At 58.8% G+C, this 57671-nt stretch carries 49 protein-coding genes (1 of these 49 running past the window's edge); 31 read left to right on the forward strand and 18 right to left on the reverse strand.

What is annotated here, in order from left to right; translation table 11 throughout:
- From F451_RS0120555 to xylB, 6 genes are all read left to right on the forward strand, one after another.
- A partial coding sequence (locus tag F451_RS0120555) for an ABC transporter ATP-binding protein (RefSeq protein ID WP_020683300.1) occupies positions 1-1002 on the forward strand: 1002 nt, incomplete at its 5' end.
- A gap of 103 nt (positions 1003-1105) precedes the next feature.
- Positions 1106-2581: a mannitol dehydrogenase family protein gene (locus F451_RS0120560; protein ID WP_020683301.1), complete on the forward strand. Its 1476-nt coding sequence runs from the start codon at positions 1106-1108 to the stop codon at positions 2579-2581.
- 2 nt (positions 2582-2583) lie between these two features.
- Positions 2584-3267: an HAD family hydrolase gene (locus F451_RS0120565; protein WP_020683302.1), complete on the forward strand. Its 684-nt coding sequence runs from the start codon at positions 2584-2586 to the stop codon at positions 3265-3267.
- 43 nt (positions 3268-3310) lie between these two features.
- Entirely contained in the window at positions 3311-4294 is a 984-nt protein-coding gene (gene tal, locus F451_RS0120570; RefSeq protein WP_020683303.1) for a transaldolase, read from the forward strand.
- Positions 4291-6330 (forward strand): transketolase, encoded by a 2040-nt coding sequence (gene tkt, locus F451_RS0120575; RefSeq protein ID WP_020683304.1) that lies wholly within the window; start codon positions 4291-4293, stop codon positions 6328-6330. The genes tal and tkt overlap by 4 nt, the downstream gene beginning before the upstream one ends.
- 26 nt (positions 6331-6356) lie before the next feature.
- On the forward strand, positions 6357-7850 hold the full coding sequence (gene xylB / locus F451_RS0120580) for a xylulokinase (RefSeq protein WP_026291937.1): 1494 nt from the start codon (positions 6357-6359) through the stop codon (positions 7848-7850).
- A gap of 43 nt (positions 7851-7893) precedes the next feature.
- Here xylB and F451_RS26175 read toward each other — a convergent pair whose 3' ends face one another.
- Both F451_RS26175 and F451_RS0120590 read right to left on the reverse strand, forming a co-directional pair.
- The gene (locus F451_RS26175) at positions 7894-8544 is read right to left on the reverse strand and encodes a DsbA family protein (protein WP_020683306.1); all 651 of its coding nucleotides are present in this window, start codon (positions 8542-8544) and stop codon (positions 7894-7896) included.
- A 10-nt stretch (positions 8545-8554) separates the two neighbouring features.
- Positions 8555-9193 (reverse strand): NAD(P)-dependent oxidoreductase, encoded by a 639-nt coding sequence (locus F451_RS0120590; RefSeq protein WP_020683307.1) that lies wholly within the window; start codon positions 9191-9193, stop codon positions 8555-8557.
- Positions 9194-9310: 117 nt separating this feature from the next.
- Between F451_RS0120590 and F451_RS26180 the strand changes: the two genes are divergently transcribed.
- Positions 9311-10240 (forward strand): LysR family transcriptional regulator, encoded by a 930-nt coding sequence (locus tag F451_RS26180; protein WP_020683308.1) that lies wholly within the window; start codon positions 9311-9313, stop codon positions 10238-10240.
- On the opposite strand, the gene F451_RS0120600 is transcribed toward F451_RS26180, so the two are convergent.
- The 3 genes from F451_RS0120600 to F451_RS0120610 form a co-directional block, all read right to left on the reverse strand.
- Positions 10217-10699 carry a Crp/Fnr family transcriptional regulator gene (locus tag F451_RS0120600; protein ID WP_020683309.1) on the reverse strand — a complete coding sequence of 161 codons (483 nt, stop codon included), beginning with the start codon at positions 10697-10699 and terminating at the stop codon, positions 10217-10219. The two genes, F451_RS26180 and F451_RS0120600, sit on opposite strands and share 24 nt — an antisense overlap.
- Before the next feature lie 73 nt (positions 10700-10772).
- Entirely contained in the window at positions 10773-11594 is an 822-nt protein-coding gene (locus F451_RS0120605; protein WP_020683310.1) for an MBL fold metallo-hydrolase, read from the reverse strand.
- Positions 11595-11937: 343 nt separating this feature from the next.
- The gene (locus F451_RS0120610; RefSeq protein WP_020683311.1) at positions 11938-12546 is read right to left on the reverse strand and encodes a TetR/AcrR family transcriptional regulator; all 609 of its coding nucleotides are present in this window, start codon (positions 12544-12546) and stop codon (positions 11938-11940) included.
- 109 nt (positions 12547-12655) lie between these two features.
- Between F451_RS0120610 and F451_RS0120615 the strand changes: the two genes are divergently transcribed.
- Both F451_RS0120615 and F451_RS0120620 read left to right on the forward strand, forming a co-directional pair.
- Complete coding sequence (locus F451_RS0120615) at positions 12656-13822, forward strand: efflux RND transporter periplasmic adaptor subunit (protein WP_040880238.1); 1167 nt, start codon at positions 12656-12658, stop codon at positions 13820-13822.
- Positions 13819-16938: an efflux RND transporter permease subunit gene (locus tag F451_RS0120620; RefSeq protein WP_020683313.1), complete on the forward strand. Its 3120-nt coding sequence runs from the start codon at positions 13819-13821 to the stop codon at positions 16936-16938. The genes F451_RS0120615 and F451_RS0120620 overlap by 4 nt, the downstream gene beginning before the upstream one ends.
- Before the next feature lie 110 nt (positions 16939-17048).
- Here F451_RS0120620 and F451_RS0120625 read toward each other — a convergent pair whose 3' ends face one another.
- Positions 17049-17345 (reverse strand): antibiotic biosynthesis monooxygenase, encoded by a 297-nt coding sequence (locus tag F451_RS0120625; protein WP_020683314.1) that lies wholly within the window; start codon positions 17343-17345, stop codon positions 17049-17051.
- A 970-nt stretch (positions 17346-18315) separates the two neighbouring features.
- Here F451_RS0120625 and hypF point away from each other — a divergent pair.
- The 5 genes from hypF to hypE are packed head-to-tail and all read left to right on the forward strand — an operon-like array spanning position 18316 to position 23969.
- Positions 18316-20718 (forward strand): carbamoyltransferase HypF, encoded by a 2403-nt coding sequence (gene hypF / locus F451_RS0120630; RefSeq protein ID WP_040880244.1) that lies wholly within the window; start codon positions 18316-18318, stop codon positions 20716-20718.
- Positions 20719-20749: 31 nt separating this feature from the next.
- Complete coding sequence (locus tag F451_RS0120635) at positions 20750-21028, forward strand: HypC/HybG/HupF family hydrogenase formation chaperone (protein WP_020683316.1); 279 nt, start codon at positions 20750-20752, stop codon at positions 21026-21028.
- An 11-nt stretch (positions 21029-21039) separates the two neighbouring features.
- Positions 21040-21741, forward strand: coding sequence for a D-sedoheptulose-7-phosphate isomerase (locus F451_RS0120640; protein WP_020683317.1), 702 nt, complete (start codon positions 21040-21042; stop codon positions 21739-21741).
- Positions 21742-21747: 6 nt separating this feature from the next.
- Positions 21748-22902, forward strand: a complete 1155-nt coding sequence (gene hypD / locus F451_RS0120645; RefSeq protein ID WP_020683318.1) for a hydrogenase formation protein HypD — start codon at positions 21748-21750, stop codon at positions 22900-22902.
- Entirely contained in the window at positions 22902-23969 is a 1068-nt protein-coding gene (gene hypE, locus F451_RS0120650; protein WP_020683319.1) for a hydrogenase expression/formation protein HypE, read from the forward strand. The genes hypD and hypE overlap by 1 nt, the downstream gene beginning before the upstream one ends.
- A gap of 81 nt (positions 23970-24050) precedes the next feature.
- Here hypE and F451_RS0120655 read toward each other — a convergent pair whose 3' ends face one another.
- The gene (locus F451_RS0120655; RefSeq protein ID WP_020683320.1) at positions 24051-24329 is read right to left on the reverse strand and encodes a hypothetical protein; all 279 of its coding nucleotides are present in this window, start codon (positions 24327-24329) and stop codon (positions 24051-24053) included.
- Positions 24330-25504: 1175 nt separating this feature from the next.
- Here F451_RS0120655 and F451_RS28520 point away from each other — a divergent pair.
- From F451_RS28520 to F451_RS0120710, 7 genes are all read left to right on the forward strand, one after another.
- Entirely contained in the window at positions 25505-26113 is a 609-nt protein-coding gene (locus F451_RS28520; protein ID WP_240476526.1) for a hypothetical protein, read from the forward strand.
- 2395 nt (positions 26114-28508) lie between these two features.
- Positions 28509-29009, forward strand: coding sequence for a hypothetical protein (locus F451_RS0120685; RefSeq protein ID WP_020683325.1), 501 nt, complete (start codon positions 28509-28511; stop codon positions 29007-29009).
- 84 nt (positions 29010-29093) lie between these two features.
- Entirely contained in the window at positions 29094-29636 is a 543-nt protein-coding gene (locus tag F451_RS0120690) for a hypothetical protein (protein ID WP_020683326.1), read from the forward strand.
- Between the two features lie 481 nt (positions 29637-30117).
- Positions 30118-30831 (forward strand): TOPRIM nucleotidyl transferase/hydrolase domain-containing protein, encoded by a 714-nt coding sequence (locus F451_RS0120700; RefSeq protein ID WP_020683328.1) that lies wholly within the window; start codon positions 30118-30120, stop codon positions 30829-30831.
- Between the two features lie 184 nt (positions 30832-31015).
- The gene (locus F451_RS27370; RefSeq protein ID WP_083928505.1) at positions 31016-31951 is read left to right on the forward strand and encodes a DUF2971 domain-containing protein; all 936 of its coding nucleotides are present in this window, start codon (positions 31016-31018) and stop codon (positions 31949-31951) included.
- A 721-nt stretch (positions 31952-32672) separates the two neighbouring features.
- The gene (locus F451_RS28230) at positions 32673-33500 is read left to right on the forward strand and encodes an HNH endonuclease (protein ID WP_020683329.1); all 828 of its coding nucleotides are present in this window, start codon (positions 32673-32675) and stop codon (positions 33498-33500) included.
- 108 nt (positions 33501-33608) lie between these two features.
- The gene (locus F451_RS0120710) at positions 33609-33845 is read left to right on the forward strand and encodes a DUF6429 family protein (protein WP_020683330.1); all 237 of its coding nucleotides are present in this window, start codon (positions 33609-33611) and stop codon (positions 33843-33845) included.
- A 370-nt stretch (positions 33846-34215) separates the two neighbouring features.
- On the opposite strand, the gene F451_RS0120715 is transcribed toward F451_RS0120710, so the two are convergent.
- Positions 34216-35112, reverse strand: coding sequence for a LysR family transcriptional regulator (locus F451_RS0120715; protein WP_020683331.1), 897 nt, complete (start codon positions 35110-35112; stop codon positions 34216-34218).
- A gap of 94 nt (positions 35113-35206) precedes the next feature.
- Here F451_RS0120715 and F451_RS0120720 point away from each other — a divergent pair, with 94 nt between their 5' ends.
- Complete coding sequence (locus F451_RS0120720) at positions 35207-36184, forward strand: YeiH family protein (RefSeq protein ID WP_020683332.1); 978 nt, start codon at positions 35207-35209, stop codon at positions 36182-36184.
- A gap of 90 nt (positions 36185-36274) precedes the next feature.
- Here the strand turns inward: F451_RS0120720 and F451_RS27885 are convergent, their stop codons facing one another.
- Complete coding sequence (locus tag F451_RS27885; protein ID WP_156826574.1) at positions 36275-36415, reverse strand: hypothetical protein; 141 nt, start codon at positions 36413-36415, stop codon at positions 36275-36277.
- Positions 36416-36743: 328 nt separating this feature from the next.
- Between F451_RS27885 and F451_RS0120730 the strand changes: the two genes are divergently transcribed.
- On the forward strand, positions 36744-37484 hold the full coding sequence (locus F451_RS0120730) for a hypothetical protein (RefSeq protein WP_020683334.1): 741 nt from the start codon (positions 36744-36746) through the stop codon (positions 37482-37484).
- Between the two features lie 168 nt (positions 37485-37652).
- On the opposite strand, the gene F451_RS0120735 is transcribed toward F451_RS0120730, so the two are convergent.
- The 8 genes from F451_RS0120735 to F451_RS0120775 form a co-directional block, all read right to left on the reverse strand.
- Positions 37653-39071 (reverse strand): uracil-xanthine permease family protein, encoded by a 1419-nt coding sequence (locus tag F451_RS0120735; RefSeq protein ID WP_020683335.1) that lies wholly within the window; start codon positions 39069-39071, stop codon positions 37653-37655.
- A 571-nt stretch (positions 39072-39642) separates the two neighbouring features.
- A complete protein-coding gene (gene tpiA / locus F451_RS0120745; RefSeq protein WP_020683337.1) occupies positions 39643-40398 on the reverse strand; it encodes a triose-phosphate isomerase in 756 nt (251 codons plus the stop codon).
- 41 nt (positions 40399-40439) lie between these two features.
- Complete coding sequence (gene eno, locus F451_RS0120750; RefSeq protein WP_026291940.1) at positions 40440-41735, reverse strand: phosphopyruvate hydratase; 1296 nt, start codon at positions 41733-41735, stop codon at positions 40440-40442.
- A gap of 264 nt (positions 41736-41999) precedes the next feature.
- Complete coding sequence (locus F451_RS27890; protein WP_020683339.1) at positions 42000-42170, reverse strand: hypothetical protein; 171 nt, start codon at positions 42168-42170, stop codon at positions 42000-42002.
- A 14-nt stretch (positions 42171-42184) separates the two neighbouring features.
- Positions 42185-43633: a pyruvate kinase gene (gene pyk, locus F451_RS0120760; protein WP_020683340.1), complete on the reverse strand. Its 1449-nt coding sequence runs from the start codon at positions 43631-43633 to the stop codon at positions 42185-42187.
- Positions 43634-43666: 33 nt separating this feature from the next.
- Positions 43667-44674 (reverse strand): type I glyceraldehyde-3-phosphate dehydrogenase, encoded by a 1008-nt coding sequence (gene gap, locus F451_RS0120765; RefSeq protein WP_020683341.1) that lies wholly within the window; start codon positions 44672-44674, stop codon positions 43667-43669.
- A 266-nt stretch (positions 44675-44940) separates the two neighbouring features.
- Complete coding sequence (gene rhaI, locus F451_RS0120770) at positions 44941-46239, reverse strand: L-rhamnose catabolism isomerase (RefSeq protein ID WP_040880239.1); 1299 nt, start codon at positions 46237-46239, stop codon at positions 44941-44943.
- A 43-nt stretch (positions 46240-46282) separates the two neighbouring features.
- On the reverse strand, positions 46283-48388 hold the full coding sequence (locus F451_RS0120775) for a bifunctional rhamnulose-1-phosphate aldolase/short-chain dehydrogenase (protein ID WP_020683343.1): 2106 nt from the start codon (positions 48386-48388) through the stop codon (positions 46283-46285).
- Positions 48389-48608: 220 nt separating this feature from the next.
- Here F451_RS0120775 and F451_RS0120780 point away from each other — a divergent pair, with 220 nt between their 5' ends.
- From F451_RS0120780 to F451_RS0120815, 8 genes are all read left to right on the forward strand, one after another.
- Positions 48609-49397, forward strand: coding sequence for a DeoR/GlpR family DNA-binding transcription regulator (locus F451_RS0120780; RefSeq protein ID WP_020683344.1), 789 nt, complete (start codon positions 48609-48611; stop codon positions 49395-49397).
- Between the two features lie 106 nt (positions 49398-49503).
- On the forward strand, positions 49504-50454 hold the full coding sequence (rhaS, locus tag F451_RS0120785; RefSeq protein ID WP_020683345.1) for a rhamnose ABC transporter substrate-binding protein: 951 nt from the start codon (positions 49504-49506) through the stop codon (positions 50452-50454).
- A gap of 72 nt (positions 50455-50526) precedes the next feature.
- Positions 50527-52023: a sugar ABC transporter ATP-binding protein gene (locus F451_RS0120790; protein WP_026291942.1), complete on the forward strand. Its 1497-nt coding sequence runs from the start codon at positions 50527-50529 to the stop codon at positions 52021-52023.
- A gap of 10 nt (positions 52024-52033) precedes the next feature.
- Positions 52034-53017, forward strand: a complete 984-nt coding sequence (locus F451_RS0120795; protein ID WP_020683347.1) for an ABC transporter permease — start codon at positions 52034-52036, stop codon at positions 53015-53017.
- Positions 53018-53039: 22 nt separating this feature from the next.
- Positions 53040-54035: an ABC transporter permease gene (locus tag F451_RS0120800; protein ID WP_020683348.1), complete on the forward strand. Its 996-nt coding sequence runs from the start codon at positions 53040-53042 to the stop codon at positions 54033-54035.
- Entirely contained in the window at positions 54032-54346 is a 315-nt protein-coding gene (locus F451_RS0120805; protein WP_020683349.1) for an L-rhamnose mutarotase, read from the forward strand. Before F451_RS0120800 ends, F451_RS0120805 begins: the two co-directional genes overlap by 4 nt.
- 2 nt (positions 54347-54348) lie before the next feature.
- Positions 54349-55722, forward strand: a complete 1374-nt coding sequence (locus F451_RS0120810) for an FGGY-family carbohydrate kinase (RefSeq protein WP_020683350.1) — start codon at positions 54349-54351, stop codon at positions 55720-55722.
- A 502-nt stretch (positions 55723-56224) separates the two neighbouring features.
- Positions 56225-57175, forward strand: coding sequence for a sugar kinase (locus F451_RS0120815; protein WP_020683351.1), 951 nt, complete (start codon positions 56225-56227; stop codon positions 57173-57175).
- 136 nt (positions 57176-57311) lie between these two features.
- Here F451_RS0120815 and bglB read toward each other — a convergent pair whose 3' ends face one another.
- Positions 57312-57671, reverse strand: partial view of a beta-galactosidase BglB gene (bglB, locus tag F451_RS0120820; RefSeq protein WP_020683352.1) — the 3' end only. It continues 786 nt past the right edge of the window; the window shows 360 of its 1146 coding nt (coding positions 787-1146); its start codon lies beyond the right edge, outside the window; the stop codon is at positions 57312-57314.

Here is a 57671-nt window from a genome sequence, read left to right on the forward strand (position 1 = left end):
CCCTCGGGCTGCGGCAAATCGACCCTGCTGCGCCTGATCGCCGGACTCGAGGAAGTCACCAGCGGTCATATCTTTCTGGATGACCGTGACATCACCGACGTGGCACCGGCCAAGCGCGACCTGGCCATGGTGTTCCAGTCCTATGCCCTCTATCCGCACATGAGCGTGCGCAAGAACATGTCCTTCGCCCTCGATCTGGCCGGCATCGACAAGGCCGAAGTCCAGCGCAAGGTCGAGGACGCCGCCAAGGTACTGGAACTTGGCCCCTTGCTGGAGCGCAAGCCCAAGGCCCTGTCTGGCGGCCAGCGCCAGCGCGTGGCCATCGGCCGTGCCATCGTGCGCAACCCCAAGGTGTTCCTGTTCGACGAGCCTCTGTCCAACCTCGATGCCGCGCTGCGCGTGCTGATGCGCCTGGAACTGGCGCGCCTGCACAAGGAGCTCAACGCCACCATGATCTACGTGACCCACGACCAGGTCGAGGCCATGACCCTGGCCGACAAGGTGGTGGTGCTCAACGCCGGCCGTGTCGAACAGGTGGGCTCACCGCTGGAGCTGTATCACCACCCGGTGAACCAGTTCGTGGCGGGCTTTATCGGTACGCCGAAAATGGCCTTCCTCAAGGGCCGCGTCAAGGCAGTGGACAGCAACGGTGTCAGCATCGTGCTGGACTGCGGCCCGGAATATCAGCTGCCCCACCAGGCCACCGGCCTCAAGGCGGGTGACGACATCACCTTCGGCATTCGGCCGGAAAACATCGACGTGGTCGGCAGCGATGCCAGTCCGTTCAAGGTTACGCTGGATGTCACCGAGCACCTGGGCGCCGACACTTACTGCTATATCACCCTGCGCAACGGTGAAACCCTGACTGTACGGGCACCGGGTGACTTTGCTGGCGACTACGGCCAGGAGGCGGGACTGATTCCGGACCTGTCCCAGGCGCACCTGTTCGATGCCAACGGCAAGACCATTCCGCGCCCGCGCACGCCGGCCCAGGCGGCCTGATTGTTATGGCAACTGTGCGGGCGATCGGCTGGCGCCAAGCGTATGCGTCCGCGCAGCACACTTGCACCTCGCAATGGCTTTAATTCCGGCCAAGGTAAAAAAGATGAAACTGAATACTGAAAATTTGCCGTTGCTGCCCGCGCAGGTAAAGCGCCCAGCGTATGACCGCAGTCAGGTCCGTCAGGGCATCGTACATATCGGTGTCGGCGGCTTTCACCGCGCCCACGAGGCGGTGTACACCGACATGCTGCTGAACCAGGGTCATGCGGCTGACTGGGGTATCTGTGGCGCGGGGTTGCGGGCTGAAGACCGCGCCATGCAAAGCGCACTCGCCGGGCAGGACTACCTCTATACTCTGGTTGAGTTGGGCGACGGCGCCGATACAGCCGTCCAGGTGATCGGTGCCATTGTTGATTTTGTGCTCGCTGAAGATGGCAGCGAGGCGCTGATTGAGCGGCTCGCGTCCCCCCAAACCCGCATTGTCTCTCTGACCGTAACCGAAGGCGGTTACTGCACCGATGACAGTACGGGCAAGTTCAATGCCGGTCTGCCGCAGATTCAGCACGACCTGGCGCACCCGCACAGTCCTAAAACGCTGTTCGGCTTTTTGGCCGAGGCGCTCATGCGGCGTCGTGATGCCGGCATTGCCCCCTTTACCCTGATGTCCTGTGACAACCTGCCACACAATGGTGATGTTGCCCGCAACGCGCTGCTTGGATTCTGTGCCCTGCGCGACAAGGCGCTGCACGACTGGGTTGCAGCCAATGTCAGCTTCCCCAATGCGATGGTGGATCGCATCACCCCCATGACCAGCGACGGCCATCGCGCCAAGCTGCAGGCGGACACCGGTATCGAAGACCGCTGGCCGGTGGTGGCCGAGCCATTTCTGCAATGGGTACTGGAAGACAAATTCTGCAATGGCCGTCCAGAGTGGGAGCGCGTCGGGGTACAGTTCACCGATGATGTGACACCCTATGAGGAAATGAAAATCGGCCTGCTCAACGGCGCCCATCTGGCCATGGCGTATCTGGGGGCGCTGCTGGGCCATCAGTATGCCCACGAAACCATGCAGGATACCCAGCTGCGACATTACGTGCGCCGTTACATGGACCAGGACGTGACGCCGCTGCTGGCGGATGTGCCGGGCATCGATCTGACCGAGTACAAGGACACCCTGATCGAGCGCTTTTCCAATACCGCGATCTGCGATCAGGTCAGCCGGCTCTGTTCCGACGGCTCGTCCAAGTTCCCCAAGTTTGTCCTGCCGACCCTGCTGGGTCAGATCGAGCAGGGCAGGGCACTGGATCGCACCGCCCTGATTATTGCCGCCTGGTGCCATTACCTGCGTGGCGTGGATGAGCAGGGCAACCCCTACGGGATTCCCGATCCGCGTGCCGCCTGGCTGCAGAAGGCGATCAGCGATACGGATAATCTGGTGCAGAATTTCCTCGCCCTGGAAGACGTGTTTGGCCGAGTCATCCCGCAGTCCGAGGCCTTTGTGCAGGCGTTTGCATGCCAGCTTGAGCGCCTGCAGACCCTGGGAGTTCGCGCCACCCTTGATCTGGTTATGGCGGACTGAACATGCACAGCGGGTCACAGGCATTTGCGATCTTTGACATGGACGGGTTGCTGATCGATTCCGAACCGCTCTGGCTGGCGACGCAAAAATCGCAACTGCTGGCACTCTACGATCTGGTGGTGCCAGAGGCTGAACTGCTGGCGTTTCAGGGCACCAGTACGGTGCAGTTCTGCCGCACCATGGCACAGCGCCATCACGAGCACGGCGTAGATGCCGACGTGCTGCTGGCCGCGATGCTCGAGCGCATGGCCGGGCTTATTGCACACGCAACGCTGATGCCGGGCGCGCAGGCGCTGCTGCAGCGCCTGGCCGAGGCGCAGGTACCGATGGCCATCGCATCGTCATCGCCGCTGCATTTTATCGAGGCCGTGGTGCATGCCCATGCGCTGCCGGTGTCGGTGTTTGCCTCCGGCCTTGAGGTGGTGCGCTCCAAGCCCCACCCCGCGGTGTTCGAGTTGGCGGCCGAGCGGCTCGGCAGCGAAGTGCCTGCCCAGTGTTGCGTATGGGAGGATTCGGTCAATGGCGTTATCGCCGCCCGGGCCGCCGGCATGCGGGTGATTGCCGTGCCAGACCCTGCGCACTCGAATCCTGCCCAGTTTGCCATTGCGCACCATATACATTCATCGCTGCACGACAGCCTGGGTGCGGATGGCCACGTGGCTGTGCTGCATGACGCTATTATTTAATCTGCCGGATTTATAACGCGCTAATACCTTAACGAGGCCTCCGATGTCCAATTTGCTGCAACAACTCAAACAACAGAGCACCGTGGTCGCCGATACCGGTGATTTGGATTCCATTCGCCGCTTTTCGCCGCAGGATGCCACCACGAACCCGTCGCTGATTCTTCAGGCCGTGCAGTCGGGCAAGTACAATCAACAGGTGCAGGCGATTCTGCACGACGTGCGTGATCACGCCGGTACGCTGGACGAAGCGGTGGATGAGGCCTGCGACCGTCTGGTGGTGGCCATGGGCGCCATGATCCTGCAACAGGTGCCGGGTCGAGTGTCCACCGAGGTCAATGCGCGCCTGTCGTTCGATACCCTGGCGAGCCTTGCGAAGGCCCGTCGGCTGATTGAGCTTTATGCCCAGGCGGGTATTCCCCGCGAGCGAATCCTGATCAAGCTGGCCGCCACCTGGGAAGGTATTCGCGCCGCCGAGGTGCTGGAGAAAGAGGGCATTCAGTGCAACCTGACACTGATCTTCAGTTTTGCCCAGGCCCGCGCCTGCGCCGAAGCCGGTGCTTATCTGATTTCACCCTTTGTCGGCCGCATACTCGACTGGTACCGCAAGGCTGACCCGACGCGTAGCTATGCTCCGGCGGATGAACCCGGTGTGCATTCTGTGCAACGCATTTACCGCTATTTCCGCAGGCTCGAGTACCCCACGGTGGTGATGGGGGCGAGCTTTCGCAACAGCGGCGAGATTCTGGCGCTGGCCGGATGTGACCGCCTGACCATCAGTCCCAAACTGCTGGACGAGCTGGCCAGTACAGAGGGTGATCTGCAGCCGGTACTGGCCGACAGCGGTGAGCGCGAAGCACGTCCGGCACCGATCTCGCAGGCACAGTTCCGCTGGGAGATGAACGAAGATGCCATGGCCACCGAAAAGCTGGCCGAAGGCATTCGCGGGTTTGAGGCCGATCAGCTGAAACTTGAAGCCCTGCTGCGCGAACAGCTGGCCGCAATACAGGCAGCGGGGGGCACGGCATGACTGCGCCCCAGTCGACGTCGGAACTGAGCCGGCGCACCCTGGCCAATGCCTTGCGGGCGCTGAGCATGGATGCGGTGCAGCAGGCGGGTTCCGGTCACCCCGGCGCGCCCATGGGCATGGCGGATATTGCCGAAGTGCTGTGGCGTAACCACCTCAGGCACAATCCCTCCAATCCCGCCTGGCCTAACCGGGACCGCTTTGTTCTGTCCAACGGCCATGGCTCCATGCTGCTGTACAGCCTGCTCCATCTGAGCGGCTATGACCTGCCGGTCGAGGAGCTGAAAAACTTCCGCCAGCTGCACTCGCGCACTCCCGGCCACCCCGAATACGGCTATACGCCGGGGGTCGAGACCACCACCGGTCCGCTCGGGCAGGGGCTGGCCAATGCGGTGGGCATGGCGCTGGCCGAGCAGACCCTGGCGGCGCAGTTCAACCGCCCCGGCCACGATCTTATCGATCACCACACCTATGCCTTTGTCGGCGATGGCTGCCTGATGGAGGGCATCTCCCACGAAGTCTGCTCGCTGGCCGGCACCCTGGGCCTGGGCAAGCTGGTTGTGATCTATGACGACAACGGCATCTCCATCGATGGCGAGGTGGACGGCTGGTTCACCGACGATACGCCGGCCCGTTTTCGCGCCTACGGCTGGCAGGTGATCGAGGCCGTGGACGGTCACGATGCCGCGGCCATAGAGCGTGCCCTGGCCGAGGCCAAAGGGGATGCCAGCGCACCGACCCTGATCTGCTGCAAGACGACCATCGGTTTCGGCGCGCCCAGCAAGGCCGGCAGCCACGAATGTCACGGTTCCCCGCTGGGCGCCGCCGAGGTCGCGGCCACCCGCGCGGCACTGGACTGGCCTTACGGGCCCTTCGATGTGCCGCACGCGGTGTATGCCGACTGGAATGCCCGCGAACGCGGTGCGGCGCTGGAGCTCGACTGGCAGCAGCGCCTTGAGGCGTATCGGGCGCAGCATCCGGTGCTGGCTGCCGAGCTGGAACGCCGTCTGGCCGGCGAGCTGCCGGCGGACTGGGATCGACTGCGTAACGATTTGATCGAGCACACCCAGCAGGCTGCCCGCACCCAGGCGAGTCGCAAGAGCTCGCAGCAGGTGCTCGAAGCCCTGGGGCCGGTGCTGCCGGAACTGCTGGGCGGCTCGGCGGATCTGGCACCGTCCAACCTGACCCAGTGGTCGGGCTCGCGATCTCTCTCGCCGAAGGAGCGAGGCGGCAACTATATCCACTATGGCGTGCGCGAGTTTGGCATGAGCGCCATCATGAACGGTCTGGCGCTGCACGGCGGCTTTATTCCCTACGGCGGCACCTTCCTGATGTTTACCGAATATGCCCGCAATGCCGTGCGCATGGCGGCGCTGATGAGGATACGCAACATCTTTGTCTACACCCATGACTCCATTGGACTGGGTGAAGACGGTCCGACCCATCAGCCGATCGAGCAGCTGCCAAGCCTGCGCCAGACGCCCAACCTGGATACCTGGCGCCCGTGCGACGACACCGAAACCGCGGTGGCCTGGTGCAGCGCCCTGGAACGTACCGAGGGACCAAGCGTCCTGGTGCTGTCGCGCCAGAACCTGCCGGCCGAGGCGCGCACCCCGGCGCAGCTGCAGGCGATCCGCCGCGGCGGCTATGTACTGCGCGACTGTGACGGGCTGCCTGCGCTGATTCTGCTGGCCACCGGTTCCGAGGTGGCGCTGGCGCTGGCCGGCGCCGAGGAGCTGACGGCCGCGGGTGTGGCGGTCAGGGTGGTATCACTGCCCTGTATCGAGCGCTTTGATCGTGAGGACCAGGCTTATCGGGATGCGGTGTTGCCGCCGCGCGTGCGGGCGAGGCTGGCGATCGAACTGGCACAGCCGGATGGCTGGTATCGTTATGTTGGTCTGGATGGCGCCGTCATGGGCATGCGCACCTTCGGCGAATCGGCCCCGGCCGAGGATCTGATGCGGCATTTCGGCTTTACCGTGCAACGGCTGGTTGAAACGGCGCAAGCCGTGCTGGCGAAGCAGACGACGGGGCTGTAGCTATGAGTCACGGCATAAATCAGGGCATGTATCTGGGGATTGATTGCGGCACCCAGGGGACCAAAGTGGTGATTCTGGACGCCGAGCAGGGCCATATTCGGGGCGAAGGCTATGCACCGCATGCGCTGATCAGCGAGGCGAACGGGCGGCGCGAGCAGGATCCCCAGTGGTGGATCGACGCCTTTGAGCAGGCGTACCGCCAGGCACTGGCGCAATCTTGTATCGACAGCCAGGCCATTCGTGGCATCGGTGTATCCGGACAGCAGCATGGCCTGGTGGTACTGGATGCCAGCGGGGCGGTGATCCGCCCGGCCAAGCTGTGGTGCGATACGGAGACGGCACCGCAAAATGCGCAGCTGTTGGCCCAGCTTGGCGGCGCTGATGGCTGCAGGGCGAAGCTTGGGCTGGAGCTGGCCACCGGTTATACGCTGTCCAAGCTGCTCTGGCTCAAACAGCATGAGCCTGAAGCCTTTGAGCGTATCGCGCATATCCTTTTGCCCCACGACTACCTCAACTACTGGCTGACCGGCGCGATCGCTGCCGAGTACGGTGATGCCTCGGGCACGGGCTATTTCGATGTACGCACCAGGCGCTGGGCACCTGACGTGCTGGCGCTGATTGCACCGGATGGCCGACTGGAGCGGGCCCTGCCGCCGTTACGTGAAGCGCATGAGGCGGTGGGTCTGGTGAGACCCGAGGTCGCCGCGCGGCTCGGACTGGGGCAGCAGGTGCGGGTGTCCAGTGGGGGTGGAGACAATATGATGGGGGCTATCGGTACCGGTAATATTACGGACGGCATAGTCACCCTGAGTCTGGGTACCTCCGGCACTGTGTATGCCTGTACCCATCAGGCCCCGGCAGAGACGGCCGGGGGGCTGGCAGCCTTTTGTTCGTCCAGTAACGCCTGGCTGCCGCTTATCTGCACCATGAACCTGACCTCTGCAGCCAACGCGGTACGACAGCTGTTTGGTTTTGACCTTGACCAGTTCAATATCCAGGCGGCACAAGCGCCTATCGGTTGTGATGGCATTACGTTGCTGCCGTTTCTGAATGGCGAGCGGGTGCCGGCCCTGCCGGATGCCAGTGGCAGCATGCTGGGGCTCAACATGCAGAACCTGACGCCGGCCAACCTGTGCCGTGCGGTGCTTGAAGGCACCAGCTTTGGCCTGCGCTACGGGTTGGAGCTGATGCGCGCGGCGGGTATCGAGGTACGGCAGGTACGCCTGATCGGCGGCGGGGCTAAAAGCGCCCTCTGGCGCCAGATGGTGGCGGACATCATGAATGCGCCGGTGATCTGTCCGCGTATCGGTGAGGCCGCGGCACTGGGGGGAGCTATCCAGGCGCTCTGGTGTGACAGTCTGGCGCGCGGGCAGGATGTCTCGCTGCAAGCGTTGTGCGAGCGCTACGTGGAGCTGGATGAAACCAGTGCGCTGAACCCGTCGCCGGCGGCGGTCAAGGCATACCAAACGGCCTACGACCTGTACCGCCGCCGACTGGATAGTCTGCACCCCGGCGCCTGACCGGGGTGGCGAAACGGTCCCTTCCTCAAGCCGTTCGAGCTGCTCAGCGGATCGCTTCGACCTGTAGCTGCGCGTGCAGCAGGGCTGCAAAATCCTCGGGCCGGCCGTAAAAATGACTGTGATCCAGCCGGGACAGCTGGTGACCCCGTTGCAGCACGAAGGTCGGGTAGCCCCCGGCACCGGTACGGGTCATCAGGTCGCGCGTCTGCGCCAGGTGATCGTCGACACCGGTATCGAGCCAGGCGGTGAGGGCGCGCTCGAATGCCGGCGCCGACAACCCGAGGGACTGCGCCAGCTGTTGCAGGCAGCTCGGCTCGCTCACCCGCAGTCCGTGCCGATAGTGTGCCTGCTGTATCGCAGCAAGCATCGCCACGGCGCGATCCGGTTCGAGCTGTGCCACGGCCAGGATGGCCGCGATCAGCGGGGGCGAGTGTAACCGCGTGGCAGGGTCGTTCAGCAGGCCCTGCAGGTAGGGATCCCCAAAGGTCTGGCCGCTGAGGCGGGCAATGCGGGCATCGTGCTCGCGGATATGCGTGGCAAGCCCGGGTGTTATCTGCTGGTTCATAAAAAGCCCGCCGCCGTGCAAGATGACCGGTAGCTTCGGCAGGCGCCTTGTTACTGCCTCGAGCAGCGGGGCGGCGGCGTAGCACCAGCCGCACATGGGGTCATAGAGATAATGCAGCTGTGTATTCATGCGTGATGGCTCAGTAAGCGACGCTAAAGCGTCGACGGTGGTGGACCGGGCTTTCCAGCTCGTCGAGCATCGCCACCGCATAGTCCTCGACCGATATTCGGCTCTGGCCCTGGTCATCGATCAGCAACTGATCGCCGCCGAGCCGGAACCGCCCGGTGCGCTCGCCCGGCGCGATCACGGCGGCCGGTGACAGCATGCTCCAGTCCAGCTCCGCTTCATCACGCAGCAGCGCAAGCGCGGTGCGTGCACCCTCGGCCGTTGCCCGGTACTCGGGTGGGAACTCCGGCGTATCGAGCAGCTGCACGCCGGTGGCGACCTCCAGACTGCCGGCACCTCCCACTACCAGCAGCCGGGGCACGCCGGCCGCCTTGGTGGCCGCGATGATCGAGCGGATGCCACGCTCGTAGTAGGCCTGCACAGCGTCCTGAGCGTGGCCGCTGAACGCACTGATCACGATGTCCTGGCCGCTGAGCTGGCGGGTCAGGGTGCCGGTATCCATCACGTCGGTTTTCACGCCGTTCAAGCCACGCGCTGTGGCCAGCTTTTCTGGCCGGCCGACCAGGGCCTTGACCTGGTGTCCGCGTTGCAGGGCTTCGTACAGCAGCGCCGAACCAATAAATCCGCTGGCGCCGATCAGGGCAATATTCATCTGGTAAATCTCCACAATCAGTAAGACAGGAATCGAATTGTAGAGACTATGATTGATTTGATAATCACCACTAAATATAAATGACTGTTATCGAATCATTAACAATAGGGGCTTCAGGTGACGATCGTTAAAACTCCGGATCTCAACAGTCTGACGGTCTTCGTCACCGTGGCTGAAGCGGGTGGCTTTACGGCCGCCGCGCAGCGCCTGGGTGTCGCCAAGGGCAGGGTCAGCCTGCAGATCAGCCGGCTCGAAAAGGCCCTTGGCGTACAACTGTTCCATCGCACCACCCGTCAGGTGTCGCTGACCCGGGCCGGGGAAAGCTTGCTGGCGGAATCAGGTCCCTTGCTGAACGGCCTTCAGAACGTACTGGAGGAGGCCGGACGCAAGAGTGCAGAGCTTCGCGGGGTGCTCAGAATAAGCGCTCCGGTCGATTTCGCCGTACAAACCCTGGCACCGCTGGTGAGCGCGTTTGCCCGGTTGCATCCCGGGCTGCAGCTCGAGCTCTGCTCGAGCGACCGTATACTCGACCCGGTGCGTGAAGGCATCGATGTCTCTTTCCGTGTGGGCTGGTTGCAGGACTCGACGCAACGGGCGGTCAAGCTGGGGGACTTCGATCAGTACCTGGTGGCGGCGCCATCCTATCTGGCGCGCGCCGGCAAGCCGGTAACCCCGGGGCAGATCGCTGGCCACGCCTGGCTGGCCCTGACCCTGCTGCGCTCGCCGTTGACCTGGACATTCGAGGCCGCCGATGGGACATCGGAGCGGGTTCAGCTGCAGTCGGCGCTGAGAGTGGATTCGGCGACCGTGCTGCGTGCGCTGTTGCAGGAGGGGGCGGGTCTCTCGGTAATGGATCAGCCCAGTGCTCAGCAGGCACTTGACGCTGGCCGGCTGGTGCGGCTGCTGAAGGACTGGTCGCTGCCAAGGGGGGGGATCTATGCGGTCTACCCGCCGGGTCGATACGCGTCGGTGAAATCGCATGCCTTTGTGGACTTTTGCCGCCGGTCCCTGGCACCCGCCCCCTCAGGTGGGGTGGAAGCCGTCTGATTCGTGCAGGACACTGGCGCGGAACAGCAGGTCGTTGACATCCCGCAGGCGGCGGCTCAGTTCGCGGCCCAGGTTCATGTAAATCATCGTGAACTGGGCCGGGTCCTTGCTGTAGAGCTCCTGCAGGTCGGAGGCGGAGAGCTCGATCGCCGTGCAGGCTTCCAGCGCCCTTACGCTGGCGCTGCGTGGGCAAAAGTCGATCAAGGCCATTTCGCCGAAGCAGTCGCCCTGGCCCATGGTACTGATGCAGTAATCCTGACCTTTCCAGTGGCGCAGAATTTCCACCTTGCCGCGCTCCAGCACGTAAAGTTCTTCGGCCTTGTCGCCTTCACGGAAAAAATATTCTCCGGCCTCGCGGGTCTGGATGCGGGTGCGTTGCAGCAGGAATTCCAGTACCTCGTCGGTAATGCCGCCGAAGATCGGCATCTGCTGTAACAGGGCGAGTCGAGTGTCGTTCATGGCGTTGTTCCCATGCATGCATCTGGGATGCTTGCTGCGTTGGTTACACACAGGGTGCGGCGGGTCTCAAGGGTCACAACTGCAGTACCAGACCCTCGCGGGCCACGACCGAGCCCGGTTTGAGTCGTTGCAGTTCGGAGTCCAGCCATTGAAGCTCGGCATCAGTACGCTCGGGCGCGTGGTGAAACACGACCAGGCGGCGGGCACCCGCGGATTCGCACAGCGCAAGGCCCGCTTCCCAGGTCGAATGCCCCCAGCCGCGGTGGGCGGGGTAGTCGCTGTTGTTGTAGGTGGCGTCGTAGATCACGATATCGGCGTCACGGATGAGGTCCACAATTGCCGCATCCAGCCCCTGCGTTGGGTGTTCGGTATCGGTGACATAGCAGATCGCGCGGCCGTCGAATTCGATGCGGTAGGCGGTGGCGCCGTCCGGATGGTTAAGTGCGCAGGTGAGTACGCGGACCGATGATGACAGGTTCAGGGTATCGCCGCTGGTGAAATCCCGAAAGCTGAAGCGAGCCTTCAGGTGCTGCAGCGGTACCGGGAAGAAGGGCGGCTGCAAAAACTGCCGCAGGGCTGTTTCAACGCCGCTATTGCAGTTGCCGGCCCAGACGCGCAACTGGCTGCCGGGATCGTACGCCGGCGCAAAGAAGGGCAACCCCAGAATATGGTCGTAGTGCAGATGACTCAACAGCAGGTCGGCATCAATGCTGCCCTTTGCCTGCAAGTGCTGCCCGAAGTACTGCAGTCCGCTGCCGGCATCCAGAATCAGCAGCCGGTCACCTGCGCGTACCTCCACGCAGGAGGTATTGCCACCATAGTGCAGGGTGTCGTGCCCGGGGCAGGGAATGGAGCCGCGTACGCCCCAGAATCGAACATGGAAATTCCCTGCCATCGTTGTCTCCCGTTAACTCCCCTGTGCCATTGATCGGGCAATCTAACAGGTTTCACTGCCTGTTAGGTGTCAGCTACCGGACCTGCGCTGCACGCACTTGAATGCGGATTCGCGGTCGCCGATCAATGTGGCGCACAACTGTGTGAAATCCCCTGGTTTTCAAAGCCCCGCCTGTCGCCGGGTTCAGAATGATGCGTTCTTGCAACCGGGGTAACTGGTCGGCATTTGCATACCGTTTCAGTATGCAGTGTAGGACTTGCTGCGCCAAAGGGTGAGGTGACGGGCGCGGGTGGGATCATGAACACCGGGCCCGGGTGTGCGCATCATAAGCCTGCTGGGTATTTCAGGCGGCGTAGGCCCGCAGGAACATCTGCACGCAGTTTTCCAAATAACGCTGGTGTTCGCCGTCCGTGATCGGGTGGCCGGTATTGAGCTCCAGTCGCATCTGCAGCTCGCCCTGCACCATTTTGAGGAATTGCACGGCGGCGAAGCGGGCTTCGGGAATTCGCAACCGGCCCTGTTTGTCGAGCTTGCTCATCAGCTCGCTCAGCATGTCGGTCAGGTGCTTGGGACCGGCATCATAAAACAGCCGTGACAGCTCGGGGTAGGTTTCAGCCTCGGCCATGCAGGTGCGCAGCACCCGAACGGCCTCCCGGGACTGGATCATCGAGGTAAACTGGCTGGCGATCTCGAGCAGCTGCAGGTGCAGATCCTGCTGTGGTTCAAACAGCTCACCGGTCATGGCATGGGCAACGCACTTGCACCCCACGGCACCCACAAAGAGATCTTCCTTGTTGCCGAAGTGGCTGTAGACCGTCTGCTTCGAAACGCCGGCCTGGCGAGCGATCTGATCCATGCTGGTATTGGAAAACCCCTGCTCGGTAAACAGCGCTATTGCCGCATTGAGGATCTGTATGCGCTTCTCTTCACTTTTGGTTCTTGGTTTGATCATTGGGCACCACAAATCATACTGGACAGTCTAGTTTAGTAAGCCTAGACTTTCCGCAGTAAACTGGACTGGACAGTCCAGTATTGTAAATTGGCTTGTGGGCGAATGTTACATGAAAACCCGGTGGTTTGTTTTTTTTGCGGCGCCGCGGCGCCCGCAGCAAGGTGGCATGGTGCTGTGCCTGATATTGCTGGCCGCGGTGCTGGCGGGTTGCGGCGATTCTGACGCCAGGGTGGCGGAGCCTGCGTATTATCACGTTGCCCAGGGGCTGGTGTTGCAGCAGCAACCAGGGTACGAGGTGACGCGCAGCTTCATCGGCAGGGTCGAGGCGCGGCAGAGCGCCAGCATCGGCTTTGAACAGAGTGGCAAAGTCGCCCGGCTGTTCGCCGATGAAGGCGAAACCGTGGCACAGGGAGCCGTGCTGGCACAGCAGGACACCGAACTGCTGCAGGTCGAGCGGCGGGAACTGCAGGCCCAGTTACAGCAGGCCCAGGCGGATCTCGCGCTGGTGCAGGCCAATCTCAAGCGACTGAATTCGCTCAATAAGCGCGGATTCACCTCGGCGCAGAGCCTGGATGAACTGCAGGCACGGCAAAAAGGGCTGCAGGCCACCCGGGCGCGGGTGCAGGCATCGCTGGCCGCCAACCAGCTGCGTATCGACAAGTCGACGCTGCTGGCGCCATACAGTGCCCAGATCAGCCACCGGCTGATTGACCAGGGTGAGGTGGTGGGTGCGGGTACGCCGGCCTTTACGCTGTTGCAAAGTGGCCCGGCCGAAGTGCGGGTCGGCGTGCCGGTGGACATGCTGGAACAGCTGAGCGCACAGCAGCACTTGAGTGTACGGGTGGACAGGCGGCAAATCGACGTACGTCTGCTGACCAAGGGCTTTAGTGTCGATGCAGTCACGCGCACGGTGCCGCTGCGGCTCGAACTGCCGGATGACGTTGCGCTGGTAAACGGCCAGCTGGCCTACCTGTCGCTGCCGCAGACCTTTACGCAGCCAGGTTACTGGCTGCCCCTTAGCGCACTGACCGATGGTGTGCGCGGGCTCTGGAATATCTACAGTCTGCAGCCGCAGGACGATGCCGGACTCTACGAACTGCAAAGCCGGGATGTGCAGGTATTGCATGCCACCGCGACCCATGCCTTCGTGACGGGGGCCCTGAGTGACGGCGAGCAGGTACTGAGCACCGGCCTGCAGCGGCTTGTGCCCGGGCAGGTGGTCCGGCTGGCGACGGTCGGTGTTCCGTCTACCGCGCAAGTGGAACTTGAACCATGAGGCGCCTGCTGCAGAACGGACGTCTGCTGACGCTGCTGGTCGCGGTGCTGATCGTGGCGGGCATCGGCGCACTGGCTACGCTGCCCCGCACCGAAGACCCGCGCATCCTGAATCGCCAGGCGATCGTCATTACGCATTTGCCCGGTGCCAGTGCCGAGCGCGTCGAGGCCCTGGTGAGTGAAAAAATCGAAAGCGAACTGCGCACCCTGGCAGAGGTCAAGCACCTGACCTCAACCTCCAGACCCGGGATTTCGATGGTCAGGATCGAACTCAAGGACAGCGTTACCGCCACGGCGCCGATCTGGTCACGTACGCGGGATCTGCTGGGTGATGTGTCATCCCGGTTACCCCCAGGTGCCAGCCAGCCCGAACTGGATGATGATCACGGCTATGCCTTCACCGGCCTGATTGCGCTGAAGTGGCATGCCCGGACGACACCGGACCTGGCCATTCTGGGCCGTTATGGCAAGTCGTTGCGTGATCGCATGCGCGCCTTGCCGGGTACCGATTTTGTCGAGCTGTTCGGCGCACAGGAGGAAGAGATCCTGGTGCAGATCGACCCGCACCTGGCCAGCAGCCTGCACCTTACGCCCAGCCAGATTGCCCAGCGCATCGAGGGGGCCGATGCCAAGGTGTCGGCCGGGCAGCTCAACAACGCGCGCAACCAGATGCAGGTGGAGCTCGGCGGCGCGCTCGATTCCCTGGACCGTATTCGCCAGATCCCGCTGGCCAGTGATGACAATGGTTACCTGCTGCGCCTGGGCGATCTGGCCGAGGTGAGTCGCAGTCTGCAATGGCCGGAACAGGAGCTGGCGATCATCGACGGTGACGCTGCCATCGTGGTGGCGGTGCGCATGTTGCCGGATCTGCGTATCGACCGCTGGAGCGCGGCCATGCAGGCAGAGCTGGCCCGGTTTGAACAGCTGCTGCCGGGCAACATTGAGGCCGACATCCTGTTCGATCAGAACCACTATACCGAGCATCGCCTGGGCGAGCTGGTGAACAACATCCTGCTGGGTTTCAGCCTCATCGCGCTGGTGCTGCTGGTGACGCTGGGCTGGCGGTCGGCGCTGATCGTGACGCTCTCGCTGCCGCTCACCGTGCTCTTCACTCTCACGGTGATGAAATACTATGGCCTGCCGATTCACCAGATGTCTGTCACCGGCCTGGTGGTGGCACTGGGTATCATGGTGGACAACGCCATCGTGATGGCCGATACCATCGCCAAGCGCCGCCGCCAGGGCTTGAAGGCCGTCGATGCGGTCGTCCGTTCGCTACGCCACCTCTGGCTGCCTCTGCTCGGGTCGACCCTGACCACCATTCTGGCGTTCATGCCCATCGTGCTGATGCCGGGGCCGGCGGGGGAGTTTGTCGGCGGCATCGCCCTGAGCGTGATCTTTGCGCTTATGGGCTCCTATCTGATTTCCCACAGCGTGGTGGCAGTTCTGGCCGGGCGTTTTCTGCGTAGCGATGAGGCGGGGCAGTCGCGCTGGTATCAGCAGGGCGTGCAGCTCAAGCGGCCGGCGCAGCTGTTCCGGCGCTCGCTTGAAACCGTGCTGCGTTACCCAAGGCGTGCTATCGCGCTGCTGTTTCTGATTCCGCTCACCGGTTTTATCAGCGCGGGCCAGTTGAAGGAGCAGTTCTTTCCGCCATCCGACCGCAACATGTTCCAGATCGAGATGTACCTGCCGGCCCAGACCAGCCTCGTCGAAACGCGCCGCGTCAGTGCCCGGGTAACCGCGCTGCTGCAGGATACGCCGGGCATTGATTCGGTGCAGTGGTTTCTGGGCAAGAGTGCGCCGGCCTTCTACTACAACATGCTCGCCGGCCAGCAGGGGTGGCCGAACTTCGGCCAGGCCATGGTCAGAACCCGGGACTTTCGTCTCGCCAACCGGCTGATTCCACAGCTGCAGCGCCAGCTCGATGATTTGCTGCCCCAGGCGCAGATCCTGGTGCGTACGCTGGAGCAGGGGCCACCGTTCAATGCACCCATCGAGCTGCGCCTGTACGGGCCGAACCTGGATACATTGCAGACCCTCGGGCAGCAGGCGCGCCAGGTGCTGTCCCGCACCCATGATGTGATACATAGTCGCGCGACCCTGCAGCCGGGCGCGCCCAAGGTGCAGGTGCGGGTCGATGAGGAGGCGGGCCAGATCAGTGGATTCACGCTGCAGGGCCTGGCAGGAGAACTGCAAAGTACCCTCAGCGGTGTGACCGGCGGTAGCATTCTGGAAAGTACCGAGTCGGTGCCGGTGCGGGTGCGGGTGGGTAATGAAGAGCGCCGTGAGCTGCGGGACCTGGCCAACCTGAGCCTGACATCACCCCGGGCCGGCGACAATATACCGTTATCTGCGTTGGCGACGCTGGAGCTGCAGCCCAGCCGCGGCGCCATTCCTCGCCGCGATGGTCAGCGCGTCAACGTGGTGGAAGGTTACCTGCGTGCCGGCGTGCTGGCATCGGTGGCGCTGACGGAGTTTCGCCAGAATCTGGCCGCGGCGGGGTTCCACCTGCCGGCGGGCTATCGCATGGAATTTGGCGGTGAATCGGCCGGGCGCAACGATGCGGTAGGCAACCTGATGGCCAGTCTCGGCGTGATCGTTACCCTGCTGATCACCGTGGTGGTGCTGTCGTTCAATTCCTTTCGTATCAGCACGCTGATCTTCCTGTCGGCGCTGCAGTCGGCGGGCCTGGGATTGCTCAGTGTCTATCTGTTTGCCTATCCGTTTGGCTTCACCGTGATTATCGGCCTGTTGGGCCTGATGGGGCTGGCCATCAACGCCGCCATTGTGATACTGGCCGAGCTCAAGGCCGATCCACGGGCGGTGCGGGGCGATGCAGCGGCCATCGTGCAGGCGGTGCAAAGTTGCAGTCGCCATATTGGCTCCACCACCATTACCACCGTGGGGGGCTTTTTACCCCTGATCCTGGCGGGTGGCGGATTCTGGCCGCCGTTTGCCGTGGCCATCGCGGGCGGCACGGTGCTGACCACGCTGCTGTCGTTTTATTTCGTGCCCGCGGCATTCATGTTGATGGGACGGCGCAAGGCATTTGACGTTGCCGGTGGCGAGCCACAGCAGGGCCCGGTTGACGGGCGCACACTGCATTCGCCGGCGTAGACGGGGCCGTGACAGGCAGGTCGGCGGGGCGTTTGCTCAGCCGGCCGTGATGCCATATAACAGGCGCCGTGTGTGATTGATCCAATGCCATGGGTGTCGAATGGGATTCGTTATTTCAGCTCGACAACAACCTCGCCTGAAACCGGGTCGGTTACGCCCAGGTCGCCACCCAAGTCTTCCAGTGTGTCCCGCAATCGGTCCAGGATTTTGACCATGTCGTCGCGTGCTGCGGCGATCGTGTCCATGCTGTCCCACTCGCCCACAAAACAAAAACTGAGTTCACCCGTTTTCACCAGTGCTGCGCGGCGCAAGCCCGGGAAATCAGCCTTTGCCTTGCGGTGCTCCTCGATAAATTTTTCTTCGCAACCTGGTTTCACCCGGAGTCGAACAACATTGAAAGCAGTCATAATAGGTCCTGTTCGCAAGTTTTAAGTATGTAATGAACGTTGCTTACCTCAGGCCCGCGCGGGGATAAGGGTTTCATGACCGTCAATCACTGACGTGCCAGCATCTGCTGCTGTGCGTCGTGTCCACTCCTTGGCGTTTCAAGCGTGGACCCGTTTGAAGGGATTCGCCAGTGCAAGACGATGGCTGCCAGGGAAAGCTTCACGCCGTGAGCCCTGATGTTGCTTCCCGTTCGCGGACAGGGCCTGCCTCTCTGTGCCCGGTGGCGCTTGGCTTCATGCCTTTGCGGGAGTGGTTGCGCCCGTGAGCGCATTGGGCCGGCTGTTTGCGTCCGCTTTGACACTGGGTTTTGACACGGGGTGTGGTGCCGGTACTCTATGCGTGACTTGAGCGGGTAGACGTTAGATCCTTAGACATAATGAACTGACCTGACCGAAAAATGGCAAGGGACCTATTACTAACCTGGCGGACAAACAGGTTCCCTGCCTATTTGTCCGTCACCCCACATGCGCTTTAGCCCAAAAGAGTGTGTATTGGTCAGCAAATACCGGGACAAGACTGCTCACCCAGGGTGACCTGCTACCTGAAACCTGTCTGCACAACGGCCATTGCGGGCTGGTTCATGCCAGTACCGCTGCCGGAGTGGCCCACGTCCCGAGTGCTTGAAAGGCGGATCAGAAATGATGCTCGCCAGGCCCCGGCCGATAATGTGACTAAACTACTGCTGCACCGGGGTTATATTGCCGGGGGTGGCCAGATTGTTGCGGCTCCCCCGGTACCCGATCCCACGCGGCATATTCGCCACCTTGAGAAGAACCGCATCGCGCCGCAGGCCGCGCGCGGCGATTCTTATCTTGCAGGAGCACTATGGGTGACCATACTGCCTGTACGTAACGGGAAAACGGGAAAATCCTCTTTGTCAGCCACAGGTGAATAGCCAAAAGAAGAGAGTACTGAATGGAACAGGTCGGGATGTCAAAAGGGCTGCTGGTGCGTGTCCGCGGCACGGTACAGGGGGTGGGGTTTCGTCCCGCTGTCTGGAAACTGGCACATGATTGCGATCTGGTCGGGGATGTTTGCAACGACGCCGAAGGCGTATTGATCCGCATTCAGGGGACATTCGGTGCTGTGCAGCACTTTATCCATCGGTTGCAATCGGAAGCGCCTCCGCTTGCCAGCATAGAATCCGTTGAAACAACGGACCTGGCAGTACCCCTGGCCAGCAGCGACTTTTCCATTGTGGCATCCCGGCACGGGCGTAACGATATTCGTATATCGGCTGATGCAGCCACCTGTTCCGACTGCCGGGCGGAAATCAGTGATCCTCGGCAGCGGCGCTATCTCTACCCCTTCACCAATTGCACCCATTGTGGCCCAAGGCTCTCTATTGTGACCGGGGTGCCCTATGACCGCTCGGCAACCACGATGCAGCATTTCCCGATGTGCGATACCTGTCGGGAGGAATATCAGAACCCGGCGGACCGTCGCTTTCATGCCCAGCCGATCGCCTGTCATCAATGTGGCCCCCAGATCTGGCTGGAAGACAACGTGGGTGAAAACCTGCAGGCAGGGGATAGCGCCGAGACCCTGCAGCTGGCGGCTTCTCTTTTAAAGATGGGCAAGATCCTGGCAGTACGCGGTTTGGGCGGCTTTCACCTGGCGGTGGATGCGAATAACGAGCAGGCTGTGCGTCGTCTGCGCAATCGCAAGCATCGCTACTCCAAACCCCTGGCCCTGATGACAGACAAAATAGAGAAGATCGAACGCTACTGCCGTCTGCACGCTTTGGAAAAGGCACAGTTGCTCAGCCCGCAAGCCCCCATCGTACTGCTGGAAACACGGCTGGATGCAGATGCACTGCGTGTTTCGCCGTCTGTCGCGCCTGGCTCCCCGGTGCTGGGATTCATGCTTGCCTATAGCCCGTTGCATATTTTGCTCTGCCAGCACTTTAGCGGTCCTCTGGTCATGACCAGTGGGAACTTCTCGGAACAACCCCAGGTGGTGGGGTTGGAGACTGCGCGCTCGGGGTTGAGCCAGATTGCCGATGTCTTGCTGATGCATGATCGTGATATTGCCAATCGGGTAGACGATTCGGTGGTGCGGTTGATTGGCGGGCAAATACGCCTGTTGCGCCGTGCCCGGGGGTACGCGCCCCAAGCGATCGCCTTGCCCAGGGGATTTGAAAGTGCCAGCGACATCTTGGCCTATGGCGGTGAGCTGAAATCCACTTTTTGCCTGGTAAAAGAGGGCGCTGCGATTCTTTCCCAGCACCAGGGCGACCTGGAGGATCCGGCCACCTTTGATGATTTTGAACATAACCTGGCGCTCTATCTTTCTCAGTACGAACAGCATCCTGAACAGCTGGCGTGTGACCTGCACCCGGAATACCTGTCCGCCAAGCTGGCGGCGGAAACCGCGGCGCGGCACCGGTTGTCGCTGACAAGAATCCAGCACCATCACGCGCACGTGGCCAGTTGCCTGGCGGACAATCAGTGGCCCCTGCAGCCTGCTGACAGTAGCGAAAAAGTGCTGGGGATTGCCCTCGACGGGCTGGGTTACGGGGCGGACGATACGCTGTGGGGCGCAGAATTCCTGCTGGCCGACTACCGTTCCAGTCAGCGACTGGCCAGCTTTGACGCCATCGCCATGCCCGGTGGTGCCATGGCCATCAAGGAGCCCTGGCGCAACACTTTCGCCAGCATTGTGGAGTACCTCGGCTGGGAACATTTCTGCCAGCGGTATTCCGGATTGGAGCTATGCCGTTATCTGCGGGCGAAACCGGTTGAGTTGCTGCAAAAAATGCTTGGCAGCGGCATCGGCGCACCCAGGGCAAGTTCCTGTGGAAGACTGTTTGACGCCGTTGCGGCGGCACTCGGGCTGGCGAGAGAGCGGGCGTACTACGAAGGCGAAGGCGCAATCGCGCTGGAGATGCTGGTGGATCGACAGGCGTTTGAGCAGAGGCTGCAGCAGCACCGCCCTGACGCACAGCCAGCCTATGCGTTCGCCCTGACGCAGGAGGGCGCACTGCGGCGGATTTCGGCCGGCCCCATGTGGCTGGCATTGCTGGAGGATTTGCACCAGCAGATAGCGTTGCCAGAGATCGCGTTACGTTTCCATTTGGGTCTGGCACGCGCAATCGCCGATATGGTGGAACAGCTGTCCCTAAATTATTCGTTTCGTCAGGTTGTTCTTTGCGGTGGCTGCGCGCAAAACCGCCTGTTGGCGCAAGCCGTGCAATACCTGCTGCAGGCGGCTGGCTTTCCTCTGTTGATGCAGAGCCGCGTGCCCGCCAATGACGGCGGTTTATCGCTCGGACAGGCCGCGATTACGGCTGCCAGGCAAATAGATTCAAGGCAGAATTCTGCGGTTGGATGACCCGGTGTCTTACACAAAAAAGGAGTCACCTATGTGTTTAGGTATCCCTGGAAAAATTGTCAGTATTGAAGACGCGGACAACCTGGTGGGTATTGTCGATGTGGGAGGCGTCAAGCGGGCGGTGAACCTGAGCTGCATTGCACAGGAGCAGACACCGCTGGACAGCTACATCGGAGGCTGGGTGCTGGTGCATGTCGGCTTCGCCATGAGCCTGATTGACGAAAATGAAGCACAAGCCACCCTGGCTGTACTGAAAGAGCTGGGTGAGATGCAGGAAGAGCTGCAGGCTATGCAAACCGGCGCGCAATAGGAGTCATCCGCATGGATTCCAGCAATGATCAGATTCTTGCCAGCATGTACCCTTTCTTGACCGCCAAAAAGCAGGATCCGGCGTCGATGAATCGCGCATTGGCGGAGTCGATTCGACAGAAAGCGGCAGAACACCAAAGTGTGATTGAGCAGTTTTTTTCCCTGCAGGGGCAGGCGCTGATTGATTTGGCCCAGGACCTGGCCAAGGTGTATCGCAGCAATGGGCGCCTCTACAGTATGGGCAATGGTGGCTCGAGCAGCGATGCGGCCCATATTTCGGTGGAATTCCAGCACCCGGTCACCACCGGGCGTCCTGCCTTGCCAGCCTTTGATTTAAGCAGTGACAAAACGATGCTGACTGCCGTGGCCAATGACGTGGGTTTTGCGCAGGTGTTCAGCCGGCAGGTGATCGCGCTGGTGAACCCGCAAGACGCCCTGATAGGTGTCTCCACCAGTGGCAACTCCGCCAACCTGGTCAATGCCTTTCAACAGGCGAAGAAAAAGGGCGCCCTCACGATTGGTCTGGCGGGAGGGGATGGCGGTGAAATGGCCAGCATGGGACTGGATCATTGCCTGGTTGTTCCCAGCGACAGTATTCACCGCGTGCAGGAATGTCATGTTGCCATCTACCACATGCTGTGGGACCTGGTGCATACCCTGCTGGCAGACGACCGAGGACAGCTGGTTCCGGCAGACTTTACGACAGAAGGGTAAGCGGCAATGAAATATGTTGACGAGTTTCGCGACCCCGAAAAGGCCCGTGTGCTGTTAAAGGAAATAGAACAGCTGGCGGAGCAGATTCACCAGAGGATTCAGCGCCCTGTTTACTTGATGGAAGTCTGTGGGGGTCATACGCATTCAATCTTTCGATACGGCATCGAGACTATGCTGCCCGCGTGCATTGAATTGATTCATGGCCCCGGATGCCCTGTCTGCGTGTTGCCGATGGGGCGGGTTGATGACTGCGTGGCCCTGGCGCAAGACTCAAAAGTCATTTTGACCACCTTCGGCGACGCCATGCGGGTGCCCGGTTCCAAAAAAAGCCTGCTGGCGGCCAAAGCGGAAGGTTGTGATGTGCGGATGGTTTATTCACCGATGGATGCCTTGGGTCTGGCGCGGAAAAACCCGGATAGAGAGGTCATCTTCTTTGGTCTGGGTTTTGAAACCACGATGCCCAGTACCGCACTGACGCTATTGCAGGCGAGGCGGGAGGGGATCACTAATTTCTCGCTGTTCTGCAATCACATTACCATCATCCCCACCATCAAGGCGGTGCTGGACTCTCCCGATTTGAAGCTGGACGGCTTCCTGGGCCCGGGTCATGTCAGCATGGTGATCGGAAATGCCCCGTACCAGTTCATTGCCGAGCACTATAAAAAGCCTGTGGTCATTGCCGGGTTTGAGCCGTTGGATATTCTGCAGTCTATCTGGATGCTGCTGAAGCAACTGGCGGCCAAAGAATCAAAGGTGGAAAACCAGTACAGCCGTGTTGTGCCTGACAAGGGCAACCGGGTCGCACTGGACGCGATCAGTGAAGTTTTTGAGCTGCGAGAGTTTTTTGAATGGCGGGGGCTGGGCTCCATCGACCACTCGGGCGTCAAGATGAAACAGAGCTGGGCGGATTACGATGCCGAGGCAAAATTCGTTGTGCCGGCGATCAAGATTGCCGATCCCAAGTCGTGTCAATGTGGCGAGGTACTCAAAGGGGCGATTAAGCCCTGGGACTGCAAAGTATTCGGCAGAGCCTGTACGCCGGAGACACCCTTGGGCGCGCTCATGGTGTCCAGTGAAGGGGCCTGTGCCGCGTACTATCAATACGGTGACGTGGAAAAACTGGAACAGCACCGAATAAGCCTGCAGGAGTTACCCGCATAATGAGCAGCCCGGCATCCGGTAAAAAACGACATGGAAAACTGGTGAGTCAGGTTATTACGCTGGCCCATGGGGGGGGTGGCAAAGCCATGCGGGACCTGATCGATGACGTCTTTATCGAGGCGTTTGACAATGAAGCACTTAACACACTGGAAGATCAGGCCCGTTTTTCGTTGTCGGATCTGCAGCAGCATGGCGACAGGCTGGCGCTGACCACCGATTCCTATGTCATCGATCCACTCTTTTTCCCCGGCGGTGATATTGGCAAGCTGGCTATCTGCGGCACGGTAAATGATTTGGCGGTGGGGGGCGCCAAACCGTTATACCTGACGTGCGGCATGATCATTGAGGAAGGCATGCCGGTCGAAACGTTGCGCCAGATTGTGGCCTCGATGGCGCAAACCGCGGCACAGGCGGGTGTGATGATCGTCACGGGGGACACCAAGGTGGTGGATAAAGGCAGTTGCGACAAGCTGTTCATCAACACCGCGGGTGTTGGCATCATCCGCACGGGGCTGGAGCTCGGGGCGGACAAGGCGCAGGCGGGGGATGCGGTGCTGGTGAATGGCATGCTGGGCGACCATGGCGCCGCCATCCTGGGCGCCAGGGGCGACATGCAGCTGAGTACGGATATTCAGAGTGATTGCGCGCCCTTGCATGAACTGATCGACGTCATCCTGCAAGCCGCACCCCACACCCGTTTTATGCGGGATGCCACGCGAGGGGGCATTGCTTCGGTCTTAAACGAGCTGGCGGAGGCTTCGCGGGTTGAAATTGAAATCGTGGAGGCGAAAACGCCCATTCGCCAGGAAGTGAAAGGCTTCTGCGAGATCCTGGGTCTGGACCCCTTGTATCTGGCCAACGAAGGCAAGCTGGTGATTGTGGTGCCCAAAGAGGAATCAGACGCCGCTTTGCACGCCATGAAGCAGCACCCGCTCGGTGCTGAGGCTGCCCGGATCGGTACCGTATTGCCCGGCGGCCGGCCCGGCCGTGTCACCATGCAGACCGTCTTTGGTGGCAAGCGCATTGTTGACATGCTGGTGGGCGAACAGCTGCCGCGTATCTGTTAGCAGGTCGATGTTCAACAAGCTGTCAGACTTGCATCCATTTCCTTGCACCAGTGCCTTTGTGCTTTCCTGCTGCAAACCGTTTTACTGTTTTAGAATCCAATGCCCCTCTTCTTTGGTGGTGCGATGTATTGCCTTGCTTCTGGTACATACCGTCGTGACACGTTCCGGCTTTATCTCTGTGTTTTCAGATATGGCTTCAGTACTGTGTGACTTTAAACTGTTATTGGCGTCATTAAAGAATTTTAATATGGCGCTTTCGTCCATCTTGAACTTTATAAGTTTATGCAGCCAGCTATGAAAGCCTATAATCCCCGCCAAGGCCGCGACGATAGAAATACCAATAATTGTTTCCTGACCCATAGCTCCATTCCTTTACGCGTATATATCGCATCAGCAGAGCGGTCGCCGCACAGCGGGCGTTATTCGGCTGCATGCGTCTGTGTGTGTTGCGATGCACCCGGCATCCTTCACGTATTTTGGTGATAGTGAACCACTTTTGTTGATCATGCCAATGATAACTATGGCCGTTGCTGCAGTGCTGGCGGGGGATTCAGTTCGGTTTGATGATCGGTGTTGCGCCGCAGCGGACCCATTCGCCGCATGCGCTCTGCGCCCACACTTTAGAGGCAAAGAACCTGTGGTGTGTCGAACAAATACATTGCGTCAGGCAGGGTGGAATTGTGGGAGCCCGGTCTGCGGGCGAATTGGAGCGGGTGCCGGCCTTCAAGGTGGAAAGCCGGCACATCCATGTGTTAATCGGCATCGATACAGTCCCTGTATCGACCCTTTGGGTCAATTCGCCGGATGTGCTCTGTGCCCACACTTTAGAGGCAAAGAACCTGTGGTGTGTCGAACAAATATATTGCGTCAGGCGGGGTGGAATCGTGGGAGCCCGGTCTCCGGGCGAATTGGAGCGTCTGACCTGCAGTGCTGACGGACGCTTCGGCTCGGTTTGATGGTTTGTGTTGCGCCTTGCTGGCGCGTCACTTTCTTTGCACGCGCAAAGAAAGTAACCAAGGCTTTTTACCTTGAAGAATGCGCCCCCGATGAAGCCTTTCCGCTGCGCTCTGACGTCGTTGCGCGGGTGCCGGCCTTCAAGGTAAAGAGCCGGCACATTCATGTTCCTAATCTGCAGCTCGACAGTCCCTGTCTCGCCCCTGCGGGCCTGATCGCACAATGACCTCAGTGCTCGCCGGCATACGGCCAAGGATGGCCGGTAGCCAGAAAATGCAGGAGCAAATTTCTGCTCATAAGGGGGAGTGGGCCGTTCTGATGTTTTGGTGGCTGGCTGCATGGCGTGCCGGTATGTTGCTTTGGACATGTGATTTCAAGCTGACGAGCCGGCACATTCATGTGCCTAATTGCCTGCTCGACGGACCCTGTCTTCGCCCCTGCGGTCCGTATCACACAATGACCTCAGTGCTCGCCGGTATACGGCCAAGGATGGCCGGTAGACACCAAAAAAAGAAACAATTTTCTGCTCATAAGGGGGAGTGGGCCGTTCTGATACTTCTGTTGTTTGGAGGCGGTACGGTATGCCGGAATCTTTCCCTGTGGCAGCTCAACCCGCAGGTTCTCGGTTAGTGGCACTGCTGCCTATGACCCCGTTCTGTCCTGCCGGCGTACGCAGCGCGCTTCGAGCTGCCTGTCGGGCTTTTTCGCACGGTTGCACGGTGTTGCACGCTTGCACGACTGCGTGGATACAGGACAGCGCAGGGGCCCGAGTCGCGTCGCTCAGTGTTAAGTCCAACAAGCTGCTTCTGAAGCTGTTATATTTCGCTCCTGGAAACGCTGCCAACTTCACCAGATGGGTGTTTGATGCGCTCTATTTTTCTCTGTTTCAGTGGTTTGAAGGATTCTGTATGAATGTGGATAAAGCTAAAAAACGAATTGCGAAGCAGGTTAATAAGGGCTTTAAAGGTTACCCCCAGATCACATTGGCGTACTTTGGTAAAAGCGCGGATTGTGCAACAGAAGTTGTTATCCAGTTTACGTTGGAAGAAGGCGCCGAAGTTCAAGAAGAGCGGTTTTCAAGTGAATCTGACGTGAGGGAAAATGAGGTTATTCAATCTGCCTTGCTTAAGATTATTGAGCGCGCCAATGCCAATTCGGTAATGCAAATAGAAGGTGTTTCGGCTCTTTGATTTTCTAATAGAAACGAACGGCTATTAATCTGGTGGGCGCTTCGAATCGGTTTTATCGCCTGTGGGCGATATACTTTCTTTGCGCGTGCACAGAAAGCACACTCCAATGAAGCCTCCTTGCTGCGCCCTGAGATCATTCTGCGGGTGGCATTTCCTTCAAGATAAAGAGCCGGCACAACAGTCCCTGTCATGCCACTTCGGGCCCATTCGCCGAATGCGCTCTGCTCCCACACTTTAGAGGCAAAGAACCTGTAGCGTGTCGAATAACTACATTTCGTCAGGCTGGGGGGATCGTGAGAGCCCGGTCTCCGGGCGAATTGGAGCGTCTGACCTGCGAACGAGATTGGGGCTTGGGTGACAGCGAAGTTCAATGACATGGGTGACAATTTGCTGGGAGCGCGAGTCCCTGGGTATTGGATCTGCAGTGCCGGCGGACGCTTCGGCTCGGTTTGACGGTTTGTGTTGCGCCTGGCTGGCGCGTCACTTTCTTTGCACGCGCAAAGAAAGTAACCAAGGCTTTTTACCTTGAAAGACGACGCCCCGATGAAGCCTTTTTGCTGTGCTTTGAGATCATTGTACGGGCGGCACTGCCTTCAAGGTGAAGAGCCGGCACATTCATGTGCCTAATCGCCGGCTCGACAGTCCCTGCGGGCCTGATCGCACAATGACCTCAGTGCTCGCCGGCATACGGCCATGGATGGCTGGTAGCTAGAAAATGCAGGAGCAATTTTCTGCTCATAAGGGGGAGTGGGCCGTTCTGATGTTTCAGCTGTTGCGCGTCGGAATAATACTCCGGGTGCCAGCCTTCAAGGTGAAAAGCCGGCACATCCATGTGCTAATCGGCAGCTCGACAGTCCCTGTCTTCGCCCCTGCGGGCCTGATCGCACAATGACCTCAGTGCTCGCCGGCATACGGCCAAGGATGGCCGGTAGCCAGAAAATGCAGGAGCAATTTTCTGCTCATAAGGGGGAGTGGGCCGTTCTGATGTGTTGGTGGTGCTGATTTAATTCTTGCGGCTTGATATGCAATTGTAGGATGGGCAAAGCGGAGCGTGCCCATCGGGTACTGACTTTGATTGGGGGGCAGCGAGCCTCGAGCGAATCGAACCACTCGTTAGGGTGTAGTTCATGCCCGTAGGTAACGGTTCAGCTCAGTGACATGGGTAACACTTTGCCGGGAGTGTGAGTCCCTGGGTATTGGATCTGCAGTGCTGACGGACGCTTCAGCTCGGTTTGATGGTTTGTGTTGCGCCTTGCTGGCGCGTCACTTTCTTTGCGCGTTCAATGAAAGTAACCAAGGCTTTTTACCTTGAAGAATACGCCCCCGAAGAAGCTTTTTTGCTGTGCTCTGACGTCGTTGTGCGGGCGGCACTGCCTTCAAGGTAAAGAGTCGGCACATTCATGTGCGTAATCTGCAGCTCGACAGTCCCTGTCTTCGCCCCTGCGGGCCTGACCGCACACTGACCTCAGTGCTCGCCGGCTTCATAAGGGGGAGTGGGCCGTTCTGATACCTCCGTTGTTTTGTGACTGTATGGCGTGGCGGTATGTCGCTCTGGGGATGTGATTTCAAGCTGAAGTGCCGGCACATTCATGTGCCTAATCTGCAGCTCGACAGTCCCTGTATCGACCCTTCGGGCCAATTCGCAGAATGCCCCCAGTGCTCGCCGGGTTACGGCCATGGATGGCCGGTAGCCAGAAAATGCAGGAGCAATTTTCTGCTCATAAGGGGATCACAAACGCCGTTCTGAGATCCCTGATCGTGAGCTGCCACCATAGCAGTCGGCCAGATACGCTGGTGGATTGAAGTCGTACGCAGATGCTTTGCTCTGTTGCCTTTTTGACCTCCTGGACCCTGGCTCCTTTTTCCTTCCAACTTGTGCCTGTTTTGGGCATTATGCTTGAGGCACCGACGGAGTATGGGTGTCAGGTTTTGATCGTCAATATAGAAAATCGTCAGCTGAGCATCGGAAGCCAGGCTGGGTGAATTCCCCCAATCTTAATTCCTCTGTTTTTCGTGACGCTGCCGGTGTAGCAGGACCGTATTTCGTCGCCGAAAGGGCGGTAGCGTGGTTTTCAGGAGCTTTCAGAAAAATCGGCCGGATAAACGTCCTTGCAGGCCTGTATTCTGGCAGGAAGCTGGATATGAATTCAAAATTTTTCATTATCAGTAAGTTGCAATATAGAGTCAAAAAGAGGATATGAGGCTTGGTGATCGTTTTGTCATATTGAGATTGATAGGGGAAATGGTCTGGAAGGCTCATGCCGACTGGCTTTGTGCTCGATTTTGACGAAAATTCATCAGGAAATACTAGCCTCATGCAAAACGGCCTCCGAGGCTACGATACAAATGTTAGGCAGTTAAACGTAATAGAAACACTATTTACAAAGGAGTGAACATGCTTACACCTGCAGAAATCGCTGCAATTGTTGCAGCAACAAAAGGAGCCGTTGACATATTTGATAAAGTCGCCGGACAAATCCGAACAGTTTTAGCAAAAAGGCCAAAGGAGGAGGGAGAAGAACATGATCGGTGGCGTTTCAAAATAAACCCTGAAGGTGAAGAGATAGTCGTAAAGCAGAAAGATCGTACAGTTCAAACAGTAACTGCTACAGAATTATCTAATGTATTGAATCCAAGTGATTTAGATTTAGTTAAAACCTATGAAGCGGCAATGAATAAGTATTATGGTCGTTGGAAGGCGGTATATGCTAAGAAAGACGCATCTCAGGATCCGTTAGTAAACGCAATTACTGAAGAACAGCTAACTGAGCAAATTATAAAAATGAAAGCTGAATTATTGGGAATACTCAACTTTTTAGAGAAGTGTGGCGTACATCTTGATGATCATTACATGAATATTCGACATTTAGTTGAAGATGCGAAGGTCGAATATTAAGTTTTGCGAAAATTGCCTAACAAATCAAGCAAGAATGACGCGCTAAAGCGCGCCTCTTCTTGAGGCGTTAAATGAGTAGAGAGTATGGATGAGAATCAAGTAAGAACGGTTGTCCAGGAAATATTGAACGAACACTCTCTTATACTATGGAAAGAGTTAACAATAGCTGGGTTAAATTCGCCTGTTGTAATTCTTATATTGACTATCGTTATTATATTGATGTTTAGAGAAAAACTAATTAAAACTCTATCAAACAGAAATATAGAAATTGGATGGGGCGATAAATCTATAAAACTGAGTGAATTATCTAATAATCTTGATCAAGAAATAGATCCAATTAAAGAGCAAATAGAGGAACTAAAACAAGAGTTGCAATTTGTTAAAGCACAGAAACATATTGAGTTCGAAGATAAAGAAATCAAATCTAGCGCCTCGAATGAAGAGGTAAAAACAAAAATCTACAAAGCACTAGCATCACCAAAGTTTCGATGGCGATCACTTGAAAGCATCGCTAAGTTTGTACGAGCAAGTTGTGACGATGTATTGGAAATCCTTGAATCCGATGAAAAGGTAATTGTTGAAAAAGCAAAAAATGGAAAAACATTGGCCAAATTTAAACATCGATAGAACGTCATTTACCAACGCACATCAGTCGCTCCCGTTGGTCGCTGGGGCGCCCAATACACTACGCTTATTTGGCCTCCTCTGTGTACGGCGTTATGTGATCTGAATAGTGACAATAATTGAAACGGAGCTTCAAATATGACAGTGCTTTTATACATCGGACTGATAATATTTATCATTGGTGGAATCGGCTTGCTCATAGCAGCTTTTAGAACCAGCATAATGTGGGGAATAGGCCTGATTTTAATCGCTCCCGCCGCAATTTTTTACACAGTACTGCACTGGAAAGAGGCAAAGAATCCATTCCTACTTCAATTGTTTGGTTTGGCAGTTCTCTTAGTCGGTTCCTCCGCAGGCGGTACGTCATGAGACACTTTACATCACATAAAAAGGGCGTGTTGTTCGCCGCTGCGCGGCTGTGACAACCTACGCCTCACTTCGGTTGTAGCAAACGCTGGTATTATATTTTCAGAGAGTTTATCGCATGGGAACAACGATAGAGGATATCCAGTACGAAGAAATGTGGAGTGAGCTTCATTTCGAAGCGGTGATGAAGAATGAAGCAAAGAAGCAATGCATCTACATTTTTGTTGAGGGTCATTCCGAAGAAGTAGCGATCCAACCGCTATTAGAGGATTGCGGTTTAAATTTTGAAACTGATGGAATTGTTGTTGCGAACTACAACGGAATAGGAAATCTAAAGCACGCGATCAGGCTTCTAAGAAAAACTTTAAGTCATGATCGACCAATTATTGTAACTTTCGATGACGATATTGATGGTAAGCGTATATCTAATGCTATACATGACCCACTTATAACTACTTTTAAAATACCATACAGCCCTCTAGTAACGTACAGCAATGGTGAAATAGGCGGATCGTTTGAAGAGAGCTTCACCCCGGATTGCTTTATAGAGTCTAGTTTCAAGCCACGCGCGATAGACAGTAAGGTTGTTGAAAAAGAGACTGATTTTAGGAATGTTTTTAACCCAAGCAGGCCTTGGGTATCTCAGTTGGCAAGCTTTATTAGCTCAAATGGCGGAAATCCTGACTCCATCAACAAAGTAGAAATAGCTAAAAACATGGTTGAATCATGCTCGGCTATTCCTAAGACATTCGAAGAGCTAGCTAAATTAGTCAGACAAGTTAGAATAACAAATCCGATAAAACACCCAGATGATGTCGAAGTTAAAATATAACAATGGGCTGATGTCGGGCAAGTTTTCCGCTGCGCTCCGAGCTAATGGATGACCCCGTCAGCACTGTGACCCCGTCAGCACTGTCCCCGGAATAGCCCAAGTGTTACAGGCGTTATGCGGTCAGTTCCGTGTGTCGTTTCATTTTCTTCATAGTATCGAAATAAGATGCAATTTGGGTTTTTAAATGCAGCCAAGAAAAGTATATAGGTACAGAAGTTTTACGTCGTTAACAGTGGATGCGTTGGTTAGGGATGAGTTATTTTTTTCTGATCCAGGCGCATTTAACGATCCTCTTGATTGTCAGCCCACTGTAGAGGCGGATTCGGGATTAGAAGAGTTGAGAGAAATCCTATCTGGGCTAATATCGCGAAGAATATTTTCTGAAACTGCTTCTTCTCTAAGAAAAAATAAAGTAAAGGAAGAGTCTGCTAGCCAATATGCATCTAAGCTGGCACAAAGAGAAGCAAAGGATATGCTAGAGAGCATTACCTATTACTCTACAGGTCCAGAGTATGATTGTAGCCGAGAAGAAGCAGAAATCTGGCTATTGACCGTTGAAATAGAGAGAGAACTCTTGAAACGATACGGCAAGGGCGTCTGTTGCTTTTCATCTGTATATGACAATCCATTACTATGGAGTCATTATGGAGATCAGCATAAAGGAATGTGTATTGGTTACAACTTGACTCGAAACCCTGAACCGCGTCTTTATAAGGTGAATTACGGAGGGAGTCGAATTGTCCCAACCAGTTTAATAAAACGAGCGATAGCCGACGGAGATAAGGAAGCTAGAGATTTACTGGATAAATATATTCTTCTAAGAAAAGCTTCTCCTTGGCGATACGAGAGAGAATGGAGGCTTTTGGGACAGCGTGGTCTCCAAGATTCACCGCTCCGCATGATCGAAATAACATTTGGTTTGAGGTGCTCTGATGCGGTTAAGCACTCAATAGTTTCGGCGTTGTCGAACAGGGATAGTGCTGTGAAGTTTTACGAAATGCATGAGGTGCGTGGAAGCTTCAAGCTTAGTCGAAGGCCCATAGATATGGGAGAAATGCATGCCTATTATCCTCGGGTGGCTTTATCAGGACTAGAAATTTTCGGGCCAGTAAGCGATTAATAGGGGGTATTTCTAGGGAGTTCCGGGGACAGTATACGTAACTCCAAGATCTAACCTACTGTTTCTCTGTGATAGGCGCACGATTGAACAAGGAGGTTCGATATGGCCAGGGTGGCACGCGTTGTTGTTCCAGGTTACACGCATCATGAAACCCAGCGCGGTAATCGACGGCAGAAACCTTCTTCTGCGACGACGATTATTGTTATTACATCGAGCTTATGTCTGAGTTCACGACAGACGCTGGAACGAAGGTCTGGGCTTATTGCCTGATGCCGAATCATGTCCATTTGGTCATGGTGCCGGGTGAGGAGGATGGCCTTCGCGCTGCGTTGGGTGAGGCTCACCGGCGCTATATTCCGTCAGGGATGGAGGGGACACCTTTGGCAGGAGCGGTTTCACTCCTTTGTCATGGACGAGCGATGCTTGATCGTGTGAGTGACTGGGGCGCTTATCTCTCGTCTGGAAACGACGAAGATACTCAGGCGATACGGCAGCATACGAGAACCGCAAGACCCTTGGGAGGCGATGGCTTCGTCCAGCATCTGGAGTCTGTTACCGGGAAGGTGCTTACCCCGGGGCGGCCGGGACCGAAGGCAAAGGCGTAGCTGTAATTAAGTATACTGTGCCCGGATTGCCGCTGGGCTGGGATGACCTTTCCACCGCTTCGCGGCTCCAAGTGGGCCCCAACGCCTGGCGTTTGCTCTCATATAGGAAAAGTAAGATGACTGAAGTTGCGGTGTTCGTTCGAAACCATGTTCAGTACCTAGATCGTGCATGCGAGATATCGGCGAATGACCCGAGCCGTCCAGTGACGTTTCGATCGTCGAAAAAGTGGGTCACGGCTAAGAAGGCGTTAGATGAACAGGTTGTCATTCGGGCCTACCTATCGCCCACAGGTAGTGACGGACAAGTAATCTATTCTGCAATTATCAAGAACATTGTCCTCGACCCGCACAAGGGTGACGAAGACACGGATCGGTCGCTTGCAAAGCAACTGCCCGAAACGGTTAATGAGGACCTTTGGTCACAGGATGACGGCCCCGTCAAAACGCTGTACGAGGTGTCGCACTGTAAGCGCTTATCGTCGTCGTTTTCGATGACACAGCTTCGTAAGGCATCTGACGGGAAACCAATATCTGAGAACTATGGCTATAGCTACGTGCCAGTGCTCAGGCTGGAGTCTGAAGCTGAATCATTCTTCCATCCTGACGAGGTGGAAAATCCAGAACAGTTCGTTGAAGGAGCGGTTCGCAGGGTCGCCGTAAACTCCTACGAACGAAGCGCTAAGGCGAGAGAAGCTTGCATCAACCACTACGGCGTATCTTGTGTCGTCTGTGAGTTGAACTTTGAGCGCATATACGGTGTGGTCGGTAACGGATTCATCCACGTACATCATTTGAAGCCGCTCGGCTCCATTGGGGAAGGCTACGAGGTTGATCCGGTCGAAGATTTAAGGCCAGTCTGTCCGAACTGTCACGCTATGCTTCACCGAAAAAATCCACCGTTCACGCCCGAGGAACTCATCAACTTGATGCGCAGAGATGAGTAGGCAACGGGGGCAGGTCTTGCCTTTTGCTCTAGAACCATAAAATAGGCAAGATTTGACTCAGTCAGGGACTTCAGGCGATAAGAGAGCGGGCCATTCAGAGGATTAACCATGGACATTGATGAAGATAAAATCGACGAGGCCATTCTGGCTTTGCTGTATCTGACTTTGCATGATGGCGGTCGGGCGTGGAAATCCTTTGATTGGGAAGCCATGAACAGGCTTCATGAAAAGGGTCTCATTGAGAGCCCGGTTGGTAAGGCAAAGTCTGTCCTTTTCACAGAGATCGGTCTAAAAGAGTCAGAGGTGCTTTTCCAGAAGCTATTCACCAAGAATTTAGAAGGCTAACGAAATCAGGTCTTGCCTTTTGCTCCTTCAGTTAAAACCTCATTACTACGGCTATTTTATTCAATAGATCGCCTACGCGCCCCGGTTAAAAACTTCGCTCAGCTTGTGTTTTTAATAACTCGCACTGCATCCATCACGCCTTACCGCGTCATATTCAATACCTTCTCTACAAAAAAAACACCGCAGCGGTGTGCCGCTGCGGTGTTTTCCTGCCTTTCTTCCCCCTTTATCTTTTCTTCCTGACAATCGAGGCTAGCCAACCTTGCCCGGATTCAGGGCATTTTCCGCAAGGCGAAGCGGGTGTCCTGTACCCAATCATGCCGATGCCGAACGGGGCCACCTCGCGCTGACTTGCGTCTGCGCCTGGGTATCAGTGGTGATTCGCCTGTTCAGGGGCGGGCGGGGCGAGTTGCTGCAGCAGCGCCTGCACCAGGGCATTGTCGCGATTTTCCGGCGAGCAGACCCAGGAGAATTGCCGGGTCAGGTTCAGCGGTGTGTCCAGTATCACCAGGTGGCCGGTGGCCACTTCATCGGCAATGGTCAGGGTCGACAGGCAGCCGATCCCCAGCCCGGCCCGGACGGACTGCTTGATCGCTTCGTGGCGTGTCAGCTCCAGCGCAATGCGGGGCCTTACCCCTTGCGCCTGCAGGGCCGTCTCCAGTACCGCGCGGGTACCTGATCCGGCTTCCCGTACGATCCAGTCCTGATCCATCAGGGCTCTGGCGTTCAGCGGGCCTTGTCCGGCCAGTGGATGGCCGGGCGAGCAGAAGACGGCCAGCCGGTCCGAGCGCCAGGGGATGATGTCGAGCGCGGGGTGTAGCGCCGGGCCCTCGATCATCCCCAGCTGGGCCTGGCCTTTTTCGAGCCGGCGCAGTACACCGTCGGTATTGGTGATTTCCAATCTGGCATCCGCTTCAGGGTGCTGGCGGCGATAGCGGGCGATCATCGTGGGCAGCAGGTAGCTGGCGATTGTCACGCTGGCGGCCACCCGCAAGGTGCCGGCGATACGGCGGCTGTCGGGCCGGGTCAGGCTGTCGCTCAGGCTCAGGATCTGGCGGACCCTGGGCAGTATCTGCTGACCCGCATCGGTCAGTACCAGTTCGCGGCCGATACGCTCCAGAACACTGTAACCCAGCACGCGTTCCAGCTCCTTGAGGGCCTGACTGGCGGCGGATTGACTGATGGCCTGTTCATCGGCCGCCAGTCTCAGGCGGCCAAGGCGAACCGTGGCTTCAAAAAGACGCAGCTGACGCAGGCTTATATTCATTGGTTTTTCTTAAGTAAAAGGTAAGAAATATCCAATATACTTATATAGCATTCGGTTTTAAAGTCCTCTTAAATTCGAATAAGAGGACAACACCATGCTCATACGGCTGCTGCTTATCGCCTTTGCCGCCACGGCGTTGGCACAAACGTCCTCATTGGCGGCCGTCGGGCTGAGTGCACTGCCGCTGGCCATCCTGATGGGCATTACCTACGGTAATGTCGCCAAGCCGGATTGTAACGACCGGGATACGGCCATCCTGGCGTTCAGCCAGCAAAAGCTGCTGCGCCTGGGCATCATTCTGTTCGGCTTCAACCTCAGCTTTCAGCAAATCGCCTCGGTGGGCTACCAGGCCATCCTGCTCGACATGCTGGTCATTGCGATTGTGCTGTCGCTGGGGATAACCATCGGCATCCGTGTATTTCGCCTGCCGCGCGAAGTGGCGATACTCACCTCGGTGGGCAGTGCCATTTGCGGGGCCGCCGCCATCATGGCGACCGAGCCGGTGATTCGTGCCAAGGAGCGGGACGTCACGGTTGCGGTGGCGACGGTCGTGCTGTTCGGTACCCTGGCAATGTTCAGCTATCCGGTAATCTTCAGTTTTGTCGCCATGGATCCGTCGCTCTTTGGTATCTACATCGGCAGCACCGTACATGAAGTGGCACAGGCGGTTGCGGCGGGGCAATCCATCGGCGGCGAAGCCATGCAGAATGCCGTTGTCGCCAAGCTGATCCGGGTGATGCTGCTGGCGCCGGTCGTTATTGCGCTTGGCAGCGTCTTCCTGCGCCAGGCATCGGAAACGGGTGCGCGCCGGCCAGTGCCGATTCCCTGGTTTGTCTTCGGCTTTATTGCGACTGCAGCACTGAATAGCGTATTCGTTCTGCCCCCCGCGGTGCTGGAGGGCCTGAAACTGCTTTCCCAGCTCAGCCTGGCCATCGCCATGACCGCACTGGGCATCAAGACCCGCTGGGCCACCATTCGACAGGCTGGCCCCAAACCGATGGCGCTGTCGCTCATACTGTTCGTGGTGCTGATGGTGGGCGGCTTTGGTCTGAATGTGCTTTTCTATGGCTGAGTTTTACAAAAAAACACCGCAGCGGTGTCGCCGCTGCGGTGTTTGCTTCAGTCTTTCTTTTTTCTTTATCTTTTTTCCTGACAATCCAGGTTAGCCAACCTTGCCCGGGTTCAGGGCATCCTCCGTTAACGCATCCTCGTTCGCTACAGCCGTCTGTGCTCCGATATCCGTTGTGGCGGGTTCGGGCAGCAGCAGGCTCTGCACGTGTTTCCTGAACGTATAGCGATTCAATTACCCTCCAAAGGTCCAGTGGTTCATCCAGAATGCTGGCTGTAGCGAGAGCCGGCTGATTTGAATTCTTTTTTCGGTGTTTGAAGCGATAAATCGGCAGGATTGCCGATGTGCACAGCGTTAGCTGCCCATCGAGCACGCTACAGGAATGACGCTTGTAAATAGTGGTTCTATTTAATGCGCAACAGCACAAAAACCAACAAGGCTCAGGTTGTTCGTAACAGGTTGAGTGTTTCCGGATAGCCTCCTAGTCTTCAGATATCGGGGTGGCTGTGTCCGGCGCGGGTTTCGCATCACGCGTCGGATGTCGAGCGGGAGGTCTGGAGCAATGGATGCTTTTATTCGATTTGTGGAGCAGTGTGTCAATCTTGCCACGGCGCTTGTGTGGCCGGCCGCGGTGCTTGCCGTGCTGTATTACCTGCGCGCGCCGGTGAGCCGGTTGCTGGATGCCTTGTCATCGCGCATCGGGGATCCTCGCACAGATGTCTCGATCAGCAAGGAAGGCCTGGAATTCAGATCCCGGATCGAATCACTTGAGGTTGACCAGGAACAGACGAAATCGCTGACACTTCAGGCGCTCGGAGTGTCGGATGGGGCTGGTGTGACGAAGCCGGAGATGCAGAGCCAGCACATTGATACCGAACTGTTGCAGCTGGCGAGCGAGTACCTGGCGATACGTAACGCGGACTGGTCGCAACGGGTGCATTTGAAAGATACCGCTGCCCTGAAGATGGCGGATATCGTTATCACGAAAAACGTGGCGCGAGAGCTGCTGGTGCAACAGCAGAATGAAGGGCTGATTCTGGCGCTCGCTGCCGCATCGCACATGCTGCCCAAGCCGGGCGATCTGGGGCTGCTGTTGGGAATCGCCGACCAGGTCACCCGACTGCATGTTAAATATCGTATCGCGATGGCCATCGGCCGTCTGTTCGAGCGTGGTATCGCCGACAAGTCCATGGCGGAGCCTGTCTTCAACCTGCTCGCATCCTTCAGGCAGGGGGCGGATCAGTCACTGCTAAACCGCATTGCCTACACCGAGTCGACCGTTAAGCGCTGCATAGGCAATTGACGCCCGGCGAAAAAGCCATTTTGTGCCTTATCGGATGAAAAAAGTGCCGCGCGCAGTCTTGGCGTGGGGCGCTTTCGGGCTCAATGACCGGGCCGGGTATAACGGACATCATGCAGACTACACAAAGGCTACCCTCGGGTGGCCTTTGTGCGTTATCGGAGCAAGCAGCTAGCTGCTCGACTCCAGGCTGGCTTCGCTGGAAGGCGTTGCCGTATCAGCGGTTTCAGTCGCTACTGTATCGCTCTCGTGGGTCTGCGTTTGCGGTGAGGGCAACAACAGGCTCAGCACAATTGCGGCCAGGCCGCCGGTGGTGATGGGGGAGCCGAAGATGCTCTGTACGATTTTTGGCATCTGGCTCAGCAGGTCGGGGGTCATGACGCCGAGCCCCAGGCCGAACGACACCGCCAGGATCAGCAGCTTGCGTCGATCAAGGGTTTCGTTGGCGAGGATTTTTACGCCGGCGGCGGCGACCGTGCCGAACATCACCAGGGTGGCGCCGCCGAGTACCGGCTTGGGGATTTGCTGCAGCACGCCGCCGATAACCGGGAAGAGGCCGAGCAGCATCAGGATGGCGGCGATGTAAAATCCGACGTGGCGGCTGGCCACGCCGGTGAGCTGTATCACGCCGTTGTTCTGGCTGAAGGTGGTGTTGGGAAAGGTGTTGAACAGGGCGGCCAGCATGGAGTTGAGGCCATCGGCCAGCACGCCGCCGCGAATGCGCTTGATGTAGCCATCGCCACGTATCGGCTGTTTCGAAATGATGCAGTTGGCGGTGAGGTCGCCGGTGGATTCGATGGCGGTAATCAGGTAGATCACGGCGATCGGGGCGAAGGCGCTCCAGTCGAACGAGAAGCCATAGCGCAACGGCATCGGCAGGCTCATCAGCGGCAGCGTGGCGAGGTTGGCAAAGCTGACCGTGCCCATGAAGATGGCGATCTCAAAGCCGATCAGCAGGCCGATGATGATGGAGGAGAGGCGCAGCCAGGGGTTGGAGGAGAAGTTCAGCACGATGATGCACAGCAGTACAAAGCCGCCCAGGGCCAGGTTGGCCGGGCTGCCGAAATCCGGCGCATTCACGCCGCCGGCCAGGTCCGTCATGCCGACCCTGATCAGGCTGATGCCGATAATGGTGATGACGATGCCGGTGACCAGCGGGGTGATGATGCGCTTGAGCTTGTGCAGAAACTGGCTCAGAACGATCTCGACGAAGGCGCCGAAGAAACAGACCCCCAGGATCAGTGAGAGAATCTCCTCTGGGCCGCCGCCCTTGCTCTTGGCGATAAAGCCAGCCGCCAGCACGGAGCTGAGAAAGGCGAAGCTGGTGCCCTGAACACAGATCATGCCGGAGCCGATGCCCAGCGGGCGCCAGGCCTGGATCAGGGTACCGGCGCCGGACACCACCAGCGCCATGCTGATCAGGTAGGGGATATGCTCGCCCAGGCCCAGCACGCCGCCGATGATCAGGGTGGGGGTGATGATGCCGACGAAGCTCGCCAGCACGTGGGCAATGGCGGCGAAAGTCGACTGGGTGAAGCCGGGTGTGGCATCCAGTGGATAGAGCAGGTCATTCGTATTGGCCGCAGACATAGGTATCTCCATGAACCCCAGGGGCTGTTTTCAGGCTGAGGGGCGGGCGTTGCAGCGTTTTCGCAGCTGGCCGCGCGCTCAGCGGTAATACATCTGCCGTTCTACAAGAAAAAACCTGACCATGCGTGCAGGTTTTGTGCGTAAATTTAATAACTCTTTTGTTTTCATTGGTTTATTTGCGCAGTGGGTTTTTGACGCGACGGTGTAAGTTCTGGCTCGCGATGGTGGTACGGCGCCGCTGCCCCAAGAGTGGGCGCTGGTGGCCTGGGGTTGTGCCAGGAGGATGCGAGTACAAGAGGTCGTTTACGTGGATGTCGGACCTTACGCATCAGGCTGACAAACAGATCGCCAGCCGCGGTGTCAGCGGGAAACCGCTGGAGCCCGGTCTTTGGGCGCAGCGGGTGTAGGCCCAGGCCGGGTTCGCGCACACAGCGGGCGCTACACGGGCTCTACGTGGGGTGGAACAGCCATTATTGATGTGCCCGGCATGCTGAAACTTGGCTTTGCGTGCAGCCACGAAAAAGGCCACCGGGTGGTGGCCTTGGTTAACGCTTACAGCGGTTGCGGCTATTCAGCCATTTGCAGCCCGGCAAATCGCCGCAAAGGCGTCTGCATCCAGCGCAGCACCGCCGACCAGGGCGCCGTTGATGTCGGGCTGGGCGAGCAGGGCGGCGGCATTGTCCGCTTTCACGCTGCCGCCGTAGAGCAGGGCAATGTCGGGGCCGGTTATGGTGTCGCATTCGCACAGGTACTGGCGAATGGCGGCATGCACCACCTGCGCCTGTTCCGGTGTGGCGCTAAGTCCGGTGCCGATAGCCCAGACCGGTTCGTAGGCGACAACGCTGCCCGCAAAAGCGCGGGCGCCCAGTCGCGAGCGAATCGCATCGAGCTGACGGTACACCACGGCGGTGGTCTCATCCCGTTCGCGTTCGGCCAGCGTCTCACCCACGCAGAGTACCGGCACAACACCCGCGGCCCTGGCGGCGGAGAACTTCGCTGCCGTGTCGGCATCGGTTTCGCCATAAAGGCTGCGCCGCTCCGAGTGGCCCACCAGCACGTAGCGGCAGCCCAGGTCCTTGAGCATGGCCGCGCTGACTTCGCCGGTGTGGGCCCCGGCCTCATGCTCATTCAGGTTCTGGGCACCGAGGGCGATGCCGCTGTCCTTTAGCCGCCAGTCGGCCTGGGACAGGTAGGGGAAAGGCGGGCAGAGCGCAATCCCGACAGTTTCAAGCCCGGCCAGCGCTGGCAGCAGCGCATCGAGCAGCTGCTCGTTGGCCGCAAAGCTACCGTTCATCTTCCAGTTGCCGATCACCAGGTTCTGTATCATGTTCGATTCCTTTAGCCGCGCTGGCGGGCTGACGGGGAGGCTTAGGCCTGACCCTTGATTTCCTTCAGGCCCTTGTACGGTGCCTGGCCTGCGAGTTCTTCCTCGATGCGCAGCAGACGGTTGTACTTGGATACACGGTCAGAACGGCACAGCGAACCGGTCTTGATCTGGCCGGCGGCGGTACCGACGGCGAGATCGGCGATGGTGGTGTCTTCGGTTTCACCGGAACGGTGCGAAATCACCGCGGTGTAACCGGCATCCTTGGCCATCTTGATCGCGTCCAGGGTCTCGGACAGCGAGCCGATCTGGTTGAACTTGATCAGGATGGAGTTGCCGATGCTCTTGTCGATGCCTTCCTTGAGGATCTTGGTGTTGGTCACGAACAGGTCGTCGCCCACCAGCTGTACCTTGCTGCCGATCTTGCGGGTCAGGTACGCCCAGCCGTCCCAGTCGGACTCGTCCAGGCCGTCTTCGATGGAGACGATCGGGTAGGTCTCGGCCAGCTGCGCCAGGTAGTCGCTGAAGCCTTCGGAATTGAACACCTTACCTTCGCCGGCCAGGTTGTATTCGCCGTTCTTGTAGAACTCGGAGGCAGCGCAGTCCAGCGCCAGGGTGACATCCTTGCCCAGGGTGTAACCGGCCTTGGAGACCGCTTCCTGGATAACCACCAGCGCTTCTTCGTTGGAGCCCAGGTTCGGCGCGAAACCGCCTTCATCACCCACCGCGGTGTTGAGGCCTTTCGCCTGCAGCACGGCCTTGAGGGCGTGGAAGATCTCGGCGCCGCAGCGCAGGGCTTCAGCAAAGCTCGGGCTGCCGACCGGCTGCACCATGAACTCCTGAATGTCGACGTTGTTGTCGGCGTGCTCGCCGCCGTTGAGGATGTTCATCATCGGCAGCGGCATGGAGTACTGGCCGGGGGTGCCGTTCAGCTCTGCGATGTGGGCATACAGCGGCATGCCCTTGGCAGCGGCGGCGGCCTTGGCGGCAGCCAGGGACACGGCCAGGATGGCATTGGCGCCAAAGTTGGATTTGTTCTCGGTACCGTCCAGCCCCAGCATGATGTTATCCAGAGCGCGCTGATCGGTTGCATCCTTGCCCAGCAGCGCTTCACGGATCGGGCCGTTGATGGCGGCAACCGCCTTCAGCACACCCTTGCCCAGGTAGCGGGACTTGTCGCCATCACGCAGTTCCAGCGCTTCGCGCGAACCGGTGGAGGCGCCGGACGGGGCGCAGGCGCTGCCGATCACGCCGTTCGCCAGAATCACGTCGGCTTCAACCGTGGGGTTGCCACGCGAATCCAGAACTTCGCGCGCCTTTATCTGGGTAATCCTGTTCATGTCTGCCTCTGTGTAGGTGGTCATTGGTTGTCAGGGTGCGTTGCCTGAGTGCGGCCTGGCATGCAGCCGTGATTCAGGTTGTGGCTGAATTATTTTAGTTAATTTACCTAAATAAATCTCGCTATATCAATATTTGATTGATGAATTAGGTAAATTAAGTTCTATCTTGGACTTGTCCTGATCTGTCAGCAACGTCTGAACGCCTCACAAACCGGCATGTCCAGGCCCGGCGTGCACTTTTACCGGGCCTGTCAGGGGCTGTTCTCAGAAGTCGTAATCAGAGCAGGTCAGTGCCGGCGTCGGGTGCCAGGTCTTCGCGTCCTGCACAATTTCCTGCTGTTCGGCCGCTTCCGCCCGCAGGTTGAAGTCATTGGGCCAGTCCTGGCTGTACTGCTCGGCGTCCTGCTGTGCTGTCGGGTGCTGTTGGTTCTGCATCAGGGTTACCTCCGTTAGCGTATGGTCTGTCCGACACGGACAATCTTCAGGGTATTGGTACCGCCGTGGGCCTTGACGTAATCGCCCTTGGTAATGAGTACCAGGTCGCCGTCGGTTACCACGCCGCGGTTCTGCAATTCCTCCACTGCCAGGCGGTTGATGGCGTCGTTGGGCAGCGCATCGGAATCGAATGGAATGGTTTTGACGCCGCGAAACAGCGCGACCCGGTTCTGCGTGCGGGTATGGGTGCTGAAGGCGAAAATCGGCAGCTGCGAACTGATGCGCGACATCAGCAGCGGCGTGTCGCCGGATTCGGTCATGCAGATGATCGCCTTGACGCCGTCCAGGTGGTTGGCGGCATACATGGCCGACATGGCAATGGTTTCGTCGATGGCGCCAAAGCTTTCGCTGACACGGTGGTTGGAGCGGTGTGCCTGCGGATGCTTTTCGGCCCCGACAATCACCCGGGCCATGGCTTCCACGGTCTGGATCGGGAAGTCGCCGGCGGCGGTTTCAGCCGACAGCATGACCGCGTCGGTGCCATCGAGCACGGCGTTGGCGACGTCGAATACTTCGGCACGGGTGGGCATGGGGCTGGAAATCATCGACTCCATCATCTGGGTGGCCGTGATGACAACGCGGTTAAGGGCCCGGGCACGATCGATGATGTGTTTTTGCACGCCGATCAGCTCGGCATCGCCAATCTCCACGCCCAGGTCGCCACGGGCCACCATGACCACGTCCGAGGCGCGGATGATGTCATCCAGCACGGCGTGATCGTTGACCGCTTCGGCGCGCTCGATCTTGGCGACCAGCCGGGCGTCGCCGCCGGCCTGGTGCAGCAGGGTACGGGCCAGTTCCATGTCGGCGGCATCGCGCGGAAAGGAGACCGCCAGGTAGTCGACGCCAATGGCGGCCGCGGTAACGATGTCTTCGCGATCCTTGTCGGTCAGGGCCGCGGCGGACAGGCCTCCGCCCAGGCGGTTGATGCCCTTGTTGTTCGACAGCTCGCCGCCGACCCGCACGCGGCAGATGGCTTTGTTGCCCTCGATGGACTCGACCGCCAGCTCAATGCGGCCGTCGTCCAGCAGCAGGATGTCGCCGGGGCGGCTGTCGGTGATCAGGGCCTCGTAGTCGATACCCACGGCATCGGCAGTCCCGGCCTTTTTGTCCATGTCGGCATCAAGGATGAACTGCGCGCCAGTCTGCAGTGTGACCTTGGTGTTGGCGAAGCGGGCAATGCGGATCTTGGGGCCCTGCAGGTCGCCGAGAATGGCGACAAAGCGACCCTGTTTGCGCGCAATTTCGCGCACCAGGTCGGCGCGCAGGCGGTGGTCTTCGGCTGAACCATGGGAAAAATTCAGCCGCACCACGTTAACGCCGGCCTCGATCAGCTGGGTGATGACGGCGGGCGAGGTGCTGGCGGGACCCAGGGTGGCGACAATTTTTGTTCTGCGATTCAAAGCGGCGATCCTCGTGTTGCGTTCAGGGAGGGCTCAGGCGTGCATCAGCGCCAGGGTGTTATCGAGCATGCGATTGGAGAAGCCCCATTCGTTGTCATACCAGGACATCACCTTGACGAGACGCCCGCTGACCTTGGTCTGGGATGCATCAAAGTTTGAGGACGCCGGGTTGTGATTGAAGTCGATCGAGACCAGTGGCTCGTCGTTGTAGGCCAGTACGCCCTTGAGTGGACCGGCGGCGGCATCGGCGAGAATGCGGTTGACCTCCTCGACGCTGGTATCGCGCTGGGCAATAAAGCTCAGGTCAACCAGGGATACATTGATCGTGGGTACCCGTACCGCCATGCCATCGAGGCGGCCATTCAGTTCCGGCAGGACCAGGCCCACCGCGGCAGCAGCGCCGGTCTTGGTCGGGATCATCGACTGGGTGGCCGAGCGGGCGCGGTATTTGTCGCTGTGATACACATCGCTCAGGTTCTGGTCGTTGGTGTAGGCATGGATGGTGGTCATCAGTCCGTTTTCGATGCCGATGGCCGCATGCAGCGGCTGGGCAATCGGCGCCAGGCAATTGGTGGTGCAGGAGGCATTGGAGATGATCTGCTGGCTGCCATCGAGCAGGCCGTGATTGATGCCGTACACGATGGTGGCATCGCTGTCATTGGCCGGCGCCGAGATGATCACCTTGCGGGCACCGGCTTCCAGGTGGGCGGCGGCCTTGGCGCGGCTGGTAAACAGCCCGGTGCATTCGTACACCACATCGATATCCAGTTCGCGCCAGGGCAGGCTGGCCGGATTGCGCTCGCTCAGGATGCGCACCGGATCGCCGTTGATGATCATTTGGTCACCGTCGACCTCCACGGTACCGTTGAAGCGGCCATGGACGGAGTCGTAGCGGGTCAGGTGGGCATTGATGTCGGCGTCGCCCAGGTCGTTGATGGCCACCACCTGGATGCGATCACGGTAGCCGGACTCGTACAGGGCCCGCAGGATGTTACGTCCGATACGGCCGTAGCCATTAATTGCCACACGAATAGCACCCATGGATAAGCTCCTCTTTTTATTGTCGATTGATCGTGTCGATCGCGCCGGGTGGAAATCTATATTTGAAATTTATGTTCTACATACTACACAAAAGGAATAAATATTCTATCTTGTTTTTGTTCAATAGTTGCGCAGCGGTGTGACTGGCTGTGTGCGCAAGGCGGGCAGAGCTGTCACTGAAGCGTCATGGCGACAGCGTGGGCAGAACGAAAAAATCGGCTCAGGGGAGCCGATTTTGTGTCGTTATGCTGGCGGTTCGGGTCGTGTCAGACGATGCCGGAGCCGCTGCTGTGCTTGCTGGCCGGGCGGTCCTTGGCGCACTGTGCCCGGTAGCCGCTGGCACGGTAGGCCTGGATCGGATCAATGGCGCCATTGCCGCGCAGGCGCGCCATCTGCAGGATGGGCTCAACGTCCAGGTTGTAGGCGGCCTTGAGGGTGCCCTGGGCCATCAGTGCATCGTTGCCGTCCTGGAAGCCTTCCAGTGCCTTGCGGTCCACCAGCAGGGCCTTGACGAAAGCGCGCTGCACTTCGGCGGCGCTGTAGATCAGGCTCTCGATCGGGTCGGTCACGTTGTGGGACTGGTCCAGCATGTAGAAGGGCGCAAAGTTCGGCTGGCGCTGTGTGATGTCCACCAGTTCATTGAACACCAGGAACAGCTGGTAGGGATTGATCGAACCGCTGTCCAGGTCGTCGTCACCGTATTTGCTGTCGTTGAAGTGGAAGCCGCCGAGCTTGCCGAACTGGGCCAGGCGGGAGACGATCATTTCGATATTGACGTTGGGCGCGTGGTGACCCAAATCGACCAGGCATTTGCAGCGCTCGCCAATCTGGGTGGCGGCCAGGTAGCTGCTGCCCCAGTCCTGAATGACGGTGGAGTAGAACGCCGGCTCGAACATCTTGTGCTCCAGCTGCATGCTCCAGTCATCCGGCAGCGCATTGTAGATGGCGCTGGTACTGTCGAGATAGCGGGAGAAACTGCGGTTGAAGTTCTGCTGCCCCGGGAAGTTGGAGCCATCGCCGACCCAGACGGTGAGGGCGTTGGAGCCCAGCTTGCGGCCCAGTTCGATGACTTCGATATTGTGCTCCACAGCCTGGTCGCGCACCGCCTTGTCGCTGTGGCTCAGGCTGCCGTACTTGTACGACTGCGGCTGGCCCTTCTGGTCCTGAAAGGTGTTGGAGTTCATGGCATCGAAATGCAGGCCGCGTTCTTGTGCAAACTGGCGCAGTTCTGCAGCGTCCGACGGGGTATCCCAGGGAATGTGCAGGGACACCGCCGGGGTGGCCTGGCCCAGCTGGTTGACCACGGCGCAGTCGTCCACTTTTTCAAAGATATTGCGCGGCTCGCCGGCGCCCGGGAAACGGGCAAAGCGGGTGCCGCCGGTACCCAGTCCCCAGGACGGCAGGGCGACGGCAAACTGGCTTGCCTGCTGGGTCAGGGTTTCGATATCGACGCCGGCGCGGGCGAGGCGTTCGCCCAGAGCGGCGTAGTCGCTGTCCAGTGCATGCTGTTGCCGAGCGTTCTGTGCGGCGATGAGTTCAGCGTTGATCATTGTTTTTGTTGTCATGGTGCAAACCTCGGGCAATTTGGGCCCTGCGGGGCCCAGGGGCTTATCGGGTGAAGGACGGTGCATGGCCGGCGTCGACGTTGAGCACGTTACCGGTGGACTTCGCGGATACGTCGGCGACAAAGAAATACACGCCCTCGGCAATATCTTCGGGGAAGACGTTACGCTTGAGCAGGCTGCGCTGGCGGTAGTGTTCTTCCAGTTCATCGGTACTCATCTGGTAGGCGCTGGCACGTTCTTCCTTCCATTTTCCGGTCCAGATCTTGGAGCCGCGCAGCACTGCATCCGGGTTCACCACGTTGGCGCGGATGCCATGCGGTGCGCCTTCAAGCGCCACGCAGCGGGCCAGCTGAATCTCGGCGGCCTTGGCGGTGCAGTAAGCGGCGGCATTGGCCGAGGCGACCAGGCCATTCTTGCTGGCAACAAATACAATCGAGCCGCCCATGCTCTGGCGTTTCATCAGCGAGAATGCCTCACGGGAAACCAGGAAGTAACCGGTGGAGAGAATATTCTGGTTGAAGTTCCAGTTCTCCAGCGTGGTTTCATCCAGCGGTGACGACGACGCAATGCCGGCATTGGATACCAGGATGTCGACCCCGCCAAAGCGCACGCAGGTGCTGCTGAATGCCTGTTGCACCTGCTGCTCGTCGGTTACATCCATTTTAACGCCTTCAACCTGGTCCCGGCCGTAAGCCTGCTGGAAGGCTTCAACGGTTTCGCTCAGGCTGTTCTGGTCAATATCGGTCAGCATCACGCAGGCGCCTTCATTCAGCAGACGCTCGGCCGTGGCACGGCCAATGCCGCCGGCGCCGCCGGTAATCAGCGCAACACGTCCGGCCAGGGCCTTGGGTTTGGGCATGCGCTGCAGCTTGGCTTCTTCCAGTAGCCAGTATTCGATGTCGAAGGCTTCCTGTTCCGGCAGGCCCATGTACTGGCTCACGCCCGATGCACCGCGCATCACATTAATGGCATTGACGTAGAATTCGCCGGCGATGCGGGCCGTGGCCTTGTCCTTGGCGAACGTCAGCATGCCGACGCCGGGAATCAGGTAAACCACCGGGTTGGCATCGCGCAGGGCCGGGCTGTCGTCGTGCTTGCAGCGCTCGTAATAGGCGGCGTAGTCGGCACGGTAGTCGGCCAGCTGGGCATCCAGGCCGGCAATGACCTCGTCGAGGTTGTCCTGGGCCGGATCGTACTGCAGCACCAGCGGCTTGATCTTGGTGCGCAGGAAGTGATCCGGGCAGGAGGTGCCCAGCTGGGCCAGGGGTTCGAGCTGCTGGCTGTTGACGAATTCCAGCACTTCGGCGCTGTCGTTGAAGTGGCCGATCTGGCGCTGATGTTCGCTGCTCTTGCCGCGAATCACCGGCATCAGCTGGCTGGCGACCCGCTGGCGCTCGGCCTCGCCCATGGACTGGTGGCTGGCACCGCCGAACGCGGCAACCCCCTGTAGCCGGTCATCCAGCCAGGTCTGGGCGCGATTGATCATGTCCAGTGACACTTCATAACAGTCTTTGGCCGTGTCGGCCCAGGTAAACAGGCCGTGGGCTTCCAGCACGACACCCTTGAGGTGCGGGTTTTCGGTGGCGATCTTTTCCAGCTCCAGGCCCAGCTGGAACCCGGGGCGGCGCCATGCCAGCCAGCCGATCTCGCTGCCGTAAATGGTTTCGGTCAGTTCGCGGCTGTTGCTGCTGGCAGCGATGGCGATCACGGCATCGGGGTGCAGGTGATCGACGTGCTTGTAGGGTACATAGGCATGCAGCGGCGTGTCGATGCTGGCGGCGCGGCTGTTCAGGTTATAGGTGCAGTGGGGCAGGTAGGCGACCATCTCGTCTTCGTGCTCGGCCCCGCGATAGAGCTTTTTCAGCGCCTGCAGCTTGTCCATGTACAGGGTGGCAAAGCCGGCCAGGTCCATGCTGCCGATATCGCCGCCGGACCCTTTTACCCAGAGAATTTCCTCTTCTGTGCCGGTGAGCGGGTCGATACAGCCGATCTTGCCGGAGGTATTGCCGCCGCCATAGTTGGTGACGCGCATGTCCGAGCCTAGCAGGTTGGAGCGGTACCGCAGTAATTCGGGCCCCGACATGCTGGCGGCTGTTTGGTCGTCCCAGCGATTGGGGATCAGGCGTGATTGGGAGTCGAGCTCGGACATACGGGGCAACCTCTTTTATTAATTATTAGATGAATCCGGCAAAAATTGTCACAATCATGACGGGTTCTGCTGCTTTACAGCGTTTTATGATCAATCGTGATTGAAATAATGTACCCCGCTTGTTTTCATCAGTCAATATCAATCATAAGTGATCATAAAAAATCATATTGCGCTTGCAATTCGCATTTGCGTGCGACATATTGACCAACAAGGACTGATTATGCACGAACGTGAGCGACATCGAATCATCCTGGCTGAGGTGGCGGAGAAACCGGTAGCAACAGTCAGCTACCTGGTGGAACTGCTGGAAGCCTCGGAGGCGACAATCCGGCGAGACATCAGCTTCCTGCACAAGGCGGGCAAGCTGAGGAAAGTGCGCGGTGGTGCCGAGTCCCTGCATCCACCCACATCGACCAGTCTGGCGGGGCGTCCCTTTGCGATCAGTCAAACGATCAACGCCAGGGCAAAGCGACTGGTTGCCAGGGAGGCGGCAGCGCTGTGCGAAGAGGGTGAGTCGATCATCATTGGCGGTGGATCCACCGCCTACATGATGGCCGAGTACCTGAAAAACCGGCAGCTACATGTCATGACAAATTCCTTTGTCATTGCGGACTACCTGCTCAAGCACAGCAAGTGCAGCGTGACGCTGCCGGGCGGCAAGGTGTACCGGGAACAGAATCTGATTCTGAGCCCGTATCCGGAAGACGGCTCTGCCAACTTCTATGCCGCCAGAATGTTCTTCGGTGCCCAGGGGGTTGGCCCGCTGGGCGTGATGGAAACCGACCCGCAAATCGTGCAGGGCACGACACGCCTGCTGCGACAGGCGGAACAGCGGGTGCTGCTGGTTGACAGCAGTAAGTTTTCACAGCGCAGCAGTCTGATCGTCTGTGCGCTGTCGGAACTGGACATCGTGATCACCGATGACGGAATCGATGCAAAAACGCAAAAACTGATAGAGGATGCCGGCTGCAGGCTCGTTATCTCAAGAGCCGAAGCTGTCGCCGAATAGCAAGCGCCCCTAGAAGGGCGACTGTCGATATAACAACAACAAGCGAGACGGAGACTTAAAGATGCCTTTCAAGAAAATAGTGGCAAGTGCCCTCGTAGCAGCCGCAATGGCAACCAGTGGACTGGTTCAGGCAGACTCAGTGCGTATCGGCCTGGTGGTCAAGGCACTGGGTATCGGCTTTTTCGAGGCCGCCAACGAAGGGGCGCAGGAGGCGGCGAAGGAGCTGGGCGATGCTGAAGTGATCTATACCGGTCCGACATCGACCACCGCCGAAGGCCAGATCGAAGTAATCAATTCACTCATCGCGCAGAAAGTGGATGCCATCGCGGTATCCGCCAATGATACCGATGCCCTGGTACCCATCCTGAAAAAAGCGCAGCAGCGCGGTATCAAGGTGGTGTCCTGGGATTCCGGTGTGGCGCCCGAGGGCCGTCAGGTGCACCTGAATCCTTCCAGCAATTCGCTGATCGGCGAGATGAACGTCAAGCTGGCCGATGAAGCCCTGCAGGCCACCGGTAGCGAGAAGGGCGATATCGCCATTCTCAGCGCCACGCCGACCTCGACCAACCAGAATATCTGGATCGAGGAAATGAAAAAGGTATTGCCGCAGTATCCGCAGCTCAACCTGGTTGCCACGGTGTACGGTGATGACCTGGCCGACAAGAGCTACCGCGAAACCGTGGGACTGCTCAAGTCCCATCCCAACCTGAAGGTCATTGTTGCCCCGACCTCCGTGGGTATCGTGGCAGCGGCACAGGCGGTGCAGGATCAGGGTCGCATCGGCGAGGTCTTTGTCACGGGTCTGGGTCTGCCATCGGAGCTGGCCGGGCATGTGGATTCGGGCGCGGTAAAAAGCTTCGCCATCTGGAATCCGATCGACCTGGGTTACGCGGCGACCATGATTTCGTACAACCTCGTCAAGGGGGAGTCCAGTGACAGCGCGATCGGCATGGGCCGGATCGGTACCGCTACGCTGGATGCCGAGGGCAGCGCCGCAATGGCTGAGCCATTCGTTTACAACGCGTCCAACGTACACGCCTTCGCCGATATCTTCTGATTGTTTGTCCTGACCGGCAGGGAGCCTGCGGCTCCCTGCCGGGCCCTGCTATTCCCATAAGAAGAAATAACCATGTCTGAATCTCACTCTCTGTTTTCATTGCGAGGAGTCAGCAAATCTTTTCCGGGTGTGAAGGCACTCGATCAGGTACGGCTGGATCTCTATCCGGGACAGGTAACGGCGCTGATCGGCGAGAACGGTGCCGGCAAGTCGACCCTGGTCAAGACCATGACCGGTATCTATCAGCCGGATGCAGGTGAACTGCGGTTCGGCGGTGAGCTGATCTCGCTGGATACGCCGGAGGCCGCGCGCAGCCTCGGGATTACCGCGATTCACCAGGAAACGGTGCTGTTCGACGAACTCAGCGTGACGGAAAATATCTTCGCCGGCCATTATCTGACCCGCGCACGTTCCGGCCGGCTGGACTGGCCGCTGATGCATGCCCGGGCGCAGCAGATACTGCAGGACATCGAAGCACCGATCGATCCCAAAACCCCGTTGAAGTTTCTGAGTATCGGCCAGCGGCACATGGTGGCCATTGCCCGCGCGCTGTCCTTCGAGGCGCGGGTGGTGATCCTGGATGAGCCCACGGCGGCGCTGTCGCACCACGAAATCGAAGAGCTCTACGGCATCGTGCGGCGGCTGAAGCAGGCCGGCTGCGCCATCATGTTCATCAGTCACAAGTTCGATGAAATCTTCGCCATTGCTGATCGCTACACGGTGTTCCGCGACGGCTGTTACGTGGCCGACGGCAAGATGGAGGAAGTTGACGAAGCGCAACTGGTTACCCTGATGGTCGGACGCACGGTGGAACAGGTGTATCCCAAGGTCGAGGCCGCCATTGGCGAGCCGGTGCTGCAGGTGCGCAATCTGCGTCATCCGACGGAATTCGACGCTATCAGCTTTGACCTGCACCAGGGTGAAATCCTCGGCTTCTATGGCCTGGTGGGCGCCGGGCGGACCGAACTGATGCAGGCCCTGTTCGGCGTCTCCAGCGGTGTTCAGGGGGAGGTCGAGATCGGTCAGCAGGCGGTGACCATTCGCTCCCCCGCCGATGCCATCAAGGCCGGCATCGTCTATGTGCCGGAGGAGCGCCAGGCGCAGGGCGTGGTGCTGGAACTGCCCATCTATCAGAATATCGGCCTGCCACAGCTGAGCACCATCAACGCGAACGGCGTGCTCAGCGACAAGGCCGAATATGCGCTGGCCGATGGTTATGCGCGACGCTTGCAGGTCAAGGCACCTGACTGGCGCGAGAAGGTCGGCAACCTGTCCGGCGGCAATCAGCAGAAAGTGGTCATCGGCAAATGGCTGGCGACCAAGCCCAAGGTGATCATTCTTGACGAACCGACCAAGGGTATTGATATCGGCTCCAAGGCGGCCGTGCATGCGTTCATGTGCGAGCTGGTGCAGGAGGGCCTGGCGGTAATCATGGTGTCATCCGAACTGCCCGAAGTGATGGGCATGTCGGACAGGATGATCGTGATGCACGAGGGGCTGATGGTCAGCGAGTTCAAGCGTGATGAATTTTCCGCCGAGCGCATCGTCAGTGCGGCGACGGGCGGCTAGGGGGTTATCGATGAAAACATTACTGCAAAATCGTGAAGTGTTACTGGCGGTGCTGATCGTCGTACTGGCCCTGATGGTGGGGCTGGTAACGCATGATTTCCTGCTGCCCTCGAACCTGCTGGCGGTGTACAACGACACCTCTATCCTGATCATCCTGGCCCTGGGGCAGATGCTGGTGATCCTGACCCGCTGCATCGATCTGTCGGTGGCCGCCAACCTCGCCCTGACCGGCATGGTGGTGGCAATGCTGAACAGCGCCTACCCGGAGGTTGCCGTCCCCCTGCTGGTACTGGCCGGGGCACTGCTGGGCCTGATTCTTGGCATGATCAACGGTGTGCTGGTGTGGAAACTGGGGATTCCGGCCATCGTGGTGACGCTCGGCACCATGAGCATCTACCGCGGCATTGTCTTTCTGCTCAGCGACGGTGCCTGGGTGAATGCCCATGAAATGAGTGGTGCCTTTGTCAGCATTCCCCGTACCGAGCTGCTGGGTATTCCCGTACTGGCCTGGGTGTCGGTGATAGTGATTGCGGTGATGGTGCACTTTACCCGCCAGCGGCGCCTGGGGCGTGAAATCTATGCGGCGGGCAATAACCCGACGGCCGCGTTCTATACCGGTATCCAGGTCGGCCGGCTGCAGTTTGTTGCTTTCAGTATTTCCGGTCTGCTGGCCGGGCTGTGCGGCTACCTGTGGGTGTCGCGTTATGCCGTGGCCTACGTCGATGTTGCCGCCGGCTTTGAGCTGCAGGTCATTGCGGCCTGTGTGATTGGCGGTGTCAGCATTATGGGTGGCATCGGCACGGTGCAGGGCTGCGTGCTGGGCGCGCTCTTTCTGGGCGTCATCAACAATGCGCTGCCGGTGATCGGCGTCTCGCCGTTCTGGCAGATGGCGATATCGGGCGCGGTGATCGTGATAGCGGTGATCGCCAACGCCAAGAGCGAACGCAAGACCGGACGCATCATTCTGAAAAAAGCGGCCCTACAGAGCCACTAAAATAACAACAGGATCGCCTGCGATGGAAAAGATAATGCACAAGCCCTTGTTGCCCAGGGTCAGCCTGTCCTATCGGCTGCTCTCCTGGGAGTTCTTTCTGCTGCTCATCACGGCCGCCGTGTTCGTGATCAACAGTCTGGCATCGCCCTATTTTCTGGACCCCTGGAACCTGTCCGATGCCAGCTTCAACTTTGTCGAGAAGGCCATCGTTGCGTTGCCGGTCGCCATGCTGATCATCAGCCGGGAAATTGACCTGTCGATCGCCTCGATCATCGCGCTGGCCTCGGTGGCCATGGGATTCGTGGCGCAGACCGGCGCCGGCTCACCGCTGATCATGCTGGCCGGACTGGGTGTGGGCCTGCTGTGCGGCCTGATCAACGGCCTGCTGGTGACCAGGTTCCAGATCCCCTCCATTGTCGTGACCATCGGCACCATGAGCCTGTTTCGCGGCATCAGCTACATACTGCTGGGCGATACGGTAATGAAGGACTATCCGCAGGACTTCGCCTATTTCGGCCAAGGGTATGTCTACGCCATGTTCAGTTTCGAATTCGTGCTGTTCCTGGTGCTGGCGCTGGTGTTCTACGGCCTGCTGCACAAAACCAACTTTGGCCGCCGTACCTACGCCATTGGCAACAACCCGACGGCAGCCTTTTATTCCGGCATCAATGTGGCACGTCACCGCCTGATTCTGTTTGTGCTGGTTGGCCTGGTCTGTGGCCTGGCCGCGGTGCTGCTGACGTCCCGTCTGGGCAGTACCCGCCCGACCATCGCCCTGGGCTGGGAGCTGAGCATTATCACCATGGTGGTGCTGGGCGGCGTCAATATCATGGGGGGCTCCGGCACCATTGCCGGTGTCTTCATCGCCGTGTTCCTGATGGGGCTGGTGACGTTCGGGCTGGGGCTGATCAATGTGCCGGGCATCGTGATGTCCATCATCATCGGTGGCATGCTCATCGGCGTTATCGCCACACCGGTGCTGCTGAAAAAATTCAGGAACAGGAAGCCCGCACCATGAATCATGCCTTTGTCATGCAGCTAAAACCCGGGTGCGAGGCCGACTACCGGCAGCGTCACGATGACATCTGGCCGGAACTGAAAGCCCTGCTGAAAGCCTATGGCATCGGTGACTACCATATCTATCTGCAGCCCGATACGCTGCAGCTGTTTGCGCATTTCAGCACGGCGGGGCAGTTCGATGCCGCGTCCCTCAAGCAGGAGCCGGTGATGCAGCGCTGGTGGCTGAGCATGAGCCCGCTCATGGAAACGCAGCCTGGCAGCCATGAGCCGTTGGCCGTGGCGTTGCAGCCGATGTTCTATCTGGAGTGAGCATGCAAGCGATTATCGTGGTACTGGATATTGGCAAGACCAATGTCAAACTCTGCGCCCTGGATGCGATGACCGGAACACCGCTTGAGTCACTGCGGCGCAGCAACGATGTGATCCTGGCCGAACCCTACCCGCAGGCCGATATCGAGGGTATCTGGCGCTGGTATTGCGAGGGTATTGTGCAGCTGGGCCGGCGCTATGCCGTGCGCTTTCTGACCTTTACAACGCACGGTGCGACCGCGGTCTGCCTGGCCGGTGACTCGCCTGCGGTGCCGGTACTGGATTATGAGTCGGACCTGTGTGAACAGGCGGGGGCTAATTACGACCGCGTGCGCCCGGACTACGAAGAAACCCTGAGCCCGGCGCTGAGCTGCGGGCTGAACCTGGGGCGACAGCTGTTCTGGCTGTCGCAATCCAGGCCCGATGACTTTGCCCGCGTCGATACCATCCTGATGTACCCGCAGTACTGGGGCTGGCGTCTGAGCGGTGTCGCGGCCAGCGAGGTCACATCGCTGGGTTGCCATACCGACCTGTGGCAGCCGCAACAGCAGTGCTATTCGTCGCTGGTTGAGCGGATGGGTTGGCAGGGCCTGTTTCCACCGTTGCTAAACGCTGGCGAGGTGCTGGGCCCGGTGTTGCCGGCGCTGGCCCGCGAGCTGGGCCTGCCGGCCGACTGCCAGGTGATCAATGGCATCCACGACAGCAATGCGTCCCTGGTGCCCTATCTGCAGCGGGTCGAGGCGCCTTTCACTGTCATCTCCACCGGCACCTGGACCGTCATGGCCGGCATTGGTGCGCCCCTGCAGGGACTCAGAGAGCAGGATGACATGCTGGCCAATGTCAGCGCCTTTGGTGACCCGGTGCCCTGCATCCGTTTCATGGGCGGGCGGGAGTGGGAGCTGCTGCGCGATGCCGATGACTGCGATGTCGCCGACCTGCAGCGGGTGCTGGCGCAGGGCGTTTTTGCGCTGCCGTCATTTGCCAGCCAGGGTGGCCCGTTCCGGGATCGTCAGGGCGCGGTGATCGGACCCGCGGACAATTTAAGCGCCCGGGAGCGCACGGCACTGGCCGCGCTGTACTGCGCGCAGGTGACGGATTACTGCCTGAGCCGGCTGCAAAGCGCCGGTGATATTTTTGTCGAGGGCAGCTTCGCCCGTAATGCCGTCTACCTGGGTGTGCTGCAGTCGCTGCGCCCGGATCAGCAGGTGCGGGCCAGCGAGGACAGCACCGGCACGACCCAGGGCGCCGCCCAGCTGATACCGGGTTGTGACTGGGTCGGTGCGGCGCCGGCCATACCTGTCGAGCCTGCTGCCATGCCGGGACTGGCCGATTACTGCGATCACTGGCTGGAGTTGGTGAACACAGAAAGCCGGTAGTCTTACTCGGCAAGAAGGCGCTCGGACCCGGGCGCCAGCGAGGCCGGCGACCCGGCGACCCGGCGACCCGGCGGTCCGGCGACCCGGCTGGGCGTGCTGTCAGACCCTTTCTCGGCGTGGCTTGCCCATCACAACAGGATACTCACCCGTCAAGGCCGGATCGGCGAAGCCCTCTTCTGAAGGTGCTGAATGCCCTGCGATTTCCGTCAGCGTGCAGGCTGCTGCCTGATGTTTTAACCGCCTCGGAAGCAAACATTTATTGGTATCTGAACGACCGAGGGGCAGCGTAGGTGAGGCCCCTTGCGGCATGGGTCTCCACGGGCCGGCAGTCATGCATATATTTGGTCTTTCGTTTTTTATAAATTGAAACAACGTTTTAGTTGTGTGATCATGGCGCTGTACCGGGACTCGTCGCGTGTCGACGCCAGCGGCCCGGATTTTTACAACCATCGCTGCGCAGTCTGTGCATCTGCTTCAACACGTCAGACGGGGGAGTTCCAAGATGACCACCAATGCCCTTCGAATCGCCAGTATCGGTGAATGCATGATCGAACTGGCGCCCCAGGGCGCAGATCAGTATCGCCAGGGCTTCGCTGGCGACAGCTACAATACCGCCTACTATCTGCAGCGCCTGCTGGGGGATCGTGCCCGCGTCAGTTATGTCACGGCGCTGGGGGACGATCGCATGAGCGAGGCCATGTGCCGGCACTTTGCCGACGCCGGTCTTGATACTGCGCTGGTGCGCCGGCTTCACGGGCGCCGTCCCGGTCTCTACATGATCGAGAACGACAGCCAGGGGGAGCGAGTCTTTCATTACTGGCGCGACAGTTCAGCGGCCCGGGCGTTGCTGGATGGGCCCGGGGCGGACGAGATCCTGCAACGTCTGGCGGGGTTCGATGCCGTGTACCTGTCCGGTATCAGTCTTGCGATACTGCCCGAATCAGCCCGCGAGCGCCTGGTTGCCTGTCTGCGCAAGCGCAAGGGGCTGCTGGCGTTCGATCCGAATTTTCGGCCCGCCCTGTGGGGCATGAAGGAGCAGGCGTCCGTGGCGATGCACGCCGTGGTCGCCTGCGGTGCAATAGTACTGACGACGCTGGACGACGAACGTATGTTGCACGGCTACGATCAGGCGGAGCAGGTGATCGAACACTGGCAGCAGCGGGGGGCCGTCGAGGTGGTGGTGAAACAGGGGGCGAAGGGCTGCATGATTGCGCAGGGCGATGCGCGACTCGAGGTAGCGGCACAGGCCGGGATCAGCCCGGTGGATACCACGGGCGCCGGCGACTCCTTCAATGCCGGTTACCTGGCTGGGCGTCTCGGTGGCTTGTCGGTGGCGCAAAGTGCCCGGCTGGCACACGAACTGGCGGGCACCGTGATTCAGCACCGGGGGGCCATCGTGCCGCAGGATGTCGCGTTGCCGGGTATCGCTGCGGCCTCCCAGGCAGGCATTTAGCGCTTCAGGCTACTGGGAAAATTTTGACGCTGAACAGAATGAACCCTGCCGGTACGGGAGTACGGCAGGGTTTTTGGTGTATGGCTGGATAGTGCCGGAGCGCACCATGTTGCGCTCCTGGCCGGTTCGGTCTGTGTTAGCGGTACAGGTAGACCCGCAGGTATTCCGACAGGCAGAGTATGGCCATGGCCTGACCGTAGGGCATGGACGTCAGGGGAATGGTGCGGTAGTAATCCAGATCCTCACCCATGGCGGTGCCGAACGAGACCTGGGTCAGTTCGCCGTCCGGATTGATGTGGCTGATAACGCCCCGTACTGCCTTTTCGGCCAGCTGGGCATAGGACTTGTCGATGTAGCGCTTGCGCACGGCTTTCAGAATACCGTAGGCAAAGCCCGCCGTGGCCGAGGCTTCGAGATAGGAGTCGGGATCGTCGAGCAGGGTATGCCAGAGGCCCGACGCATGCTGGCACTTGGCCAGAGCCTCGACCTGGCTCTG

Origin of the sequence: Marinobacterium rhizophilum DSM 18822, from assembly GCF_000378045.1 — a bacterium.
GTDB lineage: Bacteria > Pseudomonadota > Gammaproteobacteria > Pseudomonadales > Balneatricaceae > Marinobacterium_A > Marinobacterium_A rhizophilum.

Bases quoted from the DNA above. Each gene is read 5' to 3' on its own strand.
- F451_RS0120560 (WP_020683301.1), top strand. From the start codon at position 1,106: ATGAAACTGAATACTGAAAATTTGCCGTTGCTGCCCGCGCAGGTAAAG.
- F451_RS0120565 (WP_020683302.1), top strand. From the start codon at position 2,584: ATGCACAGCGGGTCACAGGCATTTGCGATCTTTGACATGGACGGGTTG.
- tal (WP_020683303.1), top strand. From the start codon at position 3,311: ATGTCCAATTTGCTGCAACAACTCAAACAACAGAGCACCGTGGTCGCC.
- tkt (WP_020683304.1), top strand. From the start codon at position 4,291: ATGACTGCGCCCCAGTCGACGTCGGAACTGAGCCGGCGCACCCTGGCC.
- xylB (WP_026291937.1), top strand. From the start codon at position 6,357: ATGTATCTGGGGATTGATTGCGGCACCCAGGGGACCAAAGTGGTGATT.
- F451_RS26175 (WP_020683306.1), bottom strand. From the start codon at position 8,544: ATGAATACACAGCTGCATTATCTCTATGACCCCATGTGCGGCTGGTGC.
- F451_RS0120590 (WP_020683307.1), bottom strand. From the start codon at position 9,193: ATGAATATTGCCCTGATCGGCGCCAGCGGATTTATTGGTTCGGCGCTG.
- F451_RS0120600 (WP_020683309.1), bottom strand. From the start codon at position 10,699: ATGAACGACACTCGACTCGCCCTGTTACAGCAGATGCCGATCTTCGGC.
- F451_RS0120605 (WP_020683310.1), bottom strand. From the start codon at position 11,594: ATGGCAGGGAATTTCCATGTTCGATTCTGGGGCGTACGCGGCTCCATT.
- F451_RS0120610 (WP_020683311.1), bottom strand. From the start codon at position 12,546: ATGATCAAACCAAGAACCAAAAGTGAAGAGAAGCGCATACAGATCCTC.
- F451_RS0120615 (WP_040880238.1), top strand. From the start codon at position 12,656: ATGAAAACCCGGTGGTTTGTTTTTTTTGCGGCGCCGCGGCGCCCGCAG.
- F451_RS0120620 (WP_020683313.1), top strand. From the start codon at position 13,819: ATGAGGCGCCTGCTGCAGAACGGACGTCTGCTGACGCTGCTGGTCGCG.
- F451_RS0120625 (WP_020683314.1), bottom strand. From the start codon at position 17,345: ATGACTGCTTTCAATGTTGTTCGACTCCGGGTGAAACCAGGTTGCGAA.
- hypF (WP_040880244.1), top strand. From the start codon at position 18,316: ATGTCAAAAGGGCTGCTGGTGCGTGTCCGCGGCACGGTACAGGGGGTG.
- F451_RS0120635 (WP_020683316.1), top strand. From the start codon at position 20,750: ATGTGTTTAGGTATCCCTGGAAAAATTGTCAGTATTGAAGACGCGGAC.
- F451_RS0120640 (WP_020683317.1), top strand. From the start codon at position 21,040: ATGGATTCCAGCAATGATCAGATTCTTGCCAGCATGTACCCTTTCTTG.
- hypD (WP_020683318.1), top strand. From the start codon at position 21,748: ATGAAATATGTTGACGAGTTTCGCGACCCCGAAAAGGCCCGTGTGCTG.
- hypE (WP_020683319.1), top strand. From the start codon at position 22,902: ATGAGCAGCCCGGCATCCGGTAAAAAACGACATGGAAAACTGGTGAGT.
- F451_RS0120655 (WP_020683320.1), bottom strand. From the start codon at position 24,329: ATGGGTCAGGAAACAATTATTGGTATTTCTATCGTCGCGGCCTTGGCG.
- F451_RS28520 (WP_240476526.1), top strand. From the start codon at position 25,505: ATGCCGGAATCTTTCCCTGTGGCAGCTCAACCCGCAGGTTCTCGGTTA.
- F451_RS0120685 (WP_020683325.1), top strand. From the start codon at position 28,509: ATGCTTACACCTGCAGAAATCGCTGCAATTGTTGCAGCAACAAAAGGA.
- F451_RS0120690 (WP_020683326.1), top strand. From the start codon at position 29,094: ATGGATGAGAATCAAGTAAGAACGGTTGTCCAGGAAATATTGAACGAA.
- F451_RS0120700 (WP_020683328.1), top strand. From the start codon at position 30,118: ATGGGAACAACGATAGAGGATATCCAGTACGAAGAAATGTGGAGTGAG.
- F451_RS27370 (WP_083928505.1), top strand. From the start codon at position 31,016: ATGCAGCCAAGAAAAGTATATAGGTACAGAAGTTTTACGTCGTTAACA.
- F451_RS28230 (WP_020683329.1), top strand. From the start codon at position 32,673: ATGACTGAAGTTGCGGTGTTCGTTCGAAACCATGTTCAGTACCTAGAT.
- F451_RS0120710 (WP_020683330.1), top strand. From the start codon at position 33,609: ATGGACATTGATGAAGATAAAATCGACGAGGCCATTCTGGCTTTGCTG.
- F451_RS0120715 (WP_020683331.1), bottom strand. From the start codon at position 35,112: ATGAATATAAGCCTGCGTCAGCTGCGTCTTTTTGAAGCCACGGTTCGC.
- F451_RS0120720 (WP_020683332.1), top strand. From the start codon at position 35,207: ATGCTCATACGGCTGCTGCTTATCGCCTTTGCCGCCACGGCGTTGGCA.
- F451_RS0120730 (WP_020683334.1), top strand. From the start codon at position 36,744: ATGGATGCTTTTATTCGATTTGTGGAGCAGTGTGTCAATCTTGCCACG.
- F451_RS0120735 (WP_020683335.1), bottom strand. From the start codon at position 39,071: ATGTCTGCGGCCAATACGAATGACCTGCTCTATCCACTGGATGCCACA.
- tpiA (WP_020683337.1), bottom strand. From the start codon at position 40,398: ATGATACAGAACCTGGTGATCGGCAACTGGAAGATGAACGGTAGCTTT.
- eno (WP_026291940.1), bottom strand. From the start codon at position 41,735: ATGAACAGGATTACCCAGATAAAGGCGCGCGAAGTTCTGGATTCGCGT.
- F451_RS27890 (WP_020683339.1), bottom strand. From the start codon at position 42,170: ATGCAGAACCAACAGCACCCGACAGCACAGCAGGACGCCGAGCAGTAC.
- gap (WP_020683341.1), bottom strand. From the start codon at position 44,674: ATGGGTGCTATTCGTGTGGCAATTAATGGCTACGGCCGTATCGGACGT.
- rhaI (WP_040880239.1), bottom strand. From the start codon at position 46,239: ATGACAACAAAAACAATGATCAACGCTGAACTCATCGCCGCACAGAAC.
- F451_RS0120775 (WP_020683343.1), bottom strand. From the start codon at position 48,388: ATGTCCGAGCTCGACTCCCAATCACGCCTGATCCCCAATCGCTGGGAC.
- F451_RS0120780 (WP_020683344.1), top strand. From the start codon at position 48,609: ATGCACGAACGTGAGCGACATCGAATCATCCTGGCTGAGGTGGCGGAG.
- rhaS (WP_020683345.1), top strand. From the start codon at position 49,504: ATGGCAACCAGTGGACTGGTTCAGGCAGACTCAGTGCGTATCGGCCTG.
- F451_RS0120790 (WP_026291942.1), top strand. From the start codon at position 50,527: ATGTCTGAATCTCACTCTCTGTTTTCATTGCGAGGAGTCAGCAAATCT.
- F451_RS0120795 (WP_020683347.1), top strand. From the start codon at position 52,034: ATGAAAACATTACTGCAAAATCGTGAAGTGTTACTGGCGGTGCTGATC.
- F451_RS0120800 (WP_020683348.1), top strand. From the start codon at position 53,040: ATGGAAAAGATAATGCACAAGCCCTTGTTGCCCAGGGTCAGCCTGTCC.
- F451_RS0120805 (WP_020683349.1), top strand. From the start codon at position 54,032: ATGAATCATGCCTTTGTCATGCAGCTAAAACCCGGGTGCGAGGCCGAC.
- F451_RS0120810 (WP_020683350.1), top strand. From the start codon at position 54,349: ATGCAAGCGATTATCGTGGTACTGGATATTGGCAAGACCAATGTCAAA.
- F451_RS0120815 (WP_020683351.1), top strand. From the start codon at position 56,225: ATGACCACCAATGCCCTTCGAATCGCCAGTATCGGTGAATGCATGATC.